Origin of the sequence: Streptococcus sp. XMC (genome assembly GCF_021341835.1) — a bacterium.
Classification (GTDB): Bacteria; Bacillota; Bacilli; order Lactobacillales; family Streptococcaceae; genus Streptococcus.
This window is the reverse complement of the sequence record NZ_JAJTNQ010000001.1, coordinates 922,743-980,413: the sequence shown is the minus strand read 5'-3', so window position 1 is coordinate 980,413 and position 57,671 is coordinate 922,743. Positions and strand designations below refer to the sequence as shown.

At 42.5% G+C, this 57,671-nt stretch carries 56 protein-coding genes, 1 tRNA gene, 1 other RNA gene and 1 pseudogene (2 of these 59 cut by a window edge); 51 read left to right on the top strand and 8 right to left on the bottom strand.

Translation table 11 applies throughout. From position 1 onward, the window contains the following. The 6 genes from obgE to whiA form a co-directional block, all read left to right on the top strand. A protein-coding gene (gene obgE, locus LXO72_RS04595) for a GTPase ObgE (protein ID WP_233331661.1) crosses the window boundary here: on the top strand, positions 1–837 show its 3' portion. It extends 477 nt beyond the left edge of the window; the window shows 837 of its 1,314 coding nt (coding positions 478–1,314); its start codon lies beyond the left edge, outside the window; it ends in the stop codon at positions 835–837. A 23-nt stretch (positions 838–860) separates the two neighbouring features. Then, positions 861–1,022 (top strand): hypothetical protein, encoded by a 162-nt coding sequence (locus tag LXO72_RS04590; protein WP_006596601.1) that lies wholly within the window; start codon positions 861–863, stop codon positions 1,020–1,022. Positions 1,023–1,038: 16 nt separating this feature from the next. Then, the gene (locus tag LXO72_RS04585; protein WP_125335397.1) at positions 1,039–1,416 is read left to right on the top strand and encodes a RidA family protein; all 378 of its coding nucleotides are present in this window, start codon (positions 1,039–1,041) and stop codon (positions 1,414–1,416) included. A gap of 111 nt (positions 1,417–1,527) precedes the next feature. Next, entirely contained in the window at positions 1,528–2,424 is an 897-nt protein-coding gene (rapZ, locus tag LXO72_RS04580; RefSeq protein WP_223355769.1) for an RNase adapter RapZ, read from the top strand. Next, positions 2,421–3,398, top strand: coding sequence for a YvcK family protein (locus tag LXO72_RS04575; RefSeq protein ID WP_233331660.1), 978 nt, complete (start codon positions 2,421–2,423; stop codon positions 3,396–3,398). The genes rapZ and LXO72_RS04575 overlap by 4 nt, the downstream gene beginning before the upstream one ends. Further along, entirely contained in the window at positions 3,395–4,315 is a 921-nt protein-coding gene (gene whiA, locus LXO72_RS04570) for a DNA-binding protein WhiA (RefSeq protein WP_048689373.1), read from the top strand. The genes LXO72_RS04575 and whiA overlap by 4 nt, the downstream gene beginning before the upstream one ends. 37 nt (positions 4,316–4,352) lie before the next feature. Here the strand turns inward: whiA and LXO72_RS04565 are convergent, their stop codons facing one another. Then, the gene (locus LXO72_RS04565) at positions 4,353–5,321 is read right to left on the bottom strand and encodes an NAD(P)/FAD-dependent oxidoreductase (RefSeq protein ID WP_233331659.1); all 969 of its coding nucleotides are present in this window, start codon (positions 5,319–5,321) and stop codon (positions 4,353–4,355) included. Positions 5,322–5,526: 205 nt separating this feature from the next. On the opposite strand from LXO72_RS04565, the gene gla reads away from it, so the two are divergent. The 4 genes from gla (at position 5,527) to rpsU (ending at position 7,808) form a co-directional block, all read left to right on the top strand. Then, complete coding sequence (gla, locus tag LXO72_RS04560) at positions 5,527–6,396, top strand: aquaglyceroporin Gla (RefSeq protein WP_048689380.1); 870 nt, start codon at positions 5,527–5,529, stop codon at positions 6,394–6,396. A gap of 126 nt (positions 6,397–6,522) precedes the next feature. After that, positions 6,523–7,146, top strand: coding sequence for a class I SAM-dependent methyltransferase (locus LXO72_RS04555; RefSeq protein ID WP_125329602.1), 624 nt, complete (start codon positions 6,523–6,525; stop codon positions 7,144–7,146). Between the two features lie 30 nt (positions 7,147–7,176). Beyond that, positions 7,177–7,488 (top strand): hypothetical protein, encoded by a 312-nt coding sequence (locus LXO72_RS04550; RefSeq protein ID WP_048689384.1) that lies wholly within the window; start codon positions 7,177–7,179, stop codon positions 7,486–7,488. A 143-nt stretch (positions 7,489–7,631) separates the two neighbouring features. After that, positions 7,632–7,808: a 30S ribosomal protein S21 gene (gene rpsU / locus LXO72_RS04545; protein WP_000048054.1), complete on the top strand. Its 177-nt coding sequence runs from the start codon at positions 7,632–7,634 to the stop codon at positions 7,806–7,808. 101 nt (positions 7,809–7,909) lie between these two features. Here the strand turns inward: rpsU and mscL are convergent, their stop codons facing one another. Further along, positions 7,910–8,287, bottom strand: coding sequence for a large conductance mechanosensitive channel protein MscL (gene mscL / locus LXO72_RS04540; RefSeq protein WP_048689389.1), 378 nt, complete (start codon positions 8,285–8,287; stop codon positions 7,910–7,912). A 239-nt stretch (positions 8,288–8,526) separates the two neighbouring features. Between mscL and dnaG the strand changes: the two genes are divergently transcribed. From dnaG to lepB, 11 genes are all read left to right on the top strand, one after another. Continuing rightward, a complete protein-coding gene (dnaG, locus tag LXO72_RS04535; protein ID WP_233331658.1) occupies positions 8,527–10,314 on the top strand; it encodes a DNA primase in 1,788 nt (595 codons plus the stop codon). A gap of 2 nt (positions 10,315–10,316) precedes the next feature. Beyond that, complete coding sequence (rpoD, locus tag LXO72_RS04530) at positions 10,317–11,429, top strand: RNA polymerase sigma factor RpoD (protein ID WP_048689399.1); 1,113 nt, start codon at positions 10,317–10,319, stop codon at positions 11,427–11,429. 345 nt (positions 11,430–11,774) lie between these two features. Continuing rightward, complete coding sequence (locus LXO72_RS04525) at positions 11,775–12,104, top strand: metal-sulfur cluster assembly factor (RefSeq protein ID WP_006596590.1); 330 nt, start codon at positions 11,775–11,777, stop codon at positions 12,102–12,104. Positions 12,105–12,259: 155 nt separating this feature from the next. After that, the gene (locus LXO72_RS04520; protein WP_154858461.1) at positions 12,260–12,967 is read left to right on the top strand and encodes an ABC transporter ATP-binding protein; all 708 of its coding nucleotides are present in this window, start codon (positions 12,260–12,262) and stop codon (positions 12,965–12,967) included. 9 nt (positions 12,968–12,976) lie between these two features. Further along, complete coding sequence (locus LXO72_RS04515; RefSeq protein ID WP_154858459.1) at positions 12,977–13,777, top strand: ABC transporter ATP-binding protein; 801 nt, start codon at positions 12,977–12,979, stop codon at positions 13,775–13,777. A gap of 76 nt (positions 13,778–13,853) precedes the next feature. Then, positions 13,854–14,201: a transfer-messenger RNA gene (ssrA, locus tag LXO72_RS04510) on the top strand. 132 nt (positions 14,202–14,333) lie between these two features. Continuing rightward, positions 14,334–14,421 (top strand) — tRNA-Ser (locus tag LXO72_RS04505). Positions 14,422–14,550: 129 nt separating this feature from the next. Continuing rightward, the gene (locus tag LXO72_RS04500) at positions 14,551–17,652 is read left to right on the top strand and encodes a DNA polymerase III subunit alpha (RefSeq protein WP_233331657.1); all 3,102 of its coding nucleotides are present in this window, start codon (positions 14,551–14,553) and stop codon (positions 17,650–17,652) included. An 85-nt stretch (positions 17,653–17,737) separates the two neighbouring features. Then, entirely contained in the window at positions 17,738–18,751 is a 1,014-nt protein-coding gene (gene pfkA / locus LXO72_RS04495; protein WP_023026651.1) for a 6-phosphofructokinase, read from the top strand. Between the two features lie 60 nt (positions 18,752–18,811). Further along, the gene (gene pyk, locus LXO72_RS04490) at positions 18,812–20,317 is read left to right on the top strand and encodes a pyruvate kinase (protein ID WP_154852450.1); all 1,506 of its coding nucleotides are present in this window, start codon (positions 18,812–18,814) and stop codon (positions 20,315–20,317) included. Between the two features lie 151 nt (positions 20,318–20,468). After that, positions 20,469–21,026 carry a signal peptidase I gene (gene lepB, locus LXO72_RS04485; RefSeq protein ID WP_048689111.1) on the top strand — a complete coding sequence of 186 codons (558 nt, stop codon included), beginning with the start codon at positions 20,469–20,471 and terminating at the stop codon, positions 21,024–21,026. Positions 21,027–21,115: 89 nt separating this feature from the next. Here lepB and LXO72_RS04480 read toward each other — a convergent pair whose 3' ends face one another. After that, positions 21,116–22,309, bottom strand: coding sequence for a cation diffusion facilitator family transporter (locus LXO72_RS04480; RefSeq protein WP_233331656.1), 1,194 nt, complete (start codon positions 22,307–22,309; stop codon positions 21,116–21,118). Positions 22,310–22,507: 198 nt separating this feature from the next. Here LXO72_RS04480 and pcrA point away from each other — a divergent pair, with 198 nt between their 5' ends. The 4 genes from pcrA (at position 22,508) to LXO72_RS04460 (ending at position 27,718) form a co-directional block, all read left to right on the top strand. Continuing rightward, on the top strand, positions 22,508–24,793 hold the full coding sequence (gene pcrA / locus LXO72_RS04475; protein ID WP_195214049.1) for a DNA helicase PcrA: 2,286 nt from the start codon (positions 22,508–22,510) through the stop codon (positions 24,791–24,793). 368 nt (positions 24,794–25,161) lie between these two features. After that, a complete protein-coding gene (locus tag LXO72_RS04470; RefSeq protein WP_195214048.1) occupies positions 25,162–26,433 on the top strand; it encodes a DUF2130 domain-containing protein in 1,272 nt (423 codons plus the stop codon). Between the two features lie 9 nt (positions 26,434–26,442). Further along, a complete protein-coding gene (locus LXO72_RS04465; RefSeq protein ID WP_195214047.1) occupies positions 26,443–26,886 on the top strand; it encodes a GNAT family N-acetyltransferase in 444 nt (147 codons plus the stop codon). 31 nt (positions 26,887–26,917) lie between these two features. Continuing rightward, entirely contained in the window at positions 26,918–27,718 is an 801-nt protein-coding gene (locus LXO72_RS04460) for an alpha/beta fold hydrolase (RefSeq protein WP_195214046.1), read from the top strand. A gap of 35 nt (positions 27,719–27,753) precedes the next feature. On the opposite strand, the gene LXO72_RS04455 is transcribed toward LXO72_RS04460, so the two are convergent. After that, positions 27,754–29,070, bottom strand: a complete 1,317-nt coding sequence (locus tag LXO72_RS04455; protein WP_195214045.1) for an FAD-containing oxidoreductase — start codon at positions 29,068–29,070, stop codon at positions 27,754–27,756. A gap of 575 nt (positions 29,071–29,645) precedes the next feature. Here LXO72_RS04455 and truB (LXO72_RS04450) point away from each other — a divergent pair. The 16 genes and pseudogenes from truB (LXO72_RS04450) to LXO72_RS04380 all read left to right on the top strand — a co-directional run. Beyond that, positions 29,646–29,894, top strand: a pseudogene (gene truB / locus LXO72_RS04450) (tRNA pseudouridine(55) synthase TruB); the annotation flags it as partial. A 148-nt stretch (positions 29,895–30,042) separates the two neighbouring features. Beyond that, positions 30,043–30,114 carry a hypothetical protein gene (locus tag LXO72_RS10225; RefSeq protein WP_414286247.1) on the top strand — a complete coding sequence of 24 codons (72 nt, stop codon included), beginning with the start codon at positions 30,043–30,045 and terminating at the stop codon, positions 30,112–30,114. Between the two features lie 44 nt (positions 30,115–30,158). Next, entirely contained in the window at positions 30,159–30,920 is a 762-nt protein-coding gene (locus LXO72_RS04445; RefSeq protein ID WP_195214044.1) for a hypothetical protein, read from the top strand. Between the two features lie 165 nt (positions 30,921–31,085). Next, positions 31,086–31,982 carry a tRNA pseudouridine(55) synthase TruB gene (gene truB, locus LXO72_RS04440; protein ID WP_195214043.1) on the top strand — a complete coding sequence of 299 codons (897 nt, stop codon included), beginning with the start codon at positions 31,086–31,088 and terminating at the stop codon, positions 31,980–31,982. 4 nt (positions 31,983–31,986) lie between these two features. Continuing rightward, positions 31,987–32,904, top strand: a complete 918-nt coding sequence (locus LXO72_RS04435; RefSeq protein WP_195214042.1) for a bifunctional riboflavin kinase/FAD synthetase — start codon at positions 31,987–31,989, stop codon at positions 32,902–32,904. Positions 32,905–33,031: 127 nt separating this feature from the next. Continuing rightward, on the top strand, positions 33,032–33,433 hold the full coding sequence (locus tag LXO72_RS04430) for a Spx/MgsR family RNA polymerase-binding regulatory protein (RefSeq protein ID WP_040803090.1): 402 nt from the start codon (positions 33,032–33,034) through the stop codon (positions 33,431–33,433). A 1-nt stretch (position 33,434) separates the two neighbouring features. Further along, entirely contained in the window at positions 33,435–33,713 is a 279-nt protein-coding gene (locus tag LXO72_RS04425) for a UPF0223 family protein (protein ID WP_023026658.1), read from the top strand. Beyond that, positions 33,703–34,476 (top strand): inositol monophosphatase family protein, encoded by a 774-nt coding sequence (locus tag LXO72_RS04420; protein WP_233331655.1) that lies wholly within the window; start codon positions 33,703–33,705, stop codon positions 34,474–34,476. The genes LXO72_RS04425 and LXO72_RS04420 overlap by 11 nt, the downstream gene beginning before the upstream one ends. Beyond that, positions 34,473–35,777, top strand: a complete 1,305-nt coding sequence (locus tag LXO72_RS04415) for an RsmF rRNA methyltransferase first C-terminal domain-containing protein (RefSeq protein WP_195214040.1) — start codon at positions 34,473–34,475, stop codon at positions 35,775–35,777. Before LXO72_RS04420 ends, LXO72_RS04415 begins: the two co-directional genes overlap by 4 nt. Before the next feature lie 130 nt (positions 35,778–35,907). Next, positions 35,908–36,774 carry a phosphate ABC transporter substrate-binding protein PstS family protein gene (locus LXO72_RS04410; RefSeq protein ID WP_129268864.1) on the top strand — a complete coding sequence of 289 codons (867 nt, stop codon included), beginning with the start codon at positions 35,908–35,910 and terminating at the stop codon, positions 36,772–36,774. Between the two features lie 17 nt (positions 36,775–36,791). After that, complete coding sequence (gene pstC / locus LXO72_RS04405; RefSeq protein ID WP_048717261.1) at positions 36,792–37,703, top strand: phosphate ABC transporter permease subunit PstC; 912 nt, start codon at positions 36,792–36,794, stop codon at positions 37,701–37,703. Continuing rightward, positions 37,693–38,577: a phosphate ABC transporter permease PstA gene (pstA, locus tag LXO72_RS04400; protein ID WP_233331654.1), complete on the top strand. Its 885-nt coding sequence runs from the start codon at positions 37,693–37,695 to the stop codon at positions 38,575–38,577. Before pstC ends, pstA begins: the two co-directional genes overlap by 11 nt. Positions 38,578–38,588: 11 nt before the next feature. Continuing rightward, positions 38,589–39,392, top strand: coding sequence for a phosphate ABC transporter ATP-binding protein PstB (gene pstB, locus LXO72_RS04395; RefSeq protein ID WP_048689960.1), 804 nt, complete (start codon positions 38,589–38,591; stop codon positions 39,390–39,392). Positions 39,393–39,428: 36 nt separating this feature from the next. Continuing rightward, a complete protein-coding gene (gene pstB / locus LXO72_RS04390; protein ID WP_048717263.1) occupies positions 39,429–40,187 on the top strand; it encodes a phosphate ABC transporter ATP-binding protein PstB in 759 nt (252 codons plus the stop codon). 14 nt (positions 40,188–40,201) lie between these two features. Further along, positions 40,202–40,855 carry a phosphate signaling complex protein PhoU gene (gene phoU, locus LXO72_RS04385; protein ID WP_006596567.1) on the top strand — a complete coding sequence of 218 codons (654 nt, stop codon included), beginning with the start codon at positions 40,202–40,204 and terminating at the stop codon, positions 40,853–40,855. Between the two features lie 131 nt (positions 40,856–40,986). Beyond that, entirely contained in the window at positions 40,987–43,530 is a 2,544-nt protein-coding gene (locus LXO72_RS04380; RefSeq protein ID WP_195324104.1) for a M1 family metallopeptidase, read from the top strand. A 54-nt stretch (positions 43,531–43,584) separates the two neighbouring features. On the opposite strand, the gene LXO72_RS04375 is transcribed toward LXO72_RS04380, so the two are convergent. Next, positions 43,585–44,127 (bottom strand): biotin transporter BioY, encoded by a 543-nt coding sequence (locus tag LXO72_RS04375; protein WP_195324103.1) that lies wholly within the window; start codon positions 44,125–44,127, stop codon positions 43,585–43,587. 209 nt (positions 44,128–44,336) lie between these two features. On the opposite strand from LXO72_RS04375, the gene LXO72_RS04370 reads away from it, so the two are divergent. The 5 genes from LXO72_RS04370 (at position 44,337) to LXO72_RS04350 (ending at position 49,415) form a co-directional block, all read left to right on the top strand. Further along, complete coding sequence (locus LXO72_RS04370) at positions 44,337–44,933, top strand: hypothetical protein (RefSeq protein ID WP_195324102.1); 597 nt, start codon at positions 44,337–44,339, stop codon at positions 44,931–44,933. Positions 44,934–45,045: 112 nt separating this feature from the next. Then, complete coding sequence (locus LXO72_RS04365) at positions 45,046–45,720, top strand: response regulator transcription factor (RefSeq protein WP_006596563.1); 675 nt, start codon at positions 45,046–45,048, stop codon at positions 45,718–45,720. Then, on the top strand, positions 45,710–47,083 hold the full coding sequence (locus LXO72_RS04360; protein WP_233331653.1) for a sensor histidine kinase: 1,374 nt from the start codon (positions 45,710–45,712) through the stop codon (positions 47,081–47,083). Before LXO72_RS04365 ends, LXO72_RS04360 begins: the two co-directional genes overlap by 11 nt. A 365-nt stretch (positions 47,084–47,448) precedes the next feature. Then, positions 47,449–47,835: a lactoylglutathione lyase gene (gene gloA, locus LXO72_RS04355; protein ID WP_023022851.1), complete on the top strand. Its 387-nt coding sequence runs from the start codon at positions 47,449–47,451 to the stop codon at positions 47,833–47,835. A 194-nt stretch (positions 47,836–48,029) separates the two neighbouring features. Beyond that, the gene (locus LXO72_RS04350; RefSeq protein WP_048691392.1) at positions 48,030–49,415 is read left to right on the top strand and encodes a polysaccharide deacetylase family protein; all 1,386 of its coding nucleotides are present in this window, start codon (positions 48,030–48,032) and stop codon (positions 49,413–49,415) included. 309 nt (positions 49,416–49,724) lie between these two features. Here the strand turns inward: LXO72_RS04350 and LXO72_RS04345 are convergent, their stop codons facing one another. Further along, positions 49,725–50,813, bottom strand: a complete 1,089-nt coding sequence (locus LXO72_RS04345) for a DEAD/DEAH box helicase (RefSeq protein ID WP_233331652.1) — start codon at positions 50,811–50,813, stop codon at positions 49,725–49,727. 1 nt (position 50,814) lies between these two features. Further along, a complete protein-coding gene (locus LXO72_RS04340; protein ID WP_233331651.1) occupies positions 50,815–51,792 on the bottom strand; it encodes a Gfo/Idh/MocA family protein in 978 nt (325 codons plus the stop codon). A 207-nt stretch (positions 51,793–51,999) separates the two neighbouring features. Here LXO72_RS04340 and udk point away from each other — a divergent pair, with 207 nt between their 5' ends. From udk to LXO72_RS04315, 5 genes are all read left to right on the top strand, one after another. Next, positions 52,000–52,635, top strand: coding sequence for a uridine kinase (gene udk / locus LXO72_RS04335; protein WP_006597323.1), 636 nt, complete (start codon positions 52,000–52,002; stop codon positions 52,633–52,635). 66 nt (positions 52,636–52,701) lie between these two features. Next, complete coding sequence (locus LXO72_RS04330) at positions 52,702–53,373, top strand: YoaK family protein (protein WP_233331650.1); 672 nt, start codon at positions 52,702–52,704, stop codon at positions 53,371–53,373. A 312-nt stretch (positions 53,374–53,685) separates the two neighbouring features. Beyond that, entirely contained in the window at positions 53,686–54,183 is a 498-nt protein-coding gene (locus tag LXO72_RS04325; RefSeq protein WP_061563827.1) for a GAF domain-containing protein, read from the top strand. Beyond that, the gene (dnaX, locus tag LXO72_RS04320; protein WP_233331649.1) at positions 54,183–55,859 is read left to right on the top strand and encodes a DNA polymerase III subunit gamma/tau; all 1,677 of its coding nucleotides are present in this window, start codon (positions 54,183–54,185) and stop codon (positions 55,857–55,859) included. The genes LXO72_RS04325 and dnaX overlap by 1 nt, the downstream gene beginning before the upstream one ends. A 38-nt stretch (positions 55,860–55,897) precedes the next feature. Beyond that, on the top strand, positions 55,898–56,110 hold the full coding sequence (locus tag LXO72_RS04315) for a DUF3272 family protein (RefSeq protein WP_006596552.1): 213 nt from the start codon (positions 55,898–55,900) through the stop codon (positions 56,108–56,110). Between the two features lie 728 nt (positions 56,111–56,838). Here LXO72_RS04315 and birA read toward each other — a convergent pair. Further along, positions 56,839–57,671, bottom strand: partial view of a bifunctional biotin--[acetyl-CoA-carboxylase] ligase/biotin operon repressor BirA gene (birA, locus tag LXO72_RS04310; protein WP_233331648.1) — the 3' portion only. 109 nt of this gene lie beyond the right edge of the window; 833 of the gene's 942 nt are visible here — the last part of the coding sequence; the start codon falls outside the window, past its right edge; its stop codon occupies positions 56,839–56,841.

Here is a 57,671-nt window from a genome sequence, read left to right as displayed (position 1 = left end):
TTGGCAGACGTTGGTCTGGTTGGCTTCCCATCAGTAGGGAAATCAACTCTTCTCAGTGTCATTACTTCTGCCAAACCAAAAATTGGAGCTTATCACTTCACAACCATCGTTCCAAATTTGGGCATGGTTCGGACGCCGTCAGGTGAATCCTTTGCAGTAGCAGACCTTCCTGGATTGATTGAAGGGGCTAGCCAAGGGGTTGGACTGGGGACTCAGTTCCTTCGTCACATCGAGCGCACCCGTGTCATCTTGCATGTCATCGATATGTCAGCCAGTGAAGGACGCAATCCTTATGAAGATTATGTTCAAATCAACAAAGAGCTTGAAACTTATAACCTTCGCTTGATGGAACGTCCTCAGATTATCGTGGCGAATAAGATGGATATGCCAGATAGCCAGGAAAATTTGAAAGAGTTCAAGAAAAAATTGGCAGCCAACTACGACGAGTTTGATGACCTGCCACAGATCTTCCCAATCTCTAGTTTGGCGCATCAAGGTTTGGACAACTTGTTAGAAGCAACGGCAGACTTGTTAGACAAAACACCAGAATTCTTGCTCTATACAGAAGAAGATATGGCGCAAGAAGAAGTCTACTACGGCTTTGATGAGGACCAACCAGCCTTCGAAATCAATCGCGATGATGATGCTTCTTGGATCTTGTCTGGTGATAAGCTAGAGAAGCTCTTCAATATGACCAATTTTGATCGCGACGAGTCTGTCATGAAATTTGCACGCCAATTGCGTGGAATGGGTGTCGATGAAGCCCTTCGTGCGCGTGGAGCCAAAGACGGAGATATCGTTCGGATCGGTAAATTCGAATTTGAATTTGTTGACTAGTTAGAGCTAAAGAGGAGAAGAAGATGGGAGATAAACCTATATCCTTTCGTGATAAAGACGGAAATTTTGTCTCTGCTGCAGACGTTTGGAATGCGGAAAAATTGGAAGAACTCTTTAATAAGCTGAATCCCAAACGTAAGTTACGGTTAGAACGGGAAAAATTAGCAGCATCCAGTGAAAATTAGGAATCAGGAGAAGAAAATGGCAAAAACAATTCACACAGACAAAGCACCGGCAGCAATTGGACCTTATGTTCAAGGAAAAATTGTGGGCAATCTTTTATTTGCAAGTGGGCAAGTTCCTCTTTCACCAGAAACAGGTGAAATTGTTGGAGAAACCATCCAAGAACAAACCCAACAAGTCTTGAAAAATATTGCTGCTATCCTTGAGGAAGCTGGAACGGACTTTGATCACGTGGTTAAAACAACCTGTTTCTTAAGTGATATGAATGATTTTGTACCTTTTAACGAGGTCTACAAAACAGCATTTTCAAGTGAATTTCCAGCACGCTCTGCAGTAGAAGTGGCTCGCTTGCCACGCGACGTCAAAGTTGAAATTGAAGTCATTGCAGAAGTATAGTCTGAATAGAGGAATGCATTCGGGAAATAAGAATGCTGGAGTGAGAGCCATCGACTGACCAACTGGAAAGATGATGGTCTCCTCCTTTTTTGTAAGGAAAAGGTGATTAGGATGACAGATACAGAAAAAACAATTCAACTGGTCATTGTGACAGGAATGAGTGGTGCAGGAAAGACTGTAGCCATTCAATCCTTTGAAGATATGGGCTATTTCACCATCGACAATATGCCACCAGCTCTCTTGCCGAAATTTATTGAGCTGATTCAACTGTCGATGGACAACAATAAGTTGGCTCTTGTAGTGGATATGCGGAGCCGGTCTTTCTTCGCAGAAATTCGCTCCATTTTGGACGAATTAGAGAACCACGAGGGGATTGATTTTAAAATTCTCTTTTTGGATGCGACCGATAGTGAATTGGTTGCTCGCTACAAAGAGACCCGTCGAAGTCATCCACTGGCAGCTGATGGGCGCGTCTTGGATGGGATTACGTTGGAACGGGAACTTTTGGCTCCACTTAAAAACATGAGTCAAAATGTCATTGATACGACGGAACTAACTCCTCGTAATCTTCGAAAAGTGATTGCTGAACAATTCTCCAGACAAGATAGCCAGCCTGAGTTTCGGATTGAAGTCATGTCCTTTGGTTTTAAGTATGGTTTGCCTTTAGATGCGGACTTGGTCTTTGATGTTCGTTTCCTACCGAATCCTTATTACCAACCAGAGCTACGGAATCAAACAGGCTTGGATGATGATGTCTATAACTATGTCATGGACCATCAAGAATCAGAGGAGTTTTATCGTCATCTTTACGATTTGATTGCTCCTATCTTGCCTGCATACAAACGAGAAGGAAAATCCGTTTTGACGATTGCAGTGGGCTGTACAGGTGGACAACACCGTTCAGTAGCCTTTGCAGCTCGTCTTGGACGGGATCTAGCGAAAGATTGGACGGTGAATATGAGTCATCGCGACAAAGATCGACGGAAAGAAACGGTGAATCGTTCATGAGAAAACCAAAGATGACCGTCATCGGAGGCGGTACAGGGATTTCCGTTATTTTGGACAGCCTTCGAAAAAAAGATGTTGAAATTACAGCTATTGTGACAGTGGCGGATGATGGTGGTAGTTCTGGAGAACTTCGAAAAAATATTCATCAATTGACACCACCGGGCGACTTGCGAAATGTGCTAGTAGCCATGTCAGACATGCCTCGCTTTTATGAAAAAGTCTTTCAATATCGTTTTGCGGAAGACGATGGACCACTAGCTGGGCACCCTCTAGGGAATTTGATTATTGCAGGGATTTCTGAAATGCAGGGATCGACCTATAATGCCATGCAATTGCTGACTAAATTTTTCCATACGACAGGAAAAATCTATCCTTCTAGTGATACACCATTGACCCTTCATGTCGTCTTTATGGATGGGTCAGAGGTGGCTGGTGAGAGTGAAATCGCCCATCATGAGGGCATGATTGATTATGTCTATGTCACCAATACCTATAACGATGAGACGCCGAAAGCGAGTCGAAAAGTAGTAGATGCGATTTTAGAAAGTGATATGGTGATTTTAGGACCAGGATCACTCTTTACATCGATTCTTCCTAATCTAGTGATTGAAGAAATTGGTCAGGCCTTGCTTGAAACAAAAGCAGAGGTCGCTTACGTCTGCAATATCATGACCCAACGTGGGGAGACAGAACACTTTACCGATAGTGACCATGTTTCCGTCCTTCATAAACACTTGAAGAAGCCCTTTATTGATACTGTTTTGGTCAATATTGAAAAAGTCCCTCAAGAATATATGGACACGAATCGCTTTGATGAATACCTGATTCAAGTAGAACACGATTTTGCAGGTCTAAAATCGCAGGTTCCCCGAGTTATTTCAAGCAATTTCCTTCGCTTGGAAAACGGCGGCGCCTTCCACGATGGAGGAGCTGTGGTAGATGAACTGATGCAAATTGTACAGGTGATTAAATGAGTTTTACCATTAAAGTAAAAGAGGAGCTTTTGACCCTACATCGCTTCGAAAAAAGTGAGTTGTCTGCTCTGATTAAGATGTCTGGGAGCTTGGGATTGAGTATGGGGGGCTTAAGCTTGTCCTTGACCACGGAGAATGCTAAGATTGCCCGCCATATCTACGAATTGATTGTAGAGTTTTATCAGGTCAAATCGGACATTCGTCACCACCAAAAAACCAATTTAAAAAAGAATCGCGTCTATACTGTTTCTATCGATGAAAAAGTCGAAGAGATTCTTGCAGACCTGCACTTAGCAGATTCTTTCTTTGGTATAGAGACTGGGATTGACCCAAGAATTTTAGAAGAAGATGAAGCGAGTCGAGCTTATCTGAGAGGCGCTTTCCTAGCAAGTGGGACCATCAAGGATCCGGAGTCTGGCCGCTATCAATTAGAAATTAGCTCTGTTTATTCCGACCATGCTCAGGACTTGGCTAACCTGATGCAACACTTTTTGTTAGATGCCAAGACCATCGAACGCAAAAAAGGAGTCGTTACCTATTTGCAACGGGCAGAGGATATTATTGATTTCCTCATCTTGGTAGAAGCCAAGCAGGCTTTGGAAGAATTTGAGTCTGTCAAGGTCATGCGAGAAGCGCGCAATGATCTCAATCGAGCCAATAATGCTGAAATGGCCAATATTGCGCGCACGGTCACAGCTAGTATGAAGACCATTAACAATATCGTCAAAATCATGGATACCATTGGATTAGGTGGTCTTCCGGTCGAACTTCAGGAAGTTGCCTATGTTCGAATCCAGAATCCCGACTATTCCATCCAGCAAATTGCGGATGCCCTGAAAACTCCCTTAACCAAAAGTGGCGTCAATCATCGCTTGCGAAAAATCAATAAGATAGCAGACGAGCTAGATGAACTATAAGAAAAAACCTTTGAATCATTGATTCAAAGGTTTTTTCTTACAAACTAGTCGAATGGACTGGTTGGACTTTCTTATCTGGATAAATGTAGTTTATAGCATTATTTACTGCAGTAGGAGCTTCACCTAATCCAGTCGCAATCAAGTCGATCTTTCCTTCGTAGAAGCAACAATCCCCACAAGCGTAGATGCCTTCTCGGCTGGTCTCTTGTTTGCGGTTCACCAGGATCTTATGACGTTGGAGGTCCAAGCCCCATTCTTTCAATTTCCCAACGGATGATTTAAAGCCATAATTGACAAAGAGTTCATCGATGGGGAGTAATTGGGTTTCATCTGATTTAACCTTGCTAATTTCCAGATGGCTGGCACGGCCATTTTCTCCGATTAAACGGCTAGGAACATAAGGAGTTTGAATAGAGACGGACGAAGCCTTCAATTCTTCAACGCTGTGTTCGAGAGCGCGGAAATTATCACGACGATGGACCAGAGATGTCGGTGCGATTTTTTCAAAGGCTAGGGCCCAATCGACAGCTGAATCTCCTCCTCCTAGAATAGCAACTTGTTTGCCGGCATATTGTTGGATATTTGAAACATGGTAGTGAACGTTCTCGAATTCTTCAGCCCCATCCACTTCTAAAGGACGAGGTTTAAAGGCACCACCACCCATCGCAATAATAACAGCACGACTGAAATGCTGGTCTTTATTGGTTTCAATGAGGAAGTGATTCTCGTTTTTACGAATGTCCAAAACGGTTTCGTTCAGACAAATGTCAGTCTCGAATGTTTCTAATTGATCGATCAACCGTTGGGACAATTCTTCTCCAGTCAGGTTCGTAAAACCAGGGACATCCAGGATTCGTTTTTCAGGATAGAGAATAGCGGGTTGACCACCTAGTTGAGGAAGGGAATCAATCAATTTTACTTTTACTTGACGCATATGGCCATAGAAGGCAGCAAAGAGTCCTACAGGGCCTCCACCGATAATGGTAATGTCATAGATTTCAGACATGAGATCTCCTTTGTGATGTGTAACTAGTCCTATTGTATCATAATTCGGAGATAAATAGAAAGTGGAGGAGGGTACAAGGATTAAAAAGAATGAATCAGGGGATTGAGATATATTTTTTAAAAATAATGTTCGGTTTATTTACAAGTGTTCGATAATCTGTTAGAATAAATTATTATTATTTTTTTTATAAGGAGATTATTCAAAAATGCAATTTGATTTTTGGGTTAAAGTTGCGACCGAATTTATTGCAACAGCATTATTGATTATTTTAGGAAATGGTGCCGTTGCAAACGTTGAGTTGAAGGGTACCAAGGGGCATCAAAGTGGATGGCTCGTGATTGCGATTGGCTACGGAATAGGTGTTATGATGCCAGCCTTGATGTTTGGTAACGTTTCTGGTAACCATATCAACCCTGCCTTTACGATTGGTCTTGCAGTTAGCGGACTCTTCCCTTGGGAAAATGTTTTATACTACATCGTTGCTCAACTTCTTGGGGCTATGTTTGGGCAATTGGTTGTCGTTGCGACTCACCGTCCTTACTACCTTCAAACTGAAAATCCAAACAATATCTTGGGAACATTCTCAACGATTTCTAGCTTGGATAAAGGAACTCCAGAATCACGTAAAGCAGCAACCATCAATGGTTTCGTCAATGAGTTTGCTGGATCATTCGTCCTTTTCTTCGGTGCACTTGCCTTGACAAAACACTTCTTTGGTGCAGAGGTTGCTTCTCTAGCTCAAAGAGCAGCGACTGAGCAGGGAGGGATTTTTGATGCTTCTTCAACAGCCGCAAAATTGGCTTTGTCACAAGCACATGCTCCTGGTTTAGGAGTGGCTCACTTGGCACTTGGATTCCTCGTTATGGCTTTGGTGACATCACTTGGTGGTCCTACAGGACCTGGTTTGAACCCTGCACGTGACCTTGGTCCACGTTTGGTTCACGCTTTCCTTCCAAAATCTGTTTTAGGTGAACACAAGGGAGATTCAAAATGGTGGTACGCTTGGGTACCAGTTGTAGCACCAATCTTGGCTGCAATCGTTGCTATTGCCCTCTTTACCTTCCTTTATAAGTAAGACCAGAACACTTTTCGTAGACATTACGGAAAGTGTTTTTTTAAGAAAGTTTCGTGTAGAAACAATAATTAAGTCTGTTTTTTTATGGGGCTTTAATTGTGTTATTTTAATAAAGGAGTTAGTAGCTTGTTAATTATAATTATTACCATCTGCTTATTATTTTTATATTTCTTAATGCATCATCTAATTCAGCAGTCAAAGAATCCTACAGGAATACTCGGGAAAGGAATGATGAAAATTTGGAATTATACTTATTTTCCTATGTATGTGTGGGCAACCAGACAACTGGATAAAAATGATGTCCATAGAATACTAGATGTAGGAGTAGGAAACGGTCGTTCAAGTATCTTTTTGAAAGAAATCTATCCAAGAAGTACAGTTATAGGAATCGATAGTTCAGCAACTGCTATCTCAGAAGCGAAGGATTCGGAAAGTTTAAACCTTAAGTTTGAACGAAAAGATGTTAGAAAGACAGGTTATCCTGATGAAACGTTTGATTTAATAACAGGCTTTCAAACGCATTTTCATTGGGAGGATATAGAGACTTCATTTACGGAGTTAAGAAGAGTTCTTACATCAGATGGACTGCTTTTGCTAGCTTGTGAATGGCAAAAATTAGTTTATTTCTTGCCACAATTCAAAGTGGAGGATGAGTTTAGTAAGTTCTTGTCGTCAAAAGGACTGAATCTTTTAACAAGTCAGAAGAGTGGGCGATGGATTCTTTATAAGATTGTAAAAGAGACGAATTAAGTCAGTAAATGCTTATTATTAGGAGTAGGGATGAAAGAAAGGAATATAATAAAAGATAATAGAAGAGCTGGTTATTTTAGTTTTCTATATTATTTGCATGAGGAGAAAGAGTTTCATTCAGACGCACTTGTTGCTCTTTGTCAGTATCTAGAAAGGATGGATTCTGTTAGTCTTGAGCAACTGAAAGACTTACGTTGGATTGAATGTCAAATTTTGCGCCATATGGTCTATCATTTTGATCCAAATGATCTAAGTAGAATTCGCAATCTCCCAACGAATTATTGGGAGGAATTGGAAGCATTCGAACAAGTAGTGTCAAAGCTTTATGATCGTTATGAATGAAAGGATTTTCCAAAATCTGAAATTCTAGCACAGTTTTGAAGCTAAGATGATGGTGAGAGATGAATTCCTTTAACTTTTTCTTGACAATCTACAGAATTCCGTGTAGAATAGAATAGATCTTGAACTTGAAGGGAGTGAAAAACATGTCAAAAACAGTAGTACGTAAGAATGAATCTCTTGACGATGCTCTTCGTCGTTTCAAACGCGCGGTTACTAAAGCTGGTACTCTTCAAGAAACACGCAAACGTGAATTCTATGAAAAACCTTCTGTAAAACGTAAACGTAAATCAGAAGCAGCTCGTAAACGTAAAAAATTCTAATTGAATACAAGAACAGACTTCGGTCTGTTTTTTGTTTCTCTAGAAAAATTGAAGATAAAAAACCCGACCTTCTAGCTAGAAGATCGGATCTTTTTATCTGATTATTTGTTTGCAAGCAAGTCGCGGATTTCAGCAAGCAACTCTTCTTGAGTAGGAGCAGCTTCTTCTTCAGCAGCTTCCTCTTTTTTACCAAGGTTTTGAGCTTTCTCAGCAGCTTTTACTACGAAGAAAAGAACAGTACCAACAACAAGGAAGTTGATAACAGCGCTCAAGAAGCTACCGTAAGCAACACCGTTCCATGACAATTGTGCAATCTTTTCAACACCAGCAGCTTTCATAGCTGGGTTCAAAATAAGTGGAGTGATGATATCGTTAACAAATGATGTTACGATAGCTCCAAATGCAGCTCCGATAACGACTGCGACAGCAAGGTCAACAATATTCCCACGAAGGAGAAAAGCTTTCAAATCTTTTAACATATCCTAAATATGTCCTTTCATAATAAATTTTTACAGAGCATAGTATAACTGAAATTTTTTTCGTATTCAATAAATATGCTCAAATTTTTTTAAAAAGTTGATTTAAGGAAAATGGAGGCTTTCAAAACTCAGGAAAAATGTGGAAAAATCGGGTGAAAATCAATGCGGATGATTTACAATTGACAAAAATTAGTTTAAAATAGTTAATGATATTCTATGGTAAAATGGAGGCACTGTTTATGGTTGACAAACAACTGATTTCAGAAATTAAAAACAGTGTGAATATTGTAGATGTAATCGGAGAAGTCGTTCAATTGACAAAGGCAGGACGAAACTTTTTAGGTCTCTGCCCTTTTCATGGTGAAAAGACCCCTTCTTTCAATGTGGTCGAGGATAAACAATTCTATCATTGTTTTGGTTGTGGTCGCTCAGGCGATGTTTTTAAGTTTATTGAAGACTATCGTGGTGTCTCCTTCATGGAAGCTGTTCAAATTGTCGGAGATCAGGTGGGCATTCGTGTCCAGACTCTTCCTCCAAGTCAGTCTAGGCCCCAACAAGCAGATGGGAAACAGCCCTTCTATGAGATACATCAAGAGGCTGCCAAGTTCTATCATGCCATCCTGATGACGACAAAGATGGGTGAAGAGGCTCGGCAATACTTGTATGACCGAGGGCTTGATGATGAGGTTCTTCGGCATTTTCAAATAGGGCTTGCACCAGCAGAAGGAAATTATTTGCTTCAGAGTGTTTCAGGGAAGTTTTCAGAAAATATTCTGGCCGACTCAGGTTTATTTCATATTAGTGATAGGGGGACCATGTATGATGCGTTTCAAGATCGCATCATGTTTCCCTTGTCGGATGATACTGGTCGAGTCATTGCCTTTTCTGGTCGACTCTGGCGTGAATCAGCTGAGGGAGCAAAGCCTCAGGGGAAATACAAGAACAGCCGCGCTACGCTCCTTTTTAACAAGAGTTATGAGCTCTACCATTTGGACAAGGCCAAGCAGGTCGCTAAGAAAAACCATGAGCTTTATCTGATGGAAGGATTCATGGATGTCATCGCAGCCTACCGAGCTGGGATTGAGAATGCCGTCGCTTCCATGGGAACAGCCCTCACGCAGGAACATGTGGCCCATCTGAGCAAATTTACCAAAAAGGTTATCTTGGCCTATGATGGGGATAAGGCGGGAAGGCTAGCGACAGCAAAGGCTTTGGAAGTCCTGGAAAAACAGGAGGTAGAGGTCGTCCAGATTCCTGATCAGATGGACCCAGACGAGTATCTCAATAAGAATTCTCCTCAAGCTTTGGCGGACTTATTGGAAAAAACACGTCTCAGTCGCGTAGAGTTTCTCATGGATTATTGGAAGCCAGATAATATTGAAAATTTGCAGGCGCAGATTGAATTTGTCGAAAAAATGGCTCCTTTAATAGCTCAGACGCCATCTGTAACGGCACAAAATACCTACATTTATAAATTAGCCGATCTCTTGGTCGACTTTGATTATTTGCAGGTAGAACAGACGGTTAATGCTAGTCGACTTCAGATGCGTAGCCAGCGTCAGGAGCAAGGACAAGTTCAGACACAGGCTCCAGTTGCTAGTCCAACTGTCGTGCAAAAGCAACTACCTCGCCTGGTTCGGGCTGAGAATCATCTCCTTCATCGGATGAAGGACTTTCCTTATGTTTTAAATGAATATCGTCTTCGGACAGATTTTTCATTTGATACTCCTGCCTTGCAAACCTTGTACCAACTTCTTTGTCAAAATGGAGAAGTGACATCGCAGGATTTGTCAGAGCAGACAGAGGAAGTGCAACGGGCTTGGTATCTGATGCTAGAAGAAAACTTACCGGATGAAATAGCGGAGAATGAGTTGGAAGAAGTGGAAGAAACGAGAAATCGGGAACTTCTCCGTAAAGAAAGTCAACAAATAGGAAAAAAAGTCCGAGAAGCCTCTCACAGTGGAGATGCGGATCAGGCTTTATTGGAACTCGAGCGCTTAATCGCTCAAAAAAGAAGAATGGAGTAGGAATGGCGAAAGAACAAAAAGATATCACAACTTTAGATGTCCAAATTGCAGAGTTTATTCGTAGTCATAAAAAAAGTGGTACTGCAACAGATGATGAAATCAATGATCAATTGGTCATTCCTTTTACCTTGGATGCCGATGGGATTGATGATTTGTTGCAACGGATTCAAGATGCTGGAATTTCCATCACAGATAAGGAAGGAAATCCAAGTGCGCGTGTCTTGAACAATGAAGAGGAAGAACCAGAGTTGACGGATGAAGAATTGCTTGGAAGCAACTCTGCCAAGGTCAATGACCCAGTACGGATGTACTTGAAAGAAATTGGGGTCGTTCCTCTTTTAACCAATGAAGAAGAGCAAGAATTGGCCATCTTGGTGGAACAAGGAGACTTGGAAGCCAAGCAACGTTTGGCAGAAGCCAACCTTCGTTTGGTTGTTTCTATTGCGAAGCGCTATGTTGGACGTGGGATGCAATTCTTGGATTTGATCCAAGAAGGAAATATGGGTTTGATGAAGGCCGTTGATAAGTTTGACTATACCAAAGGGTTCAAGTTCTCTACTTATGCGACTTGGTGGATTCGTCAGGCCATCACTCGTGCTATTGCAGACCAAGCCCGTACTATTCGAATTCCTGTACACATGGTGGAAACCATCAACAAGCTGGTTCGTGAACAACGCAATCTCTTGCAAGAATTGGGACAAGATCCAACACCTGAACAAATCGCTGAACGCATGGATATGACGCCTGATAAGGTCCGTGAAATCTTGAAGATTGCTCAAGAGCCTGTTTCTCTTGAAACACCAATCGGGGAAGAAGACGATAGCCATTTGGGAGATTTCATCGAAGACGAAGTGATTGAAAATCCAGTCGACTACACCACTCGAGTGGTTCTACGCGAACAGTTGGATGAAGTCCTCGATACTTTGACAGACCGGGAAGAAAACGTGCTTCGTTTACGTTTCGGTTTGGATGATGGAAAAATGCGGACCTTGGAAGATGTGGGGAAAGTCTTTAACGTGACACGTGAACGGATCCGTCAAATCGAAGCCAAAGCCCTCCGCAAACTCCGCCACCCAAGCAGAAGCAAACCATTGCGTGACTTTATAGAGGATTAAAAAGGTCCGGGGGACCTTTTTAACCCGAGCCCAGAAATTCGGAAGCGAGGAATGTCCAGGGGATCTTTTTAACGGTCGCCTAGAAATATAAAAGCGACCCATGTCCGGGGGACCTTTTTAACCCGAGCCCAGAAATTCGGAAGCGAGGAATGTCCGGGGGATCTTTTTAACGGTCGCCTAGAAAAAGAAGAGCGACCCATGTCCGGGGGACCTTTTTAACCCGAGTCGAGCAATTTGATAGCGATTCAGGGTTGGGGGAATAGCTATGGAGCCCCTAGGATAATGGGATTGCTGTAAACAAAAAAATTCTTCCTGGGGTTGAACCGAGTGAAGAAGGAGAGAAGAATGAGTTATACGACAGAAGAAATCGAACAAATTAAAAACCGTATTCTTGAAAATCTAGAGCAGGTCATCGATCCTGAATTAGGTATTGATATTGTCAACCTCGGTTTGGTCTACGAAATTCGGTTTGATGGTGAAACCGGCGAAACAGAAATCGATATGACCCTAACCACCATGGGTTGCCCATTAGCAGACTTGCTGACGGATCAGATTTATGATGCCTTAACAGGAATGGAAGAAGTGACCAAGGTTGATGTGAAATTGGTCTGGTATCCAGCTTGGACGGTTGAGAAGATGAGTCGCTATGCGCGGATTGCATTGGGAATTAAATAAATAGTTTTAAAGGAGGGACAGATGTTCCTCTTTTTTTAGTGAAGATGGTTTGGATGTCAAATAGTACGAACATTCTATCTTCTTTTACGATTATATCTTGCAATCACTTCTTAGTAAGGTTATAATAGAATCATTATTAAATTAAGGAGAAGATTATGAATCAGTACCCTTTGGTCTACTTAGACCATGTTCAAAAAGTGTATGGTAAGCATATTGCCTTATACGATGTTAGTGTCAATATTCAACCGGGTCGTATCATTGGCTTGTTAGGACCAAACGGAAGTGGGAAAACCACTATTATCAAATTAGTGAATGGGCTTTTGCAACCAACTTCTGGTAATGTCTATATCCATGGCCAAGTGCCGTCTGCAAAAACCAAACAAGTCGTTTCTTATTTACCAGATACAACTTATTTGGATGAGAATATGAAGATTTCAGAAACCCTTCGTTTCTTCCAAGACTTCTATAAAGATTTCAATGTGCAACGTGCTTATCAATTGTTGAACGATTTACAATTGCACCCAGAGCAAAAGTTGAAACAACTCTCTAAAGGGAATAAAGAAAAAGTTCAATTAATTTTGGTCATGAGCCGTGAAGCGGATTTGTACATTCTCGATGAACCAATTGGTGGAGTGGACCCTGCTGCGCGTGACTACATTCTTAGAACCATCATTCAAAATCGTCGTCCAAACTCATCTGTATTGATTTCAACCCACTTGATTGCGGACGTTGAACAAGTCTTGGATGAAGCACTCTTTATCAATCAAGGTCGTATTCTGTTGCATGAAAACACAACTGTTCTTCGCAACCAATACGGTAAATCGATTGATGAGATCTTCCGTGAACAATTTAGAATGTATTAGGAGGTTCTTATGTTTGGGAAATTAATGAAATATGAATTAAAAGCAACCTATAAGTGGTATCTCATTATTTCGGGTGTGCTTGCTATTCTCTCTATTTTTGCTGGTTTGCTAGGTTCAAGTATCATTACTGGTGCAGCAAGCTATTCAGCAGATACAGCTTCTACTATTGGGGGAATTATTGTCTTGGTCATTTTTGCGGGTTACATTGGCTTGACCTTGACCAACTATATCATTATTATTCGTCGTTTTTACAACAATATTTTTGGTCGCGAAGGGTATTTGACCTGGACCCTGCCAACTAGCTCTCATACTGTTTTACTTGCAAAAGCGACATCTGCTTTGATTTGGAGTATCTTCTGTTTTATTAGCTTGATCCTTTCTTTGCTTATTTTCTTAGGAGTGATCGGTCTTGCTCATCAACAGAATATCTTTGAGTTGTTTGGTCTGTTTCTTGGACGTATTGGTGCCCCTCTGCTCTGGCAAATCTTGTTCTTCCAATTGTTAGCAACCATCTCAGGAATTTTAATGCTTTACTGTGCGATTTCACTGGGTCAACTCTTTATTAACAATCGTGTCGTGATGGCCTTTGTCTTTGGATTTATTCTTTGGATCGTCCTCAGCATCATTGGAAGAATGTTCCCTACAGTGGATCTATCCAGTCTTTCATATCTGTCAAGTGGCTATTATGATACTCTTAGTGATGTCTTGGTTGTTAACTTTGTTCCAGCCTATATCTATGAACTAGTAAAAATTGTAGCGATGTACTTTACCGTTCATTATGTAACAAAATTCAAATTGAACTTACAATAAGAATGAAAGAGGAAGGAATTCCTCTTTTTCTTTTGCCATTTTATCCAAAAAATGATACACTTGAGTATATCATTTTGGGGTCGTTACGGATTCGACAGGCATTATGAGGCATATTTTGCGACTCGTGTGGCGACGTAAACGCTCAGTTAAATATAACTGCAAAAAATAACACTTCTTACGCTCTAGCTGCCTAAAAACCAGCAGGCGTGACCCGATTCGGATTGCTCGCGTCTGATGACAGGTCTTAATTTTAGCGAGATACGATCAAACTTTGTCTAGCAGTTTGATAAGAGATTGATAGACTCGCAGTTTCTTGGCTTGAGTTATGTGTCGAGGAGCTGTTAAAGCAATACATAACCTATGGTTGTAGACAAATATGTTGGCAGATGTTTGGACGTGGGTTCGACTCCCACCGGCTCCATTTTTATATATGCAAACGACAAATCCTTGTCGTTTTTTGTTTCCTTAAATTCTATCAAGCAATGATATTTTGTGAGGGATTCCTAAATTTTTTGTTGACAGGAGGAGCGCTTTTCCGTATAATGGATACTAGTTTGGAAGATTACTCAAGAGGCTTAAGAGGCCGTGTTGGAAACGCGGTAGGCGTGTAACAGCGTGCGTGGGTTCGAATCCCATGTCTTCCGTAAGAGAAAGGAAAGCAGATCAGTTGATCTGTTTTTTTTTGTTAGGCAGGATTGGCAATGGGTAAGAGTGTCTTCTTTGTCGGATTTCCTGTATAATAGAAGGTAAGAACGGACGAAAAGGAGTGCAAGGTGATTACACAACTGGACACAAAATCGGTTTATACCTTTATGGACAGTTTAGTCTCTATTCGAGACTATATTCAGCGTGCCAAAGAAATGGGTTACCAACAAATTGGTCTCATGGATATAGATAATTTATATGGGGCCTACGAGTTTTTAGAAGAGTGCCAAAAAGCTGGTATTGGGGCTGTCCTAGGTCTTGATTTGGAAGTTGATTTACCAACGGGTCCTTTGTCTATCCGTTTGCTTGCGTTAGGTACCGTAGGTTATAAACATTTAATCAAGATTTCCAGCATGAAAATGATGGGGACAACTGACTGGTCGGCCTTTCAACACTTGTTGGATGATCTAGCCATCATCGTTCCCTATTTTGAAGGGATTGAGTATTTAGACTTGGGCCAAGACTTTGCGATTGGTGTCTTTCCAGATACTCCAGCGAAACAGTTTTCTCGTCCTGTTTTCCCCCTCCATACAGTCCGCTATTTTTCTACGAGTGATTTGGAAAGTCTTCAGATGCTCCATGCCATTCGTAATAATTGCAGTCTGAAGGAAGTAGGAGCTGTTGACACTTCTATGATGTTACTGCCACCAGAAAAGTTGGAGCGGGCCTTTGCTCATAATTATCCAGATAGTATTTCTTATCTAGAGAAGACCCTTGCGACTGTTCATTATGAGATTGATACGCAGTTGAAGCTTCCCCGTTTTAATCCAGAGAAACCTGCAGTCGAGGAATTGCGTGAGTTGGCTGAGGAGGGCTTGAGAAGCAAGGGGCTGGACCAGACGGTTTACCAAGAGCGTTTGCGTCATGAATTAGCTGTCATCCATCAGATGGGCTTTGATGACTACTTCTTGATTGTCTGGGATTTGTTACGGTTTGGTCGAAGCCAAGGTTACTATATGGGGATGGGCCGTGGCTCAGCAGTTGGTAGTCTAGTAGCCTACGCCTTAGATATCACAGGGATTGATCCGGTCAAGAACAATCTCCTCTTTGAGCGTTTCTTGAACTTAGAGCGCTATACCATGCCAGATATTGATATTGATATTCCGGATGTCTATCGTCCCAAATTTATCCAGTATGTTAAAAATCGCTACCGCAGTCCTCATGTGGCCCAAATTGTGACCTTCTCAACTTTTGGAGCCAAACAAGCTATTCGAGATGTTTTTAAGAGATTTGGAACCCCAGAGTATGAGTTAACCAATCTCACCAAGCGGATTGGCTTACGGGATACCTTAGCTTCTGCTTATGAAAAGAATGTAGCTTTTCGCCAAGCCATCCAAAGTCGCCCAGAATACCGGAAGGGCTATGAAATTGCGAAGAGGATTGAAGGGCAACCACGCCAGACCTCGATTCATGCAGCAGGAGTCGTCATGAGTGGAGAAGACCTCACTAATCAAATCCCAATCAAGATGGGTGAGGAGATGAATCTGACCCAATATGATGCCCATGGTGTTGAGGCAAATGGTCTGCTCAAGATGGACTTCTTAGGACTCCGAAATTTGACCTTTGCTCAACGGATGCAGGAAGCAGTAAAGGAAAAATATCAAAAGGATATTAAGATTGAGGATATTCCTCTAGAAGATCCGGAAACGATTGCTTTGTTTGCTGCGGGAAATACCAAGGGAATCTTCCAGTTTGAGCAAGCGGGAGCTATTCGTTTGCTTAGAAGAGTTCAACCCAATTGTTTTGAGGAGATTGTTGCGACAACTTCCTTGAACCGACCTGGGGCTAGTGACTATATTGATAATTTCGTCAAACGCAAGCACGGCAAAGAGAAGGTGGATATGATCGATCCTAGTTTGGAAGGCATTCTAGCACCAACTTATGGCATCATGCTCTATCAGGAGCAAGTCATGCAGGTGGCCCAGACCTTTGCTGGCTTTAGTCTAGGAAAAGCCGATATCCTCAGACGGGCCATGGGGAAAAAGAATGTTGCAGAAATGCATCGGATGGAAGATGACTTTATCAAAGGTGCTGTCGCGCTTGGGCACAGTGCAGAAAAAGCCAAGCAAGTTTTTGCTATTATGGAAAAATTTGCTGGCTATGGCTTCAACCGTTCCCATGCCTATGCCTACTCAGCCTTGGCCTTCCAATTGGCTTACTTTAAAGTCCATTATCCAGATGTCTTCTTTGACATTATGCTCAACTACTCTAGTAGTGATTACTTGACCGATGCGCTCCAATTTGATTTCCAAGTAGCTCCTTTGACTATTAATACCATTCCTTATAAGGATAAGTTCCAAGATCAGAAGATTTATCTAGGAATGAAAAATATCAAAGGTCTTCCAAAAGATCTAGCCTATTGGATTATTGACCAACGCCCCTTTGAGAGCATTGAAGATTTTATCTTGCGCTTGCCTAGCCAATACCACAAACTTCCTCTTTTAACGCCACTGGTAGAATTAGGCTTGTTTGACTGCTTTGAAAAGAATCGCAGAAAAGTCCTTCAGAACCTTCCTAACCTATTTGTCTTTGCGGATGAATTGGGGAGTTTGTTTGGGGAAGCCAATTATTCCTGGATGGATGCCGAGGATTATAGCAAGGCTGAGAAGTATGAAATGGAGCAGAGGGTCATTGGGGTCGGTCTCAGCCCTCATCCTCTGGTGGAAATTGTAGCAGCAAGTAGCAAACCGACTCGACCGATCGCCTCTTTAAGCGAAGGAGAACAGGCCACTATCCTGGTTGAAGTTCAATCGATCCGGACCATCCGAACCAAAAATGGAGAAAATATGGCCTTTTTACAAGTTTCCGATCTCCAAAAGAAGATGGATGTCACTCTTTTTCCTGATACTTATCGCCACTATAGCTCAAAAATAAGAGAGAAGGGCTATTACTATCTCAAAGGAAAAGTGCAATCTAGAGATGGTCGTCTTCAGATGGTTTTAATGGAAGCAGAAGAAGCCACCAATCAGCGTTTTTGGATTCAATTGTTTGATCACCAGGAGGACCGGGCAGTCTTAGATATTTTAAAAGCTTATCCAGGTCCTTATCCTGTCGTTATTCGCTATGAAGAGGAGAAAAAGACCATTCAATTAAAAGGAGTTTCCGTCCAGAAAAACGAGAAGTTAGAAAATGAACTGGCAAGTATTGCTATGAAAACGATTTATCGATAAAATCTACGGAAAATAGGAGAAATTTGAGCCTCTTTGTGTTATAATCATTTAGAATGTAAAAGAAAAAAAAGGAGCAAATATCGAAATGAAACGTATTGCTGTTTTAACCAGTGGAGGAGATGCCCCTGGAATGAATGCTGCTATCCGTGCAGTTGTTCGCCAAGCAATTTCTGAAGGAATGGAAGTATTTGGTATCTATAATGGATACGCTGGTATGGTTGCTGGTGATATCCATCAATTGGATGCTTCATCAGTTGGAGATATTATTTCTCGTGGTGGAACAATGCTTCATTCAGCTCGCTATCCTGAATTTGCTGAACGCGAAGGTCAATTAAAAGGGATCGAGCAGTTGAAAAAACATGGAATCGAAGGTGTTGTCGTTATCGGTGGTGATGGATCATACCACGGAGCGATGCGTTTGACTGAACATGGTTTCCCAGCTGTAGGACTTCCTGGAACAATTGACAATGATATCGTTGGTACAGATTTCACAATCGGGTTTGATACAGCAGTTACAACTGTTATGGACGCGATTGATAAGATCCGCGATACCTCATCTAGTCACCACCGTACTTTCGTTATCGAGGTAATGGGACGTCACGCAGGGGATATTGCCCTTTGGTCTGGTATTGCTTCTGGTGCGGATGAAATTATCATTCCAGAAGAAGGCTTTGCTATCGAAGATGTCGTTGAGAGCATCAAGAAGGGCTACGAAAAAGGTCGTACACACAACATCATCGTTCTTGCTGAAGGTGTGATGTCAGCTGCTGAATTTGGTAAAGCCTTGAAAGATGCCGGAGATACAAGCGATCTTCGTGTAACAGAACTTGGACATATCCAACGTGGTGGTTCACCTACTGCGCGTGACCGTGTTCTTGCTTCACGTTTGGGTGCACATGCTGTTAAGTTGCTGAAAGCTGGTATCGGTGGCGTAGCCGTTGGTATCCGCAATGAACAAATGGTGGAAAACCCAATTCTTGGTAGTGCAGAAGAAGGTGCACTCTTTAGCTTAACTGAAGATGGTAAGATCAAAGTGAACAACCCTCACAAGGCTGACTTGAACCTTGCAGAGTTGAACCGTAGCTTATCTTCTATTTAATATTTATTTGTTAAAATTTGTCTAAAAAGACAGTGTATTTTAAAAGGAGTCATAGAAATCATGAACAAACGTGTAAAAATCGTTGCAACCTTAGGTCCTGCGGTAGAAATCCGTGGTGGTAAAAAATTTGGTGATGATGGATATTGGGGTGAAAAACTTGACGTTGAAGCTTCAGCACAAAACATTGCTAAATTGATCGAAGCTGGAGCAAACACTTTCCGTTTCAACTTCTCACACGGTGACCACCAAGAACAAGGTGATCGTATGGCAACAGTTAAACGTGCAGAAGAAATCGCTGGTAAAAAAGTTGGTTTCCTTCTTGATACAAAAGGTCCAGAAATCCGTACAGAGTTGTTCGAAGGCGATGCTAAAGAGTACTCTTATACAACTGGTGAAAAGATCCGTGTTGCGACTAAACAAGGAATCAAATCAACTCGTGAAGTGATTGCCTTGAACGTTGCTGGCGCACTTGACATCTACGATGACGTTGAAGTTGGTCGCCAAGTATTGATCGACGATGGTAAATTGGGTCTTCGTGTTGTAGAAAAAGACGATGCAAGTCGTGAATTCATCGTTGAAGTTGAAAACGACGGTGTGATCGCAAAACAAAAAGGTGTCAACATCCCTAACACAAAAATTCCTTTCCCAGCTCTTGCTGAACGCGATAACGACGATATCCGTTTTGGTTTGGAACAAGGTATCAACTTCATCGCGATCTCATTCGTACGTACTGCAAAAGACGTGAACGAAGTTCGTGCTATCTGTGAAGAAACTGGTAACGGTCACGTTCAATTGTTCGCGAAAATCGAAAACCAACAAGGTATCGATAACTTGGATGAAATCATTGAAGCAGCTGATGGTATCATGATTGCTCGTGGTGACATGGGTATCGAAGTACCATTCGAAATGGTTCCAGTTTACCAAAAAATGATCATCACAAAAGTGAATGCTGCTGGTAAAGTTGTTATCACTGCAACAAACATGCTTGAAACAATGACTGAAAAACCACGTGCAACTCGTTCAGAAGTATCAGACGTATTTAACGCTGTTATCGACGGAACTGATGCTACAATGCTTTCAGGTGAGTCTGCAAATGGTAAATACCCACTTGAGTCTGTTCGCACAATGGCTACCATCGACAAGAACGCTCAAACTCTTCTTAACGAATACGGACGTTTGAACTCAGATTCATTCGAACGTAACTCTAAGACAGAAGTTATGGCTTCAGCTGTTAAAGACGCTACAAACTCAATGAACATCAAATTGGTTGTAACTTTGACTAAGACTGGTCACACTGCACGTTTGATTTCTAAATACCGTCCAAATGCTGATATCTTGGCATTGACATTTGACGAATTGACAGAGCGTGGATTGATGTTGAACTGGGGTGTCATCCCAATGTTGACAGATGCTCCATCATCAACTGATGATATGTTCGAAATCGCAGAACGTAAAGCAGTAGAAGCAGGTCTTGTACAATCTGGTGACGATATCGTAATCGTTGCAGGTGTGCCACTTGGTGAAGCTGTTCGTACAAATACAATGCGTATCCGTACAGTACGTTAATCTAACCAATAAACAAACCTTGTTCTCTAAGCATAAAAGCTTGGAGGCAAGGTTTTTCTTTTTAGACCAATTTCTGACAATTTAGGATTGTGGGCCTTTTTTATTGTCTAATAAAATGGTATAATGGAATGAACTGAAAGGGGGGATAGGAATGTCGAAAAGGGATTTGATTCGGAATATTATCATCATTGGAATATTGGGCTTGGTACTCCTTACTTTGCGCCTATTTGTTTTTCAACCATTGTGGGTATCTGATCAAATGGCCAATGCCTCCGTTAAGAAAGATGATTTAGTATTAGCGACTAAAAAGGGGAAGATTGATCGAACAGACTTGGTCCTCTATCATGTAAAAGAGAAACAATATCTTGGACGTGTCATTGCGATAGAGAGCGATGAGGTCAGCTATGTGGATGATGTCTTTTATCTGAATGGTGTAGCTACAGCAGAGCCATATTTGGACAAGATGAAGACCAAACATTTGGCGGCACCAAGTGGTGATTATTTTACAAATGATTTTTTCTCTAGGGAACTTAAGGGAACTAAGGCTGGAAAAGTACCAAGTAATAGTTACTTAGTCCTAAATGATGATCGCAACAATACCAAAGACAGTCGTGAATTTGGTTATATTCAAGCAGATCAGATTGAAGGTGTTGTCGATTTCAGATTGTACCCCCTAAATAAATTTGGTTTTATTAAAGAAGAAGAATAGTCCGGAAGGGCTATTTTTTCTTACAAAAAAACTACTGCAGAAATGAATTGCAGTAGCTTTTTATTCTTGTTAGATTGAGGTAGAGAGTTCTATTTTTCCTGTTTACTGGTAATTTGGTGAAAGACCTTTTGCCAGTGTTCATGACGCCGCCAGAGACTGGTGTGGATCTGGTTATTTAACTCATAGCGAATCAATTTGGTCTTTTGACTGATGGATTCGATTTCGAAATTCTTAAACGGAATTTGATGTTCTTCCTGCAAACGGACCAGGTCCTCCTTGTGACTTTCTTGGCCATACTCATTGATGAGGATGAAGTTGTCTGCCAGGAGGGTTTGGTATTCCTGTTGAGCCTGCAAACGTTCCTCATAGGTCTTTAATTTGAGAAGGACATTGTCCAAAATCTCATCTTCAGGGATAGAACTTGGCTCCACATGGACGTCAATGTCAAAGACTCCAAATTTTTCCTTGAGAAGGCGCTCGACCTCTTCGGTAATGGCATGGCTCTCATAAACAGAGAGGTCTGGATTCATTTCAATGACGACATCCAGGTAGATATTGCTTCCGTAGGTTCGTCCCCGTTGGGATTTGACCCGGCTGACCTTTGGCAATTCCAGAATAGCCGCCTTGTATTTATCCAGGAGACTTTCATCAAACCCATCAGATAGACTGAAGGAGGATTCGATGAAAATATCGTAGGCGGTTTTTAGGATAAAGAAGGTGATGACAATGGCCACCAATTGGTCCACAATGGGGTAGTTGAGAGCGCTAGCCCCAATCGCAACAGAGGTTCCTAAAGAAGTGACCACGTCAGAGAGGTTATCTTTGGCAGCTGCATTGAGGGCCTTGGATTGGGCTTTCTTGGCTAAAGTGCGGTTATGAAGATAGACCGCAAACATGACAAGGGCTGACCCAACTCCAACAATGGCTCCTAAAGGATCAATAACAGTTGTTTCCCTGCTGAGAATTTTTTGAACCGTATCTCGTAGGACATCGAAGCCCACATAAAACATGATGATGGACGTCACCAGGCTAGCTAGATCTTCGATCTTCCAATGACCGAACCGGTGGTCACGGTCAGCTGGCTGGCGGGCTAAGCGAATGCCAATGAGAAGGGCGACGTTGCTGATAATATCGGATAAGTTATTAAAACCATCAGCGACCAAACTGGAGGAGTGAAGCAGGTGGCCTGTTGCTAATTTAGCTGCGGAAAGAATCAGGTAGGCGACAATACTGATCAGGGCTCCACGTTCGGCTAGTTTTAAATTACTTTGTGATCGATTCACTTAGACCTCCTCCAGACTTCTGTAGATTTCCTCCTAAGCGACAAACTTGGATCGTTGTTGATGAGGAAATATTCGTTCTTCTTAAGGCTTTATTATAGCTTTTTTGAGTACAAAATTCAAATGATGCCAACTGTTTCCAAAAGGAGAAAGGGCGAAAATGTGGTATAATAGAACGATTGAATGAATGAGGAGTATGAGATGAATCCTTTATTGAATGGTATGAATGATCGCCAAGCAGAGGCGGTCCAAACGACAGAAGGTCCCCTCTTGATCATGGCGGGGGCTGGTTCTGGTAAGACACGTGTCTTGACCCACCGCATCGCTTACTTGATCGATGAAAAAATGGTCAATCCTTGGAATATTTTGGCCATTACCTTTACCAATAAAGCCGCTCGGGAAATGAAGGAGCGGGCTTATCAGTTGAATCCAGCCACCCAAGATTGCTTGATTGCCACCTTCCACTCTATGTGTGTGCGCATCCTCCGTCGTGATGCGGATCACATTGGCTACAACCGCAACTTCACCATTGTCGACCCGGGTGAGCAACGGACCTTGATGAAGCGGATTTTGAAGTCCTTGAACTTGGATCCTAAAAAATGGAATGAACGGACCATCTTGGGGACTATTTCCAATGCCAAAAATGACCTGATCGATGAAGTGGCCTACGTCGCCCAAGCGGGGGATATGTATACCCAGATCGTCGCCAAGTGTTATGAGGCTTACCAAAAGGAACTCCGTCAGTCAGAAGCAGTGGACTTTGATGATTTGATCATGCTGACCCTGCGTCTTTTTGATCAGCATCCAGATGTGCTGACCTATTACCAGCAGAAGTTTCAATACATCCACGTAGACGAGTATCAAGATACAAACCATGCCCAATACCAATTGGTCAAACTCTTGGCTTCACGTTTTAAAAATATCTGTGTCGTTGGGGATGCGGACCAGTCTATTTATGGCTGGCGGGGAGCAGATATGCAGAATATCCTGGACTTTGAGAAGGATTATCCTGATGCCAAGGTCGTCCTCCTAGAAGAGAATTACCGCTCGACTAAAACCATCCTGCAAGCAGCCAATGATGTCATTAAAAACAATAAAAATCGTCGTCCTAAGAATCTTTGGACCCAAAATGCTGACGGGGAAGAGATTGTCTACTACCGGGCTAATGACGAGCAGGATGAAGCGGTCTTTGTTGCTAAAACGATTGAAGAGCTCAGTCGCGAAGCTGGCTACAAACACCGTGATTTTGCCGTTCTCTACCGGACCAATGCTCAGTCCCGGACCATTGAAGAAGCGCTGCTCAAGTCTAACATTCCCTACACCATGGTAGGGGGCACCAAGTTCTACAGCCGGAAGGAAATTCGGGATATCATTGCTTATCTAAACTTGATTGCCAACCTTAGTGACAATATCAGTTTTGAGCGCATTATCAATGAACCCAAGCGGGGAATCGGGCCAGGTACAGTGGATAAGATTCGTGACTTTGCTCAAATGCAAGAGTCCTCACTTCTAGATGCTTCGGCTAATATCATGCTCTCAGGCATCAAAGGAAAGGCTGCCCAAGCCATCTGGGACTTTGCCAATCTCATTCTTGATTTGAGAGAAAGATTGGACCAGCTGACCATTACAGAATTGGTCGAAGAAGTCCTTGACAAGACAGGCTATATGACAGCCCTAACCAATCAGGGAAATTTGGAAAGTCAGGCCCGCATCGAGAATATCCAAGAGTTCCTATCTGTTACCAAGAATTTTGATGAAAACGGAGAGACCGTCGAAGACGAATCAGGTGTGGAGACCCTGAGTCGCTTCTTGAACGATTTGGCTTTGATTGCCGATACAGATGATGGAGCTCAAGAGACCTCAGAAGTCACCTTGATGACCCTTCACGCGGCTAAAGGATTGGAGTTTCCAGTCGTCTTCTTGATTGGGATGGAAGAAAATGTCTTTCCTCTTAGTCGAGCAGCTGAGGATCCGGATGAATTGGAAGAAGAGCGTCGCCTAGCATATGTAGGAATCACGCGGGCAGAGAAGGTTCTCTTCTTGACCAATGCCAACTCTCGTTTGCTCTTTGGACGGACCAGCTACAACCGCCCGACGCGTTTCATCAATGAAATTAGCTCGGATTTATTGACCTACCAGGGCTTGGCCCGTCCAGCCAACACTAGCTTTAAGGCTTCTTATAGCAATGGAGGCGGAACAACCTTTGGAAAAGGAATGAGCCTGTCACAAGCCCTTCAAGAGCGCAAGAGACAAGCAGCTCCAAGTGCCCTCACGTCATCAAGCCTCCCCTTTGGCAATAGCAACCGTTCTAGCACCAAAGAAAGTGTCGCTTGGGCCATTGGTGATATTGCCATTCACAAGAAGTGGGGCGAAGGAACCGTGCTTGAAGTATCTGGTAGTGGTAGTACCCAAGAACTCAAGATCAACTTCCCAGAAGTGGGTCTCAAAAAACTCTTGGCCAGTGTCGCGCCGATTGAGAAGAAATAAACTAAAGCCAGTAAGCTAAGTCCACTGTTTCAGATTATAAATAAGCAACATCTTTTCAGAAATCTAAAGTTATTACTGAATGAGACTATTGAAAAAAATATTTTGGAACTAGTGCAAAATAGATTGAGACTTTTCGCCGTGAGGAAAGCATCAGAAACGCATTAGTTTCTGGTGCTCGGTAGATTTGAGACGAAAGGCTCAAATCTAAGGTATGGAATCCCAAAGGGAGTCGCTACCGTCCGTCCTCACCTAAGGAAAGTCTCTATAAAAGAATGAATATTTACTTAAAACCAGCAAGCTTCGTTTGTTGGTTTTGATTTTACTGGTGGCATGATATAATATACTAAGAATAGAGAAAGAGGCATACTATGAACGAAATCAAGTGTCCCAACTGTGGGGAAGTCTTTACAGTCAATGAAAGTCAATACAGCGAACTCTTGTCACAGGTACGGACAGCAGAGTTTGACAAGGAAATTCATGAGCGAATTCGGCAAGAGTTGGCTTTAGCAGAGCAAAAGGCCCTTAATGAACAGCAAGAGAAGTTAGCAAAGAAGGACCAAGAAATTGCCCAGTTACAGAACCAGATTCAACAGTTTGATACCGAAAAAGAATTGGCCAAAAAAGAGGTGGAGCAAACGGCTAGCCAAAGCCTACTAGAGAAAGAAAAAGAAGTGCAAGCGCTGGAAAATCAGTTGGCCACCTTGCGCTTGGAGCATGAGAATCAGCTCCAAAAGACTTTATCTGCACTGGAAAAAGAGCGAGACGAGGTTAAGAATCAGCTAGCCTTGCAAGAAAAGGAAGCAGCACTCGCCCAGACTTCTCTCAAAGAGCGCTATGAGGTAGAGCTGCGGCAGAAAGACGAGACCATAGAGTTCTACAAGGATTTCAAAGCTAAGCAGTCTACTAAGATGATTGGCGAGAGTTTGGAACAGCACTGCGAGTATGAGTTTAACAAGAATCGTATGGCTATGTTTCCACGAGCTGAGTTTGGCAAGGACAATGATGCCAGAACCGGCAGCAAGGGTGACTACATTTACCGTGAGGTGGATGAAAATGGTGTAGAAATCCTCTCTATCATGTTTGAGATGAAAAATGAAGGCGATGAGACAGCGACCAAGAAGAAAAACGAGCATTTCTTCAAAGAGCTGGATAAGGACCGGCGTGAGAAAGGCTGCGAGTATGCTATTCTGGTGACACTTCTTGAGGCTGACAGCGAGCTCTACAATTCGGGTATTGTCGATGTGTCCTACGCCTATGAGAAGATGTATGTTATCCGGCCTCAGTTCTTCTTGCCCATGATTACCCTCTTGCGCAATGCTGCGCTTAACTCGCTCCAGTACAAGCAGGAATTAGCGCTTGTTCGTGAACAAAATATCGACATCACCCACTTTGAAGAAGACTTGGATGCCTTTAAAGTAGCTTTTGCCAAGAACTATCAGTCTGCTTCGACAAACTTTGGCAAGGCCATCGAAGAGATTGACAAGGCCATCCGTCGGATGGAAGAAATCAAGAAGTTCCTGACGACCTCTGAAAACCAGCTGCGCTTAGCAAATAACAAACTGGACGACGTCTCTGTCAAAAAACTGACACGGAAAAATCCAACCATGAAGGCTAAGTTTGATGCTCTGAAAGGAGAATAGGAGGATCCTATGCAGATACGAAAAGCAACCATGAAAGATGCTGAAGCCCTACTGTCTCTATACGAAGACTTGGGCTATCCAACGACCGCTTCTAAGCTGTCTCAACGTTTAGAAATGATTCTTTCTCAACCACATTATGGCTGTCTTCTAGCTGAAAGAAACGGAGAAATTTTAGGTTTCTTAGGTTATGCAAAGCTCTTCTTTTTTGAAGCAGATGGATCTTACTATCGTATTTTGGCTTTGTCAGTTGCAAAAGAAACAAGACGACAAGGAATTGCTAGTAGGCTAATCGATGAATTGAAAAAACAAGCGGTAAAAGAAGGAGCTGAGGCACTGGCTTTAAATAGTGGATTAACCGCTGAACGAAATGCTGCACATCAGTTTTATCAGGCGGTTGGATTTGAAAAAGTGACTGCAGGCTTTGCCTTGCATTTAAAAACTCAACCTAAATAAATCATGGAAAAATAGTAGAGGGAACGAAGTAATGTCTTCAACAAAAGGGAAAACCTTATATTTTAACAATAAGAGCATGGATTATGTGACCTTTGGTAAAGGAAAGAAGTCTCTTGTTATTATACCAGGCTTGGGGGATGGGCTTCAGACCGTTAAAGGAAAGGCCCAGCTCTTTTCCCTCTCTTATCGTCTACTTGCTAAGCACTATAAAATCTATGTTTTTTCTCGAATCAATGAGCTGAGACAGGGCTATACGACACGGGATATGGCAGCAGATGTAGCAGAAGCAATGGAGACACTAAACCTAGATACCGCCTATATCATAGGGATTTCACAAGGTGGAATGATTGCCCAATGGTTGGTGGCGGATTTCCCTGAAAAGGTTCAAAAGCTCATTCTAGCTGTGACAACAGCGAAGCCTAGTCAACTTGCTAGAGAGCGAATTGAGCATTGGCAAAAGCTTAGTCAATCTGGAAATTTTAAGCATCTCATGCTGGATATTGCAAAGCATTCCTATACGCAAAAGAGCTATCAAAAGTGGCGGTTGCTTTATAATATCATGGGTCGCTTGGGACGAATGAAAGATGAGAAACGAATTGCCATTCAGTCTCAGTCTTGCCTGGAACATAATAGCCTTGTGGTCTTAAAAGAAATTCAATGTCCGACTTTGGTTCTTGGTGCTCTTGAAGATGATGTGATCGGTGTGGACGGATCTAAGGAACTGGCAAAAGCGATTTCGGGTTGTCAGCTCCTTATTCTAAAGCATTCTGGGCATGCTCTGTATGAAGAAAATAAAGCATTTCAAGAGGCTGTCTGTGGATTCGTAAACTAAAAAAAGCTGGAATATTTTCCAGCTTTTTATGTTAGTTAAATCGCAAAGAGATCGTTTAGGTTTTCTGCCATGGTTGGGTGGGTAAAGATTTGTTTTGCGATGTAAGTATAAGGGATCTTGTTGTCCATAGCCATGGTGATCAGGTTGATAAGTTCGCCTGCAGCTTCTCCAAAGAGAGTTGCTCCAAGGATTTCTTTGGTTTCTGGGTTGACCACGGCTTTGAAGGCACCTCGAAGATCTGCATTAACATGTCCACGAGGCATGGCAGCAACTGGCAATTCTTTAACAGCGACTGGGAGCCCTTTGTCGCGTGCTTCTTGCTCGGTCAAGCCGACTTGGGCAAGTGGAGGAGCAATGAAGAGTGTTGTTGCATAATTGTTACGAGTTTCTAGATTGTAGCTACCATCGCCTGTAAGGTAGTTGAAGACGATGCGGAAGTCATCGAGTGACATGTAGGTGAATTGAGGGCCACCATTGACATCTCCAACTGCAAAGACGCCATGGACGCTAGTTTCCAAATGGCTGTTAACTTGAATCGCTCCACGATCAGTGACTTGGATGTCTGTGTTTTCAAGACCAAGTCCAACTGTGTTTGGTTTACGTCCTGTTGCGTAGAGAAGGATATCAAACTCGAAGTCTCCCTTATCTGTGACAACCGTTAAGCTGTTTTGGTCATCTTTGATTTCTTGGGTATGAACGCCTTGCAAGAATTGAATACCGTCTTCTTCAAGGTAGCCTTTTGCAAGAGCTGCGATGCTTGGCTCGATCCGTGGCAAGAACGTGTCCGCAGCATCCAATACTGTTACTTGGCTACCTAAGGTATTGTAGAGGTGGGCGAATTCCAATCCGATAGGTCCACCACCAAGGACGCCCAGGCGTTTAGGTAGGTTTTCCAAACGTTGAATACCGGTTGAATCTACAGCAAATTTACTTTCAGCTAATCCTGGGATTGGAAGGATAGTTGGCACCGCACCAGTATTAATAATAATGGTTTCAGCTGTCAATTCTTCCTTTTCATCCCCAGCTTGAATTTCGATGACCTTGTTGGAGACGAAACGAGCCGTCGCATCGATAATGTCTACACCAGTTCCAGCAATGGTTGCGTAGTTTTTGCCGTTGAGACGAGTCGTCACCGCATTTTTTTCGCTCATGGCTTGCTCAAAATCCAAGCCTTTTTCTGCTGCAACAATCAAGGTCTTGGTTGGAATACAAGCGATATTGATACAAGTACCACCGTACATCGACTTGCTCTTTTCAATCAGAGCAACTTTTTTTCCTTGGCTTGATAATTTCGCTGCAAGTGTTTTACCAGCTTTACCAAATCCAATAACAATAACATCATACATTAACATATGTTACACCTTCTTTCGCTTTCTATTGTATCAAACCCATTTTAAAAAGTCTGAAATCTGCTACGGTTTTTTTGGAAGCTCATGGGAAGTGGGAAAGAGGGACAAGAAGTCTCGTTTTTTGCTGTAAAAAATTAAAAAAAGAGCCAAAAGAACGCAAGCCACACAAAGCAAAGCGGTTCAAGTAAGGCTCTGGTAGGTTGGGGCGAAAGCACCTTAGACCTACCATGATTATATCATATCGATCAAAGAAATGAAATATTTACCAAAAGCCATTACCCGGCTACGGTCCGGAAAGAAGCGATTTGAAGATTTAAGTATAGAAACAGTAAGTAAGGTTCAAATTGGCTAGATAAAAAATAAAAAGGTTGTTTATACAGCCTTTTCTATTTTCTGTTATAACGGCAATCGAATGACTACGTTTTTATTCGTTTGAGCATTATCTGACAGTACCTAAAATATAGTAAAATCAACTATCCGCACTTAATTGGTAACTAATAGAATGTATTTAATTTTCATGGTATAATAAAGGGTCGGTGACTAGGGTGATCACACATGAGCTAGAAAGAGCAAATCAGATAGACGGAATTATCAATGTAAAAAAAGAAGCAGGGATGACTTCACATGATGTGGTCTTTAAACCGCGAAAAATCCTAGGAACCAAGAAGATCGGTCATGGGGGAACGCTGGATCCTGATGTGGTGGGAGTGCTTCCGATTGCAGTTGGAAAAGCGTTCCAGATGGTCGAATTTATGCAAGATGAAGGCAAAATCTATGAAGGAGAAACCACTTTGGGCTTTTCTACCACGACGGGGGATGCAAGTGGGGCTTAAAAGGAGACTTTCAATCTGCCATGGAAAATATGTCCAAATATAATTTGAAAAAAATGGGGGCAGATTAAGAGATTATACATTTTTAATATCAAGCTTTGAGCTATTAAAAGTTTCCATTTTACCGATTGGGAGTGTTGTTCGAGTGAGAGAAGGTGTGGAGCCTGTCATGATTGTTAATCATTGTCCAGATACTAAAAAGCAGAGGCAAAAATGAAACTAGGACCATTTGGATTGAACTTATCAATAGGGGGGTAAAACATGGAAATACAATTAAAATTACGTGGAAACTCAGAAGGATTTATCCTTGAGTCAAAATTACCTGATGATGAACTTTGGACTGAAAGGATTGAAATCGTTCAAGAAGAGGCAGGTTATCGTCTATATGCAACAGATGTAGAAATTCTTGTCTTGAAAGAATCAGAATATATTTCTAAAAGAAAAAGAATAGTCGCAAGAGGGTTAAATAAGGATTTGATTTATTATGAAGAAAAAAGATTTGAACATTTATGGGAACAAGCATACTGGCATGGAGTTTTTCAATTTAATTTAAATAACTATGAAATGACGTGTGTAGGTTCAGGTAGTAAAGGAGATATTTCACCTGTCACAAAAGATGGCATTCCGATTGCCGTTTATGCTGCAAGTAATATTGCAATTGCTGGAAAGAGAAATTTTTCTCTCTATACTGAAAATATTGACGAAATTGACAATTTACTGATGTTTTACGTAATTGATTATATTAGGGGATATGACTTTTTAGATATTGATTCTTTATCTGCAAGATATCGTTTCTTTTATCAATTCACTAATCGCTCAGCTCTAACGAAGGAACATTTAGATATGCTTCCAGAGGCTAGAAAACCTTCTAAGTTAGAGGCGTTTATCATTTATTTTTTATCAGCCTTCTTTGTTGTGGGTATCAGTTTGGTATCATTACGCCCTTTATTCTCATTTTTAGTAGCAATACTGATACATTTTATTTATACTATCATAAAGAATTGGAGAGATAGAGGTGAATAGTAGATTACTTACCTATTGATTTATTATTGAGACTATATTAAAAGAAATCTTAAAAAAGTGCCAATAGCTTGATCAAAGGCATGAGAGAATGGTTTAAATGATACTGGAACGAGTTAATATAACTTTATTGACCACAACTGAAGAGAGGAAAATAGAAAGCAAGACATGAACGGTATTATCAACTTAAAAAAAGAAGCAGGGATGACCTCGCATGATGTGGTCTTTAAACTGCGAAAAATCCTAGGTACCAAGAAGATTGGCCATGGGGGAACGCTGGATCCGGATGTGGTGGGAGTGCTTCCGATTGCAGTTGGCAAGGCGACCCGAATGGTCGAATTTATGCAAGATGAAGGCAAGGTCTACGAGGGAGAAATCACTCTGGGATTTTCTACTACGACGGAGGATGCCGGTGGTGAAGTTGTAGAGCTGACCCCTGTGGAAGCACCTTTAGATGCAACAGAGGTGGACCGCATGATTGCCCAGATGGTGGGAGAAATGGAGCAGATACCGCCTATATACTCAGCGGTCAAGGTCAATGGACGTAAGCTCTATGAATATGCGCGGGCAGGAGAAGAAGTGGAACGGCCTGTCCGACAGGTGACGATTTATGAATTCACGCGCATCGGTGAGATTGGCTACGAGGAAGGACTAGCCCGTTTTCGCTTCAGGGTCAAATGTAGCAAGGGGACCTATATCCGGACCTTGTCGGTGGAATTGGGTCAAAAGTTGGGTTACGCCGCCCATATGTCTCATCTGACCCGAACCAGTGCTGCCGGTTTGACACTGGATGATGCCCTGACCCTGGAAGAGGTTGCTGAAAAAGTAGGGCAAGGAGATTTGAGCTTCCTTCATCCACTTGAGATTGGCACCGGGGATCTGGAAAAAGTAGAGCTGACAGCCCAAGAGGTCGGTGAAGTCCAAGTAGGACGCTTTATTCCGGTTGAGAGCGAAGCCAGAGAGTTGGCTGCTTTTTACCAAGGGAAATTGGTAGCCATTTTGGAAAAAAGGGAAGAACTTTACAAACCTCGCAAGGTTTTTCTGACAGAAAGTGTGTTACAATAAATTTATGAACATTTGTTATGTAACTAGTGAAAAAGAAATAAAAGCTCAAGCAGATACCGTTCTTGTCTTGGGCTATTTTGACGGTCTCCATCGAGGGCATCAGGAGCTCTTTCGGACAGCTCGCACCATTGCCGATGAGCAAGGACTTCGAGTAGCTGTTTTGACCTTTCCAGAATCTCCAAAGCTGGCTTTTGCCCGTTACCAACCAGAACTACTCCTCCACCTCCAAAACCCAGAGGAGCGCTTTAAACGAATGGAAGAACTGGGAGTCGATGATCTATATCTTATCGATTTTACCAGTGATTTTGCGGCTCATACGGCCCAAGAATTCGTTGCGGCCTACCTAACTGCACTTCGGGCGCGTGTCTTAGTGGCAGGCTTTGATTATAGCTTTGGTAGCGATAAGAAAGTTGCTAGTGATCTAGAAACCTATTTTAAGGGTCAAGTCATCGTCGTTCCACCTGTCCTAGACCAGGACGAAAAAATCAGCTCAACCCGTATTCGGCAGGCCATTGCATCAGGCCAGGTCAAAGAAGCAGCTGATCTTTTAGGCCATCCCTTATCCAGTCGTGGCATTGTAGTCCATGGGGATGCACGGGGTCGCACCATTGGTTTTCCAACAGCTAATCTGGCACCGATCGATCGCACCCATCTCCCCCAAGATGGTGTTTATGTCGTCGAAGTAGAAGTGCTAGGTCAACGTCACCGGGGGATGGCCTCTGTAGGGAAAAACTCGACCTTTGATGGGACGGAACTTCGCTTTGAAGCCAATATCTTTGATTTTTCAAAAGATATTTATGGACATACGATTCGGATTTTTTGGTTAGACAAGATTCGAGAAATGGTCAAATTTGACAGTGTAGAAGCCCTCGTCAAGCAACTGCATCAGGACGAGATCCTGGCTCGTCAATGGACCAGATAATTTTTGTTAGAAATTCTCCCTTAAGGGGAGAATTTTCTTTGTCTAAATTAAAAAATCACTATGCAAGCACGGAATAATTTTGTATAATAGAGTCAGCTAAGTGTGTCCAAAAAAAGAAGAGAAGAACATGATTACATTATTTTTGTCTCCGAGTTGTACATCCTGTCGAAAGGCCCGGGCTTGGTTAGAAAAACATGAGGTTCCTTTTAAGGAACACAATATTATGACGAGTCCTTTAACAACTGAGGAGTTGCGTAATATTTTAGCTCTAACTGAGAACGGTACAGACGATATTATTTCAACTCGTTCTAAAATTTTTCAGAAGTTAAATGTTGATGTAGAGGATTTATCGATTTCTGCTTTGATCAAGTTGATTGAGGAAAATCCTAGTCTTTTGCGTCGCCCAATTATTCTAGACAAGAAACGGATGCAAATTGGTTTTAATGAGGATGAAATCCGTGCATTTCTCCCTCGAGGATATCGTAAGGAAGAGTTAAGGTCTGCTACATTAAGAGCGGAGATCCATTAATATGAATAAGAATTATAGTTACCCACTCGATTTATCGTGGAGCACTGAAGAGCTTGCTTCGGTGCTTTCTTTTTTTAATCAGGTTGAACAAGCCTATGAACAAAAGGCAGATGCCCGCATCTACCTAGAAGCCTATAAGGCTTTTAAGAAAGTTGTCCCAAGTATTGGCGAAGAAAAGCGTCTGGGCAAAGAATTTGAAGAGGTCAGTGGCTACTCACTTTATCGCGCAACCAAAGTTGCGAAAGAAAAAGGGGAAGGATGGTTTTCGATTGATCAATAAATTAGAATTTGCTAAGACCATTGTCAAAGAAGCAGGAAGCTATCTTAGAGAGCACCTGCATGACCAGCTAGCAATTACAGTCAAAACAAATCCGACGGATTTGGTGACTCAAATGGACCAAGAAGTGCAAGCAACCCTGGTTGGCAAGATTTTAGAAGCCTATCCAGAAGACCACATTTTTGCGGAAGAGGATGATCTTCGTGCACCTATTCGTTCCGGTAAGGTCTGGGTGATTGATCCCATTGATGGGACCAATAATTTTGTGACCCAAAAAGAAGACTTTGCTGTTATGGTCGCCTATTTTGAAGAAGGGATTGGCCAGTTTGGCTTGATTTATGATGTCATGCGGGATCATCTCTTTTTTGGTGGAAAGGATTTTGGAGTCTTTTGCAATGAGCAAGAACTGCAACCCTTTCAAAATCGTCCCCTTAGTGATTTATTAGTGGCTTCCAATGTTGGCATGCTTAAATCCAACGCTTGGGGCATGGCGGATCTGGGGGCAGAATGCTTAGGAATTCGGGTTTATGGGAGTGCTGGTATCAGCTTTACCAAGATTTTATCCGGTGGTATTTTAGGCTACTTCAGCTATATCTGGCCATGGGACTATGCAGCAGCAGCCATCATGGGCGAGTGCCTAGGTTACTCTGTTTTGACTCTAGAAGGAAAAGAACCCAACTATGAGACCTTGGACCCCATCATGATGGTGCCAACTTGTAAATTAGATGAGATTCAACCCTTTTTGAAGAAAGGAACACACGCATGACCTTTCCTCAAGGATTTAAAGAAAAATATGATCAACTACTAGGAGAGGAGGCTGAGGCCTTCTTTCAAACCTTTGACGAGTCGGCCGTATCTGCCTATCGAACTAATCCGTTAAAGGCGGAGCAAATCAGTGGCGATGACCCTATTCCAGGCATGCCTTGGAGTTACTATGGCAAGGTGTCGGGAAAATCGATTCCCCATGTCACTGGACTGGTCTATTCGCAAGAACCGGCTGCCCAAATGGTAGCCCAAGTAGCCCATCCAAAACCAGGTATGAAGGTCTTGGATCTTGCGGCAGCACCGGGTGGCAAGACAACCCACTTGCTCTCTTATTTAGACAATCAAGGACTCCTTGTTTCCAATGAAATCCACAAGGGCCGCTCCAAGATTCTGGTCGAGAATGTCGAACGCTTTGGAGCCCGTAATGTCGTGGTGACCAATGAATCAGCCAATCGCTTGGCTAAGGTTTTCCCAGCCTATTTTGATTTGATTGTTTTGGACGCACCATGCTCTGGTGAAGGAATGTTTCGAAAGCAACCAGATGCTATGGACTATTGGCATCCTGATTATCCAGCTCAATGTGCTGGTCTCCAGAGAGAAATCTTAACAGATGCCCTCAAGATGCTGGCACCAGGGGGGCAGCTGGTTTATTCGACTTGTACCTGGGCACCAGAAGAAAACGAAGAAATTGTCTCTTGGCTCTTAGACGAATATGAGCTGGAATTGCTACCGATTGAAAAAATCAATGGCATGGTAGAAGGGATCGGACATCCTGAAACAGCTCGGATGTACCCTCATCGTTTCAAAGGGGAAGGGCAATTTGTAGCTAAATTCCTTTATCAGGGAGAGCCTGAAGTCAAGAAGATCAAGGAAGGCCGTTCCAATCTAACGGCTGAGCAGAAAAAGTTGTGGCAAGCTTTTGCCAAGGATTGCCTGGCCATTGACCTAGAAGGCCTCTACCAATGTTTTGGAGATCAGCTTTATCTCTTGCCGGTTGGACTTCCTGATTTGAAAAAGGTCAAGATTGCTCGCAATGGCTTGCACCTTGGAACTTTCAAGAAAAATCGCTTTGAACCTAGCTTTGCTTTGGGCCTAGCTCTGAAGCCAGATCAAGTGAAGAAAGCGGTCAGCTTATCAGATCAAGACTTCATCAAGTACGTAGCTGGGGAGACCATTCAACTGGATCAGGCCTCTACCAATGGATGGTATCAAGTCTTAGCTGGAGGCAATGGTTTAGGCTTTGCTAAAGTAACGGGACGGACCTTGAAAAATTTCTTTCCAAAAGGCTTGAGATTTAGATAAATTATTAGGAAATGCGGTCTTTCTATGTTATAGTGGAAATAGAGTGATTCTTGCTAGAATACTAGAAGATGACCAAGTGTTTAGAGATAAGATTTAAACGATATTTGATTATGATTCAAGGAGACTTACATTGAATAAATGCAAAAAGCTAGTTCTTGGGCTAGCAACAGTAGCACTTGCAGCTTCTCTATCTGCCTGTGCATCTTGGATTGACCGTGGAGAAGCGATTACAGCTGTTGGTTCGACAGCTCTACAACCGTTAGTTGAAGGGGTAGTGGATCGTTATATAGAAGAACATCCCGGTAAGATTGTCAATGTCCAAGGGGGGGGATCTGGTACAGGTCTGTCTCAGGTCCAATCAGGAGCTGTCGACATTGGAAATAGTGACCTCTTTGCAGAGGAAAAAGATGGCATCGATGCTTCTAGCTTGGTAGACCATCAAGTGGCAGTAGCGGGAACAGCTATTATTGCCAATAAGAATATTTCTGTAGACGATTTGACAACCGAACAATTGCGTAAGATTTTTACTGGTGAATATACTAACTGGAAGCAATTGGGTGGTGAAGACCTGGAAATTACCATTGTGAACCGGGCTGTAGGATCTGGTAGCCGTGCTGTGTTTGATGCCATCATCATGAATGGGAAAGATCCAAAACAGGCTCAGGAGCAAGATTCCAATGGAATGGTGAAAAACATTGTTTCCCAGACTCCAGGTGCCATTTCTTATCTGGCCTTTACCTACGTGGATGATAGTGTTAAAACTATGAAGTTAAATGGCTATGAACCAACTAAGGAAAACGTGGTGAACAATAACTGGCCAATCTGGTCTTACGAACATATGTATACCAAGGGTGAGCCAAGTAAATTGGCTAAGAAATTCTTGGATTACATGATGACTGATGAAGTCCAGCAGGAAATCGTTGGTAAGATGGGCTATATCCCAATCAATGATATGAAAGTCAGCCGTGATCTTGACGGTAACATTACGAAGAAATAAGAAGAATTAGGTAAAACATGAACGAAGTAGCAAAAAAAATGCTCGCAAAGTCCAATAATTCTCGGTTGGAAAAATTTGGTAAAACCATTACTTTCTGCTGTATGAGTTTGATTGTCTTTGTTGTAGCTTTGATTTTGATTTTTGTAGCCCAAAAGGGATTATCGACCTTCTTTGTCAACAAGGTCAATGTCTTTAGTTTCCTTTTCGGATCCACATGGAATCCATCAGGGAAAGAATTTGGGGCTTTGCCAATGATCTTGGGTTCCTTCATTGTAACCCTTTTGTCTGCCTTGGTAGCGACACCATTTGCCATCGGTGCGGCAGTCTTTATGACAGAAGTTTCTCCTAAGGGAGCTCGTCTCTTGCAACCAGCCATTGAATTGTTGGTAGGAATTCCTTCTGTTGTATACGGATTTATTGGTTTGCAAGTGGTGGTTCCATTTGTTCGTTCCATCTTTGGTGGGACAGGATTTGGGATCTTGTCAGGGGTCTTTGTTCTCTTTGTCATGATTCTTCCAACTGTGACCTTTATGACAACAGACAGCTTACGGGCAGTGCCTCGTCACTATCGGGAAGCGAGTATGGCTATGGGAGCGACTCGTTGGCAAACGATTTGGCATGTCACTTTAAAGGCGGCTCGCTCAGGTATTTTTACAGCAGTTGTCTTTGGAATGGCCCGTGCCTTCGGTGAAGCCTTGGCTATTCAGATGGTGGTCGGAAACTCAGCGGTTGTTCCAAATTCTTTAACAACCCCAGCTTCCACCTTGACCTCTATCTTGACCATGGGTATCGGAAATACGGTTATGGGAACAGTTAACAACAACGTTCTCTGGTCACTTGCCCTGGTGCTCTTGCTGATGAGTTTGGCATTCAACAGCGTTATCAAATTGATCACGAAAGAAAGAGGTAAGAAGAACTATGCACGCTAAAAAAATGGATAAGATAGCGACAGGGGTTCTCTATGCAATTGCTGGAATTATTGTCACTATTCTTGCTTCTTTGATTCTCTATATCCTGGTTAGAGGGTTGCCACATGTGTCTTGGACCTTCTTGACTAGTAAATCCTCTTCTTACCAAGCAGGGGGAGGAATTGGGATTCAGCTCTATAATTCCTTCTTCCTCTTAGTCATTACCTTGATTATTTCCTTCCCACTTTCATTAGGGGCAGGGATCTACTTGTCAGAGTATGCCAAGAAGGGCCCATTGACCAATTTGGTTCGGACCTGTATTGAGATCTTGTCTTCTCTCCCATCGGTCGTAGTTGGTCTCTTTGGTTACTTGGTCTTTGTAGTGCAGTTCCAATATGGCTTCTCGATTATTTCTGGGGCCTTGGCCTTGACGGTCTTTAACCTGCCTCAGATGACACGAAACATTGAAGATAGTTTGCAAAATGTCCACCATACACAAAGGGAAGCCGGCCTTGCGCTTGGAATTTCTCGTTGGGAAACCGTGATTCACGTGGTGGTACCTGAAGCCTTGCCAAGTATTATTACGGGTGTCGTACTAGCTTCTGGGCGGATCTTTGGGGAAGCAGCGGCCTTGATTTATACTGCTGGTCAGTCTGCCCCAGCCTTGGATTGGAGCAACTGGAACCTCTTTAGTGTCACCAGTCCGATCTCTATTTTCCGTCAAGCAGAAACCCTAGCGGTCCACATTTGGAAGGTCAATAGTGAAGGAACCATTCCAGATGCGATTGAAGTATCCGCTGGATCGGCTGCAGTCTTGTTGATCTTCATTTTGATTTTTAACTTTGGAGCGCGTAAGCTCGGTACTTACCTCCATAAGAAATTAACCTCAGCATAAAAGGAGAAGAAATGTCAAAGTACAATTGGGATGAGAAACATATCATTACTTTTCCTGAAGAAAAAGTGGTCCTTTCGACCAAAGACTTGCATGTCTACTATGGTTCAAATGAATCCATCAAAGGCGTGGATATGCAATTTGAGAAGAATAAAATTACAGCTTTGATCGGTCCTTCTGGATCTGGGAAATCTACCTATCTTAGAAGTTTGAACCGGATGAACGATACCATTGATATTGCGCGTGTGACTGGGGAGATCTGGTACGAAGGGATTGACGTTAACCGTCCAGATATCAATGTCTATGAAATGAGAAAGCATATCGGAATGGTCTTCCAACGACCAAATCCCTTTGCCAAGTCTATCTACCGCAATATCACCTTCCCCCACGAGCGGGCAGGTGTCAAAGACAAGAAGGTCTTGGACGAAATCGTCGAAAAATCTTTGAAGCAAGCAGCCCTCTGGGATCAGGTCAAGGATGACTTGCACAAGTCTGCTTTGACGCTTTCAGGTGGTCAACAGCAACGCCTTTGTATTGCCCGGGCTATCTCCGTTAAACCAGAGATTTTGCTCATGGATGAGCCAGCTTCAGCCTTGGATCCTATCGCGACTGCTCAGTTGGAAGAAACCATGCTAGAGTTGAAGAAGGACTATACTATTATCATCGTGACCCACAGCATGCAACAGGCAGCTCGTGCTAGCGATTATACAGGATTCTTCTATCTAGGTGATTTGATCGAGTATGATAAAACAGCCAACATTTTCCAAAATGCAAAACTGCAATCAACCAACGATTATGTATCTGGTCACTTTGGATAGGATTTGGCAACATTGAAATAACATAAGGATGAAAACATGACAGAACCAATTTTGCAAGTCAAGGACTTGTCGGTTTATTACAATAAGAAAAAGGCACTGAATAGTGTGTCACTGGATTTCACCCCTAAAGAAATCACGGCTTTAATCGGCCCGTCTGGATCTGGGAAGTCTACCCTGCTCAAAGCCATCAACCGGATGGGAGATTTGAACCATGAGGTGACAACAACAGGAACAGTCATTTACAATGGTCACAATATCTATAGTCCTCGGACGGATACAGTAGAACTTCGTAAGGAAATCGGGATGGTCTTCCAACAGCCCAACCCCTTCCCTATGTCTATCTATGACAATGTCACATACGGACTCATGATCAATGGGGTCAAGGACAAGCAAGTCTTGGATGAAGCAGTCGAAACCTCTTTGAAAAATGCTTCTATTTGGGATGAGGTCAAGGATCGTCTCCATGATTCAGCGATTGGTCTTTCAGGGGGACAGCAACAACGGGTTTGTGTGGCGCGTGTATTGGCAACCAGTCCTAAGATTATCCTCTTGGATGAGCCAACATCAGCTTTGGATCCGATTTCTGCTGGAAAGATTGAAGAAACGCTTTATGGATTGAAGGATCGTTATACCATGCTCTTGGTGACGCGCTCTATGCAACAAGCTAGTCGGATCTCGGATAGGACGGCCTTTTTCTTGGATGGGGACCTCATCGAGTATGATGACACCTCAAAAATCTTCTTGAACCCTGCTCGTAAGGAAACAGAAGATTATGTATCAGGGAAGTTTGGATAAGAAAGGGAAAGTAAATGTTACGTGTACAATTTGAAGAAGATTTAGAAAAGCTTCATAACCAGTTTTATGCCATGGGAAATGAAGTCTTGACCCAGATCAACCGCACGGTTCGAGCTTTTGTCACTCATGATCGTGATCTGGCACGTCAGGTGATTGAAGATGATGCGGAGATTAATGAGTATGAAGTGAAGTTGGAGCGCAAATCCTTTGAGATGATTGCCCTTCAACAACCGGTTTCTCAGGATCTTCGGATGGTGATGACTGTCTTAAAAGCTGTATCTGACGTGGAGCGTATGGGAGACCATGCGGTATCTATCGCCCGTGCAACCATCCGTATGAAGGGAGAACTTCGTAGTAAGGTTGTAGAAGAAGAAATCAGCAAAATGGGTCGAGAAGTCAAAGACTTTGTTGAAGCAACCTTGGAGCTCTACTTAAAAGGGGATGTTGAAACGGCCTATGAAGTAGCAACTCGCGATGAAAAAATTAATGAGTACTATGATCGTATTCAAGAGTTAGCAACGGAAGAAATCAAGCATAATCCTGACTTGATCATTACTGGACGTGATTACTTCCAAGTCATCAACTACTTGGAGCGTATTGGTGATTACGCTAAAAATATCTGTGAGTGGGTTGTCTACTTCGAAACTGGAAAAATTGTGGAATTATAAGAAAAGTAAGTCTGAGGTCATGATCTCAGACTTTTGTCTTTTTGTAGGTCTGGTTTTGCCCCCTCTTACCTTACAGTTAGTAGGATTTATGTTAGAATAGAAGATGAGAAAAAATGAAGAAGGAGTTACTCATGCAAGCAGTTGCACATTTTATTGATACATTTGTACCTGAGCACTACGATCTATTCTTAGATTTGAACCGCTCTAGTAAAACTTTCTCAGGGAAAGTGATCATTAGCGGAGAAGCAAAAGAGACTCGCATCTCTCTTCACCAAAAGGATTTGATCATCGAAACTGTACAAGTAGACGGGCAGGACTGTGCCTTTACAGTCAATGATGAGGAAGAGGCTGTCTTTATCGAAGTTCCTGCTACTGGAAAAGTAAACCTTACCCTCACTTATGCAGGTAAGATTACAGACAATATGACAGGAATTTATCCTTCTTACTACACAGTAGATGGTGTAAAGAAGGAAGTAATCTCTACTCAGTTTGAGAGCCACTTTGCACGTGAAGCCTTCCCAAGTGTGGATGAGCCAGAAGCCAAAGCGACCTTTGATTTGGCTGTGAAATTTGACCAAGAAGAGGGAGAAATCGTTCTTTCTAACATGCCTGAAATCGATGTGGAAAACCGTAAAGAAACAGGGATTTGGAAGTTTGATACGACTCCACGTATGTCTTCTTATCTCTTGGCCTTTGCGGCTGGAGACCTTCAAGGAGTGACAGCTAAGACCAAGAATGGAACCCTAGTCGGTGTCTACTCTACCAAAGCTCACCCATTAGAAAACTTGGACTTCTCATTGGATATTGCCGTACGTGCTATTGAATTTTATGAAGACTACTATGGCGTGAAGTATCCAATCCCTCAATCTCTTCATATCGCCCTTCCAGACTTTTCTTCAGGTGCGATGGAAAACTGGGGCTTGGTAACCTACCGTGAAGTCTACCTTCTTGTTGATGAGAATTCGACTGCCCAAAGCCGTCAAACAGTAGCTTTAGTGGTGGCTCACGAGTTGGCTCACCAATGGTTCGGAAACCTCGTGACCATGAAATGGTGGGATGACCTCTGGTTGAATGAAAGCTTCGCCAATATGATGGAATATGTCAGCTTGGATGCCATCGAACCAAGCTGGAATATCTTTGAAGACTTCCAAACAACTGGTGTGCCTGCTGCCTTGAAACGCGATGCTACAGATGGTGTTCAATCGGTCCATGTGGAAGTCAAACACCCAGACGAGATCAACACCCTCTTTGACCCAGCCATCGTTTACGCTAAGGGGAGCCGTCTCATGCACATGCTTCGCCGTTGGTTAGGCGATGATGCCTTCCGTAAAGGGTTGAAGATTTACTTTGAAAAACACCAATACGGAAATACCATCGGTCGTGACCTTTGGGATGCTCTTGGGCAAGCTTCAGGTCGTGATGTCGCAGCCTTTATGGATTCTTGGTTGGAGCAACCAGGATACCCTGTTGTCTCAGCTGTTGTAGAGAACGATACCTTGATCATCCGTCAAGAGCAGTTCTTCATCGGAGAAAGAGAAGAAAAAGGCCGTAAGTGGGTTGTTCCATTGAATAGCAACTGGACAGGTATTCCAGATACCTTGGAAACTGAAGTCTTAGAAATTCCAAACTACAGTGCCTTGAAAGCAGCTAACAGCGGAGCTCTTCGCTTCAATACAGAAAATACAGCTCACTATATCAGTGACTACCGTGGGGAATTGTTAGAAGACATCCTTGCTGACCTTGCTAACTTAGATAGCACTTCGAAACTACAAGTGGTTCAAGAACGCCGTCTCTTAGCAGAAAGTGGTCAAATATCTTATGCAAGCCTCTTGCCAGTGATTGAACATTTGACAGAAGAAAGTTCCTACTTGGTTGTTTCAGCTGTTTCGAGTGTCTTAGCTGGAATCAGTCTCTTTGTGGATGAAGGAACTGAAACAGAAGTGGCCTTCCATGAGTTGTTGAAACGCTTGAACCGTTACAATTTTGAACGCTTGGGACTGGAAGCTAAGCCTGGTGAATCAGAAGAAGACGAAAAAGTTCGTCAGCTAATGATTGCTAATATGATCAAGGCCAATGATGAAGCTGCAAAAGCACAAGCGAGCGCTATCTTCGAAGCGCACGCAGCTGATCTAGAAAAACTTGCAGCTGCCATTCGCTTGCAAATCTTGGTCAACCAAATCAAACACCAGGAAACCAAGGAACTTAGCCAACAATACCTGGATACCTATGTGAAGACAGTTGATGGAAACTTTAAACGCCAGTTGGCGGCTGCACTTTCTTATACCAAGGATAAGGAAACTTTGGAAGCTCTATTGAAAGAGTGGAAGAACAAGGATGTGGTGAAACCTCAGGACTTGGCTATGAGCTGGTACTTCAATTTCTTGCACCATGACTTTACCCAAGGTAGAACCTGGACTTGGGCGCGTGAAAACTGGGATTGGATCAAGAAAGCACTTGGTGGTGATATGAGCTTTGATAAGTTTGTCATCTACCCAGCTAACTGTTTCAAGACCCGTGAACGCTTGAATGAATACAAGGCCTTCTTTGAGCCTCAATTGGATGATATGGCGATCAGCCGTAATATCAAGATGGGAATCAAAGAAATCGCGGCTCGTATTGATCTCATCGAGCGGGAGAAAGCAGCTGTTGAAGCAGCCCTTCTAGCAACGAAATAAAGAAAAAAGCTCCTAGAGAGGAACCTGCAGGTTTGTAGGCCTCTCTAAGAGTTTTTATTTTGCTTTTTTGAAATATGGGAGATGTTTGAGATTGCGATAGAGAATAACTGCGAAAACCGTTGTCAAAGTCATCTTAATCAAATCTGGTAATACAAAAGGTAGGACGACCAGTTTTACGGTGAGATCCAAACTCTGGTGGGTAATGAGCATAAAACCTAAGGCCCCCCCAATAAAGAGAACGACTTCCCCTAAGGCGTTAGCAAGGAAGATGCGAATGGGTTGTCCCTTTTGGCCAGCGAAGATAGAAGTCACCAAAGCTCGAAGAGGGAAGAAGAAAAGGAATCCAGCAGTGGGACCGTAGAAGGCGCTGATGCCTCCGTGACCACCTGAAAAGACGGGAAGGCCAATAGCACCTAAGAGAAGGTAAATGAGAACAGAAAGAGTGGCTTCTGTAGGGCGATAGATGCTAGCAATCAAGCCGATTGCTAAAGTTTGAAGCGTGATTGGAATGGGGCCAAGGGGGATTTGAAATGGAGATAAGACAGCAATCAGTGCTGCTCCAAGGGCAATTAATGTCATTGATTCTATTTTTTTCAAAACAGTAAACCTCGCTTTATTTTTATGGTAACTATTCTACAAAAAAGAAGGCAAGCCTGTCAAGTCCTCTATTCAGCTGTGACAATTGTCTCCATCCTCATTTTAGGAAAATTTAAGAAAAAATTTAGTCACGATTAAGGAAGAATCGGTAAACTATCTCTATCTAAACAAAGGCCTTGTTTAAATAAATAATTTAAGGAATGGAAAGAATGCAAGCTTCGAATGAACAAAAGCAAGAAAGAACTGAAAAAATGATTGTCGTTAAGAAAAGTCCTAAGTGGTGGGCAACTGCTGCAGCAACAGGAGGACTCATCGTTGGGATGACTGGTGGATTTGGCTTGGGAATGTTGGCGACAGCCAATACAACTTCCCAACGCCAACAAGCAGCGGTAGCTACACAAAATAGTAACCAGCCTGCCCAAAATTCTCAAGGACAAAATGGCCAGGGGAATCATCAAGAACAAAATGGACCTTCTAACTCACAAGGTTTTGATGGACAAAATGGCGGACCAGGACAAGGACAAATGAATGGCCAACCACCACAAGGAGAGGGACCACAAGGTGGTCAAGGACAAGATGGCTTTGGTGGTGGACCAGGCGGTATGCCCCCGCAAGATGGCCAAAACGGTGGACCAGGACAAGGGAATAGGAATGGCCAACCACGACAAGATGGTGGGCCTCAAGGTCAACAAGACAAGCAACAAAATGGTAAACCGAGTAAAAAGTCCTCTAAGAAGTCCAATTCAAAAAAATCGTCTAGTAATACAAACAATTCATCAAAGGATGAGACAGGGACAGTAGGCTAAGAAAAAAGTTGAAATCGCTATCTGAATGCTACTGAATAAGGCCTTGTCATGTTATAATAGAGTAGAAAATACTCATCATCCTTGTGTGGAAGAATGAGAAGGAGAAGTACACATGATTAAGATTCTATTAGTCGAAGACGACCTCGGTTTGTCTAATTCAGTATTTGATTTTTTAGATGACTTTGCAGATGTCATGCAGGTCTTTGATGGAGACGAAGGCCTTTACGAGGCTGAAAGTGGGATCTACGACTTGATTTTGCTTGACCTCATGCTTCCTGAAAAAGATGGTTTTCAAGTTCTGAAAGAATTGAGAGATAAGGGTGTCTCCACTCCAGTATTGATTATGACAGCCAAAGAGAGTTTGGACGATAAGGGCCATGGGTTTGAGTTAGGGGCAGATGACTATCTGACCAAGCCATTCTACCTAGAAGAACTCAAGATGCGGATCCAAGCATTGCTGAAGCGCTCTGGTAAGGTCAATGAAAATACCCTTTCTTATGGGAATGTAACCGTTAATCTTTCGACAAATTCTACGCTTGTTGAAGGGAAAGAAGTGGAGCTATTAGGTAAAGAATTTGATCTTTTGGTCTATTTCCTTCAAAATCAAAATGTTATCCTGCCCAAGACACAAATCTTTGATCGACTTTGGGGATTTGATAGCGATACGACTATCTCGGTTGTCGAAGTGTATGTTTCTAAGATTCGTAAGAAGTTAAAAGGAACAGACTTTGCAAAAAATCTCCAAACATTGCGTAGCGTGGGGTACATTCTGAAAGATGCTCAATAAAATTAAAAAAACTGTCAATGCGGATGACTTTTCTTATTTCATCCGCTATTTCGGACTCTTTACCTTGATTTTCTCAACCATGACCTTGATTATTATTCAAGTGATGCGGTCAAGTCTGTATACAACGGTTGATGAAAATTTAAAGATGCTGAGTAAAGATCGTTATTCTATTATTAGCTTGGCCAATCGTACAGGAAATGGAATGGGAAGAGACGAACCAGATGATGACCGACCAGAAGATGATGAACTTGGTCCCGAGGATGGCCCTAGACCATCGGTCACTTCTAATAGTACAGCCATCCTCTTGAATGATAATTTTGAAAATGTGACGACGGATAATGGTTTCCTGGATCTAAAAACAGTGACCTTTAGTCGCAGCTATTTAAACAAGATCAAGCAGATTCAAATTACCAATCATTATAAGCAGAAGGAAAGTTACCGGGCTTATTTGGTGGATATTGACCCTGATGATTATATCGATGGGGTGAAATATGCCGTGATCATGACCAATATTAGCCAGTTGGAGCAGACCAGTGAAAAACACGAGAGCCAAATCGCCTTGGTCATGATTTGCTTCTGGGGCATTTCCCTCTTTGCAAGTATCTTTCTGGCTAAAATCAGTGTGAAACCTCTCTTAGAGAGTATGAATCGGCAGAAGGCATTTGTCGAAAATGCTTCTCATGAATTGCGGACACCTTTAGCAGTTTTGCAAAATCGTTTGGAAACCCTGTTCCGAAAACCAGAGGCAACAATTATGGAATCCAGTGAGAATATCGCCTCCTCTTTGGATGAGGTTCGCAATATGCGCTTACTGACGACCAATCTCTTAAACTTAGCCCGTCGAGATGATGGGATTAAACCTGAGTTTTGTGAAATCCCTCCTTCTTTTTTCGACCAAACCTTTGCCAATTATGAAATCATTGCCGAGGAAAATGATAAAATCTTCGAGTATGAGAATCAGGTCGAAAGGAGTCTGGTGTCTGACAAGGTCCTACTGAAACAGCTGATGACCATTTTGTATGACAATGCCCTCAAATACACAGAGGAAGAAGGAAAGATACGGTTTGTCGCCCAATTCAAGGATCGCTATCTCTATCTTCGGGTAGAGGATAATGGACCAGGGATTGCAGACGAAGATAAAAAGCGGATATTTGATCGATTCTACCGAGTGGATAAGGCGCGTACGCGTCAAAAGGGTGGTTTTGGTTTAGGACTGTCCTTAGCCAAGCAAATCGTAGAAGCCTTTAATGGCACCATTACTGTTCGAGATAACAAGCCGAAAGGTGCTATTTTCGAGGTCAAACTAGCAACCAAGTCAGATAGTAAAAAGAAATCAACTTCTAAATCAACGAAAAACAAGTAAAGCTGAGGAATCTTTAACTTAGATGAAGCAAAAGACTTCTAAAACTTTCCAAAGGTGAGAAGGGACGTCAGCGAACTTCTACGAAGTTCCATGACTTAGTTTTGAACCTAAGGTTTCAAAACTCCCTTGTGCTTGAAACATAACTGTTTCAAGCACTTTTCTCACGGCGGAAAGTTTCAGAACCTACATGGATGGCGCTCATAATAAGGAGTTGTTCTTATTTTTTAGAATAACTTGGCTTATTTTATATAACATAAGTTTTTCGATAATTTAGGCTGAGGAATCCTCAGCTTTTTCATCTATTTCAAATAATCGCTATTTTTGCCTGACTAGTGTATAATAGTAAAAAAAGAAAGAGGTGTCGTATGGCTTCAAAAATGTTACACACTTGTTTGCGAGTGGAGAATTTAGAAAAATCAATTGCTTTTTATGCAGATGCGTTTGGCTTTAAGGAATTGCGTCGCAAAGATTTTCCTGAATACAAATTTACGATTGTTTATCTTGGTTTAGAAGGGGATGACTATGAGTTGGAATTAACTTACAACTATGATCATGGTCCTTACGTCATTGGAGATGGCTTTGCCCATGTTGCCTTGAGTACGCCAGACCTTGAAGCCCTTCATGCGGAGCATAAGGAAAAAGGTTACCAAGTAACAGATCCTAAAGGCTTGCCAGGAACTCTTCCAAACTATTACTTTATTGTGGACCCAGATGGCTACAAAGTCGAAGTGATTCGTGAAAAGTCCTTATAATCAGCATCATATAACTTGTGACAAAGAGCAGATGTGACCACATCTGTTCTTTTTTTCTGCTTGAAAGTTGCCGGTTCAAAGTGACAGGAGATAGGACTGAGCTACTTTAATTTCCCTATCATATTTTAGGTTTTATTTTCTAGATTCTAGAGTTTTCTACTGTTTTTTGGTGATAAAATTGCTATAATAAGAGTATGAAGAAATCCTACTTGAAAATACTTATTCTCATCCTCCTCAACCTCCTTTTTATCGGAGGGATTTATCTTGCTTATCAGAAGATTGAGGAAGCACGCGCTATCAAAAATTATAATCAACAGTTTTCCAAAGCAATCCAGGAAGAAGAAGCAGTTGAAAAAGACAAAGATACCATTCTTCAAAAAGGAATGGTCGGTCAATCTTATGTTGCTGCCTACTACCCGAAAAATAACGAAGAACCTATCGCAGTGGTCAAAGAGAGAATTTTGGCTGACGTAGGCTCTCTTCCCCAAGAAGAGAAGAAGAATCAGCAAGCAAAAGAGCTATTGTTCTATCATACCGAACGCTCAGAGGACCCATTTGTCGGGGTTCACCCTTATCAGGTGAAGAAGACCCAGTACAAGTGGAAAAACGGTAAGTTCATCAAAGATGGGATTGACAAACTTCCCCTCCTTTATCTAACGGATGAGGGGACGGTCTTCCAATTCTCCCAATTGTTTACGGATGCTGATTTAGCCAAAGAAACCCTCTTAACAGAGTTGCGCTCTCAGCTGGTCTTCCTACAGTTAGGGGAAGATCGAATTGAAGAGCTGATGCAAGCTGTCTCAGCAAGTGATATAGCAAGTTGGCAGTTCACCTACAATCAAGGGGTTCTTTCTATCACACTTCCAGTTACTATTGAGGGCATGGAAACCTTCGATATGCCCCTTTCGAAGCTCTATGATGTGATTGATTCTGCTCGCCTGAATCCTGGAGATCGTGAAGCTTATGAGGCCTACCAAACCCAACGTCACGCTAAGATGGTTGCCTTGACTTTTGATGATGGTCCAGATCCAACGACGACTCCTCAAGCCCTGGATATCCTTAACAAGTACCATGTTAAAGCAACTTTCTTTATGCTTGGGAAGAATGTCTCAGCCTATCCTGAAGTGGCTAAACGGGTCCGTCAGGAAGGACATGAAATCGGGATCCATACTTGGAACCATCCTGTCTTAACTAAGTTGCCTTTGGAGTCAGCTCAAAAAGAAATCATGGATACCAAAGAAGTGATTCAAAAGGTGACTGGAGTGCAAACGAAGATTACTCGTCCTCCTTATGGTTCGATTAATAGTGCCATTCAATATGCAGTGGATCAAGCCTTTATCATGTGGGATGTGGATACCTTGGATTGGAAGAGTCATAACACCGAAGCAATCTTAGCAGAGGTGAAAAAACAAGTCAAACCAGGATCAATTATCCTGATGCATGATATTCACCAAACTTCTATTAATGCTCTCCCAGCTGTGATCCAATACCTTCAATCGCAAGGCTACACCATTGTGACGGTTGATGAACTCTTAAACCACCAAGTGGAAACTCATCGCCTTTATTACAATCGTAATTAAAAAAATCGTTCGTAATGTTACGAACGACTCAGATTGAAGATAAAGTAATTTTAAAAACTTTCCTTAGGTGAGTACGGACGTCAGCGAACTTCGTAGAAGTTCCATGACTAATTATTGAGCCTAAGGTCTCAATAATTCCGAGTGCCTGAAACGATTGTGTTTCAGGCACTTTTCTCACGGCGGAAAGTTTTTTTCATATTCTTAAATGACTAAAAATATAAGTTGTTTTTTGAAAATTATCCAGCTGTTTTATGTAAAACAATAGTTTGTCTACATTAAAAATCGTTCGTAATACTACGAACGATTTTCTTATTCTTCCCCTATATAGAGTTGAGCTCCCTTAAGGATCAAAGGACGAACAGAGGTTAATTTTTTCAAACTTTTTAATTCTTCTGGATGACTAACCAAGGTGATGACATAGCCTTCTTTGCCCATGCGTCCTGTACGCCCAGATCGGTGGATGTAAGTTTCAGCATCTCTTGGGACTTCATAGTTGACGACACATTCTAGAGAGTCGATATCAATCCCTCGCGCTACCAAATCTGTTGCCAGAAGGAGTGTCAGCTGATTATCCTTAAAGCGTTCCAGAATGACTTTACGGAACTTGACATTAACGTCACTGGCAAGTGAGACAGCACTGACTTCTCGGTACTGGAGTTTTTCTTCAGCGCTCCCCAGGTCGGACAAGCTATTGAAGAAAACGAGACCACGAAAGTCTTCGACATTGGAGAGTTTTCTGAGGAGTTCAACCTTTTCTCGCTTGTCCACTTCCATATAGAAGTGCTGGATATTGTCCAAGCTTTGCCCTTCTACCTGAATGGTCAGGGTATTGGGCTCGATTTGCTCTGGATCAAACTTGGTCGTTGCACTCATATAGATAAATTGATGATCTCGTGGCGCGTAGTGGCAAATCTTGTCGACAAAGTGATACTGAGAGTCGCTGAAAAGTTGGTCAAATTCGTCCAGGATGATGGTATCGACATTCATCATCTTGATTTTCTTGAGCTTGATCAACTCAAAAATACGGCCTGGAGTTCCGATGAGAATTTCGGGTCCTTTTTTGAGGCGTTCGATTTGCCGTTTTTGACTAGAGCCAGAAAGGAAAAGTTGAGCACTGAGTCCAAGAGGCTCTGCCCATTGTTTAGTGACATCAAAGATTTGTCCGGCCAACTCTGTATTGGGGGAGAGGATCAGTAATTGTTGTGCTTTTTTAGGCTTTAGCTTGAGAAGACTAGGGAAGAGATAGGCCAGAGTCTTCCCAGTTCCTGTCGGGCTGACTCCAAGTACGTTCTCCCCTTGGGTTATCGGCTCAAAGAGGCGTTCTTGGATTTCAGTGAGTTGCTCAAAGCCGAGGGTTTTGAGTTGCTCTTGCCAGAGCGGTGGGAATGCTAGTGTCATATTAGTTTTCGTCCTTAAAGTGTATTCCAGCATCTTGGCGCATAGCATAGAGGGCTTGATGGACCATTTGTCCGGTTTGGAGCCAAGTCTGGTAAAGTATCTGGTCGCCTTCTGTCATCATACTAGCAAAGGCCTGGGCTTCTTCTAGCATGTTATGAGGGGCAGGAGTGATTAGAAGCTGGTAGCTGATTCCAGAATGGTCTTGAAAAACAGCCTCGTTAACGGCTTCAATGCCACTCAGAAAGAGGGTGCCATCTGTTGTGTAGATTTCAGCAGGAAGATTGCTGGTCACATCTTTGCCGGCTTGAATGCCGATGACAAAGTCAGAATAAACCAAGCTACCATGTCCGTTCAAATCGATTGAATTAGGCAATTGCCGCGCCTGATAGGTTACTGATTCAGGTTGACCGAAGAGGCCGATGGCAAAGTAGAGGGGATAGACACCCAGATCCATAAGGGCTCCGCCTGCAAACTGGTCAGAGAAAATATTGGGAGTAGACCCTTTTAGGAGTTCGGGCATTTTAGAGGAGTATTTGGCATAGGTCATGTGGCCACCCAAGATGGTCTTGTCTTTGAGAAAGTCTTGGATGGTCGCAAAGGCTTTTTCATGATAGTTGCGAGCTGCTTCAAAGAGATAGACCTGGTGCTCCTTGGCCAATTTAACCAACTCTTCCCATTCCTTGGGAGTAGTGACGGCTGGTTTTTCAAGAATGACATGTTTCTTAGCTAGAAGGGCTAACTTTGCCTGAGGATAGTGGAGTGAATTGGGACTAGCAATGTAGATGACATCCAGGTCACTATCTAAAAAGGCAATTAGATCATCATAGAGGGCCACTTGTCCATAGGGTTGGGCGAAGCTACTAGCCTTCCCTAAGGTCCGCGAATAGACTGCCCTTAACTCATAGTGGCCTGTTTCTTTTGTTGCGGCCAGGAAGGAATGAGAGATGGCACTGGTGCCGATGATACCAAGTTTCAGCATGGCAGCTCCTTTCAATCAGGTATTTACTGGTTTCATTATATCATGTTTCACCCTAAAAAGATGGAATGGGCCTTTCGAACTGGGACGGAAGGGGAAAGGAGATCCTTCTTTGATTTTGGATGAAAGCCATAGAAAAATGGTTCAAGTCGTGGTCAAGTGACCGCTTTTGTGATAGAATAAATAGGATTATAGAAAATGGAGAAGAAGATGCGAAACAGACCAATTATTATCGGTGTAACAGGTGGTTCTGGTGGGGGAAAAACCAGTGTTTCTCGTGCAATTTTGTCCCACTTTCCAGATGAAAAGATTGCTATGATTGAGCACGATTCTTATTACAAGGATCAAAGTCATCTAACCTTTGAAGAGCGGATTCAGACCAACTATGACCATCCTTTTGCCTTTGATACAGACCTCATGATTGAGCAAATCAATGAGTTGTTGGCTGGCCGTCCGGTTGATATTCCTACTTATGACTACGCAGAGCACACGCGTAGTTCTAAGACCTATCGTCAAGAGCCTCAGGATGTCTTTATCGTTGAGGGGATTTTGGTCTTGGAGGACAAGCGTCTTCGTGACTTGATGGATATCAAAATTTTCGTTGATACCGATGATGATGTACGCATCATTCGCCGGATTAAGCGAGATATGGAAGAGCGCGGTCGGAGTTTGGACAGCGTCATCGAGCAGTACTTGGGAGTGGTGAAGCCGATGTACCATCAGTTTATCGAGCCAACCAAGCGTTATGCGGATGTTATCATTCCAGAAGGCGTGACCAATACTGTAGCCATTGATTTGATTACGACCAAGATTGAGAAGATTTTGAGCGAATCACGTGAAGGATAAGATAACAAGTGAGAGAGGTTAGGAAGTAGTGTCCCAGCCTCTTTTCCATGACAAATAGGGGGAAATATGAAAAAGTTAAGAAGGGAGTTTCACTCCAGAAGTAAGGCCTTTGCCTGCCTACTGACCATGTGTGCAGGTTTTTCAGATGCCTACACCTTTATCGAAAGAGGAGGGACCTTGGCCGCGGGCCAAACGGGAAACGTGGTCTTTCTATCTGTTGGTTTAATTGGCCATGAAATCGCGGATGTGGAGGTCAAACTAGCCACCATGTTGGCCTTTATGATCGGGATTTTCTTGATGACCGTCTTTCAACGCTTCTTTAGCCATTCCGTTTGGCGACTCAGTACCTTGGTTCCCTTTGTTTTGACGACCTTGGTGGCAGGATTTCTTCCCAAAGAAGTGCCCAATGTTCTAATTGTACCTTTCTTTGGGCTAAGCTTGGGGATTGTAGCCATTTCCTTTGGAGAAGTAGATGGTTACGCCTACAACCATTCTTTTATGACAGGGAATCTCAAGAAGACCATGGTTGCCTATGGAAGTTTTGTACGGGAGAGGAAGATGGAGTTTTTCTGGGAGTCTCTCTTTATGACTTCTTTGATTGGGAGCTTTGTGGGAGGGGCTATTCTTTCCACCTTCCTCATCCAATATTACGGCCTTCGGGCCATCTGGTTTGTTTCCCTTGTTCTGACCCTCTTTCTCTCTTATCGGGCGATTCAATATGTTCGAAGGGATATCTAGTCACATTCAAACAGTTTGATCAATCGAGGCTGGGACAAAAGTCCTAGCCTCTAAATTTTCTTTGGATTATCGAGCAAGACGCAGTGGTTGAGTGGGCTCTACTACGCTGATTTCATCAGCTTTTACAGCCCTACTCAACTGTGCAGAGGTGGGACGACGAAATCGAATTCTAACGAATGACCGATTTTTGTCCCACTCTCTTTTAATTGGGAATATTTGCTGGATACTTCTGATGGCAAGCTGGGTTGTTATCAAAGGTTGCTCCGTTGTAAATACTTAATTTTCTAACTAAAGTTTGGTATAATAAAGGTTATGAATATACAGGAAAAAGAATCACGTTACCAACTCTTACTAGCCCAGTTAGAAGCTCTTTTAGAGGGTGAAAGCAATGCCTTGGCCAATTTATCCAATGCCAGTGCTTTGCTCAATCAAGCCCTCCCTCATTCGGTCTTTGCAGGTTTTTATCTTTATGATCAAAAAGAGCTGATTTTAGGCCCCTTTCAAGGTCAGGTTTCCTGTGTCCACATTGCCTTAGGAAAAGGTGTCTGTGGAGAAGCAGCAGAGAAAAGAGAGACGCTGGTAATTGAGGATGTGACCCAGCATGCCAATTATATCTCTTGTGACAGTCGCGCCATGAGTGAGATTGTGGTTCCCATGGTCTTGAAAGACCAGTTGCTGGGAGTGTTGGATCTAGATTCGGACCAAGTGGGAGATTATGACGACCTGGATCGCCTTTATTTGGAACGTTTTGTAGCTATCTTGCTTGAAAAAACAAATTGGAATTTTAGGATGTTTGGAGTAGTAGACTAATGTATCAAGCCCTCTATCGTAAATACCGTAGCCAGACCTTTGGCCAACTTGTAGGGCAGGAGGTTATTGCGACGACCCTTCGACAAGCTGTCGAACAGGGGAAAATTAGCCATGCCTATCTCTTTTCTGGACCTCGTGGGACGGGGAAGACCAGTGTGGCAAAAATCTTTGCCAAGGCGATGAACTGCCCCAACCAAAAAGGGGGAGAGCCTTGTAATGATTGCTATATCTGTGAAGCCATTACCAATGGCAGTTTAGAGGATGTTATCGAGATTGACGCAGCCTCAAATAATGGGGTAGATGAGATCCGAGATATCCGCGATAAATCTACCTATGCGCCTAGTTTAGCTCCTCATAAGGTCTATATTATCGATGAGGTCCATATGCTCTCGACGGGAGCCTTTAATGCTCTTCTCAAGACCTTGGAAGAACCAACAGAAAATGTAGTCTTTATACTAGCAACAACGGAATTGCACAAGATTCCAGCAACCATCCTTTCACGGGTTCAACGCTTTGAGTTCAAATCCATTAAGACGCCAGCCATTCAAGACCACCTAAAAGCTGTTTTGGATAAAGAAGGGATTGATTACGAAGAAGAAGCTGTAGCCATTATTGCCTGTCGGGCAGAAGGTGGGATGCGGGATGCTTTGTCCATTTTGGACCAGGCCCTCAGCCTGACAGCTGGTGCCCAATTGACCACTGCGACGGCTGAAGAAATCACAGGTTCCATCAGTCAAGAAGCTTTAGATCTCTATGTTGTAGCCTTGTCAACACAAGATGCAACAGCTGCCTTGGACCAGTTGAACCTGATCTTTGATAATGGGAAAAACATGGCCCGCTTTGTGACGGACCTCTTGCAGTATTTACGGGATCTCTTGATCGTTCAGACAGGTGGGGAAAATCTCCATGTCAGTGAGCGATTTAATCAGAATCTAGCCATTCCACAAGCCACCCTCTTTGCTTGGATTGATCTTGCGACAAGGAGTTTAGCGGATATCAAAAACAGCCTGCAGCCGAAAATCTATACGGAGATGATGACCATTCGTTTGGCAGAATACAAGGGTGAGGGCCCTTCGGCTAGCCAAGTGGCTCTTCCAGCAGATTTTTTGGCACAAGTAGACCAGCTCAAAAGAGAAGTCGAGTCTCTGAAGAATCAGTTGGCTCAAGTAGCGAGTGGGGCTCCTGTAGCTAAATCAAGCCCTGCTCGTCCTCAGAAGTCTAGCAAGGGCTATCGAGTGGACCGTAATAAGCTTCAAGCTATCTTACAAGAAGCAGTTGAAAATCCAGATTTAGCCCGTAACAATCTCATTCGCCTACAGAATGCTTGGGGGGAAATTATTGAAAGCCTAGCAGGGGCAGATAGGGCTTTACTGGTTGGTTCACAGCCGGTTGCGGCCAATGAACGCCATGCGATTTTAGCTTTTGAGTCTGCCTTTAATGCCGAACAGACCATGAAGCGAGATAACCTCAATACCATGTTTGGCAATATTTTAAGCAATACGGCAGGTTTCTCTCCGGAGATTCTGGCTATTTCAATGGAGGAATGGACCCAGGTTCGGGCGGAATTCTCTAAGAAAGCTCGTGGTCACAAGGAAGAGGCAGAAGTGGCAGAAGAGTCCGTCATTCCGGAGGGCTTCGATTTCCTCTCTGATAAAATTATAGTTCAGGAAGACTAGGATGTGCTTTTTCCAGAAAATCATGGTAGAATAACAATATGAATAAACGTCAATTTTGGACTATGGCTATCTTTACAGCCTTAGAAACCTATTTTTTTAATGATGCTGTGATGAGGGAAAGCTACCTGGCAGCTATCTTTTGGGCTCTCTTGATATTGAGAAATTTACAAGTCAGCTATATCTTAGGAAAGTTGGTCGAAAGTATCGATCAACAGCTTAATCAGAAAAAACGAGATAAGTATAAAAAATAAGCACCGATTGGTGCTTATTTTGTTTTAGAAAAGGACTTAGTCCTGTGCAATACAGAACTAAATCCTTTGGATAAATTAATTGTCTAACTTTTTGGGGTCAGTACCCACCAGGTGTGTTTTCTTTATGCATACAATTCTTAAATTTTTAAGCACCTTAAGTATATCATGGTGCTATCTAAAAAGTTAATTTTATAACATTTGTTGGGATTGTTGCTGAGTTATTTTGTTTATCATTCGAACTTTATTATTATATCATAAAAATGATTAGAAAAACAGACTTGAATTATTTTGAAATTGGTATATGATGAAGGTATAAAAACTATTAAAATAGCCTGATAGAAAGGGGAATAAAAGAATTAATCAGGATATATAAAATTGGTGATTGGTATTTAATGTTGTAAAACAAGAAAGGAAAAGGGTAAAATATGCAAATACATAAAAAAATTTTTATAGTGGCGTTGGTTTTATCCATTTGTATCTCACTTTATTTTCTTATCAATGAGTATAATATTTTAAACTTTCCGATTTTTGTGAGTGAATTTGAAGACACCACATTTAAATATTACATGTTTGTGAAGATTGGAATTGTATTATTATTTATCAAATTCTTACTGGATATATGCTTAGAGTATATCAAGAATTGGTTTAAAAAGTTTTGATCTGTCTTCACACAAAAGAGTCTGAGAAATGTTTTGTCTCAGATTCTTTTTTGAGCTGTTGGCTCTGTTTTATAGATCCCACTGTTTGAGGGAGATTTCGCCACTATTAAGCCAGCGTTCTTGGCCGTCCTCCAGTTGGACTAGTAGTTGTCCACTGTCTGAGATATCCTTGGCCAGACCTTGGTAGCTGGTCTGATTTTGTTCGAAGCGGACTTCCTTATCAAGAACTAGTGAGCGTTGCTTGTAGAGGTAGATCAGCTCCTCCTCTGGACTATTGAAAAATTCCTTCCAAATCTCAGCAATCAGTTCATTGCGAGTAATGGGAGGCTGGGAGTCAAAGAGGGAACCAGCCTTGTCCTTCAGTTCTGTAGGGAAATTGGTGATGGCAAAATTAAGTCCGATACCAATGATAACATCTGTGATGAGGCCTGTTTCGATGGAGCTGATGGCTTCAGTCAGAATGCCTCCGACTTTTTTCCCCTTGTAGTAGATATCATTTACCCACTTAATATCGACATCCAATAAGGCTAGATTTTTCAGAGCCTTGTAGATAGCAGCTGCGACCATGAGGGTATAGGCGGGAGCTTGATCAAAGGGGAGATTGGGTTTGAGGTGGAGCGACATATAGATCCCCCCTTGAGAAGGACAGAAGTAGTCGCGGCCAAAACGTCCTTTAGCAGCCGTTTGATAGGGAGCCAGATAAAGGGTAGAGGAGTTTCCCCCAGCTTCCATAGCATTCTTAGCGTCCAATTGAGTGGATTGGGAATGAGGATTGTAGGAGACTGTTAGAGGACAATGCTCCTCGATAACTTGAGGAATTAGGAGATCTCCGGAAAGAATCTTGTAGCCTCGTTTTTTAACGGACTCAATCTCAATGCCTTCCTTTTCTAGACGCTGAATGG

What these genes read in the sequence shown, in the direction of transcription:
- LXO72_RS04590 (WP_006596601.1), top strand. Translation starts at nt 861, where the DNA reads ATGGGAGATAAACCTATATCCTTTCGTGATAAAGACGGAAATTTTGTC.
- LXO72_RS04585 (WP_125335397.1), top strand. Translation starts at nt 1,039, where the DNA reads ATGGCAAAAACAATTCACACAGACAAAGCACCGGCAGCAATTGGACCT.
- rapZ (WP_223355769.1), top strand. Translation starts at nt 1,528, where the DNA reads ATGACAGATACAGAAAAAACAATTCAACTGGTCATTGTGACAGGAATG.
- LXO72_RS04575 (WP_233331660.1), top strand. Translation starts at nt 2,421, where the DNA reads ATGAGAAAACCAAAGATGACCGTCATCGGAGGCGGTACAGGGATTTCC.
- whiA (WP_048689373.1), top strand. Translation starts at nt 3,395, where the DNA reads ATGAGTTTTACCATTAAAGTAAAAGAGGAGCTTTTGACCCTACATCGC.
- LXO72_RS04565 (WP_233331659.1), bottom strand. Translation starts at nt 5,321, where the DNA reads ATGTCTGAAATCTATGACATTACCATTATCGGTGGAGGCCCTGTAGGA.
- gla (WP_048689380.1), top strand. Translation starts at nt 5,527, where the DNA reads ATGCAATTTGATTTTTGGGTTAAAGTTGCGACCGAATTTATTGCAACA.
- LXO72_RS04550 (WP_048689384.1), top strand. Translation starts at nt 7,177, where the DNA reads ATGAAAGAAAGGAATATAATAAAAGATAATAGAAGAGCTGGTTATTTT.
- rpsU (WP_000048054.1), top strand. Translation starts at nt 7,632, where the DNA reads ATGTCAAAAACAGTAGTACGTAAGAATGAATCTCTTGACGATGCTCTT.
- mscL (WP_048689389.1), bottom strand. Translation starts at nt 8,287, where the DNA reads ATGTTAAAAGATTTGAAAGCTTTTCTCCTTCGTGGGAATATTGTTGAC.
- dnaG (WP_233331658.1), top strand. Translation starts at nt 8,527, where the DNA reads ATGGTTGACAAACAACTGATTTCAGAAATTAAAAACAGTGTGAATATT.
- rpoD (WP_048689399.1), top strand. Translation starts at nt 10,317, where the DNA reads ATGGCGAAAGAACAAAAAGATATCACAACTTTAGATGTCCAAATTGCA.
- LXO72_RS04525 (WP_006596590.1), top strand. Translation starts at nt 11,775, where the DNA reads ATGAGTTATACGACAGAAGAAATCGAACAAATTAAAAACCGTATTCTT.
- LXO72_RS04520 (WP_154858461.1), top strand. Translation starts at nt 12,260, where the DNA reads ATGAATCAGTACCCTTTGGTCTACTTAGACCATGTTCAAAAAGTGTAT.
- LXO72_RS04515 (WP_154858459.1), top strand. Translation starts at nt 12,977, where the DNA reads ATGTTTGGGAAATTAATGAAATATGAATTAAAAGCAACCTATAAGTGG.
- pfkA (WP_023026651.1), top strand. Translation starts at nt 17,738, where the DNA reads ATGAAACGTATTGCTGTTTTAACCAGTGGAGGAGATGCCCCTGGAATG.
- pyk (WP_154852450.1), top strand. Translation starts at nt 18,812, where the DNA reads ATGAACAAACGTGTAAAAATCGTTGCAACCTTAGGTCCTGCGGTAGAA.
- lepB (WP_048689111.1), top strand. Translation starts at nt 20,469, where the DNA reads ATGTCGAAAAGGGATTTGATTCGGAATATTATCATCATTGGAATATTG.
- pcrA (WP_195214049.1), top strand. Translation starts at nt 22,508, where the DNA reads ATGAATCCTTTATTGAATGGTATGAATGATCGCCAAGCAGAGGCGGTC.
- LXO72_RS04470 (WP_195214048.1), top strand. Translation starts at nt 25,162, where the DNA reads ATGAACGAAATCAAGTGTCCCAACTGTGGGGAAGTCTTTACAGTCAAT.
- LXO72_RS04465 (WP_195214047.1), top strand. Translation starts at nt 26,443, where the DNA reads ATGCAGATACGAAAAGCAACCATGAAAGATGCTGAAGCCCTACTGTCT.
- LXO72_RS04460 (WP_195214046.1), top strand. Translation starts at nt 26,918, where the DNA reads ATGTCTTCAACAAAAGGGAAAACCTTATATTTTAACAATAAGAGCATG.
- LXO72_RS04455 (WP_195214045.1), bottom strand. Translation starts at nt 29,070, where the DNA reads ATGTTAATGTATGATGTTATTGTTATTGGATTTGGTAAAGCTGGTAAA.
- LXO72_RS04445 (WP_195214044.1), top strand. Translation starts at nt 30,159, where the DNA reads ATGGAAATACAATTAAAATTACGTGGAAACTCAGAAGGATTTATCCTT.
- truB (WP_195214043.1), top strand. Translation starts at nt 31,086, where the DNA reads ATGAACGGTATTATCAACTTAAAAAAAGAAGCAGGGATGACCTCGCAT.
- LXO72_RS04435 (WP_195214042.1), top strand. Translation starts at nt 31,987, where the DNA reads ATGAACATTTGTTATGTAACTAGTGAAAAAGAAATAAAAGCTCAAGCA.
- LXO72_RS04430 (WP_040803090.1), top strand. Translation starts at nt 33,032, where the DNA reads ATGATTACATTATTTTTGTCTCCGAGTTGTACATCCTGTCGAAAGGCC.
- LXO72_RS04425 (WP_023026658.1), top strand. Translation starts at nt 33,435, where the DNA reads ATGAATAAGAATTATAGTTACCCACTCGATTTATCGTGGAGCACTGAA.
- LXO72_RS04415 (WP_195214040.1), top strand. Translation starts at nt 34,473, where the DNA reads ATGACCTTTCCTCAAGGATTTAAAGAAAAATATGATCAACTACTAGGA.
- pstC (WP_048717261.1), top strand. Translation starts at nt 36,792, where the DNA reads ATGAACGAAGTAGCAAAAAAAATGCTCGCAAAGTCCAATAATTCTCGG.
- pstA (WP_233331654.1), top strand. Translation starts at nt 37,693, where the DNA reads ATGCACGCTAAAAAAATGGATAAGATAGCGACAGGGGTTCTCTATGCA.
- pstB (WP_048689960.1), top strand. Translation starts at nt 38,589, where the DNA reads ATGTCAAAGTACAATTGGGATGAGAAACATATCATTACTTTTCCTGAA.
- pstB (WP_048717263.1), top strand. Translation starts at nt 39,429, where the DNA reads ATGACAGAACCAATTTTGCAAGTCAAGGACTTGTCGGTTTATTACAAT.
- phoU (WP_006596567.1), top strand. Translation starts at nt 40,202, where the DNA reads ATGTTACGTGTACAATTTGAAGAAGATTTAGAAAAGCTTCATAACCAG.
- LXO72_RS04380 (WP_195324104.1), top strand. Translation starts at nt 40,987, where the DNA reads ATGCAAGCAGTTGCACATTTTATTGATACATTTGTACCTGAGCACTAC.
- LXO72_RS04370 (WP_195324102.1), top strand. Translation starts at nt 44,337, where the DNA reads ATGCAAGCTTCGAATGAACAAAAGCAAGAAAGAACTGAAAAAATGATT.
- LXO72_RS04365 (WP_006596563.1), top strand. Translation starts at nt 45,046, where the DNA reads ATGATTAAGATTCTATTAGTCGAAGACGACCTCGGTTTGTCTAATTCA.
- LXO72_RS04360 (WP_233331653.1), top strand. Translation starts at nt 45,710, where the DNA reads ATGCTCAATAAAATTAAAAAAACTGTCAATGCGGATGACTTTTCTTAT.
- gloA (WP_023022851.1), top strand. Translation starts at nt 47,449, where the DNA reads ATGGCTTCAAAAATGTTACACACTTGTTTGCGAGTGGAGAATTTAGAA.
- LXO72_RS04350 (WP_048691392.1), top strand. Translation starts at nt 48,030, where the DNA reads ATGAAGAAATCCTACTTGAAAATACTTATTCTCATCCTCCTCAACCTC.
- LXO72_RS04345 (WP_233331652.1), bottom strand. Translation starts at nt 50,813, where the DNA reads ATGACACTAGCATTCCCACCGCTCTGGCAAGAGCAACTCAAAACCCTC.
- LXO72_RS04340 (WP_233331651.1), bottom strand. Translation starts at nt 51,792, where the DNA reads ATGCTGAAACTTGGTATCATCGGCACCAGTGCCATCTCTCATTCCTTC.
- udk (WP_006597323.1), top strand. Translation starts at nt 52,000, where the DNA reads ATGCGAAACAGACCAATTATTATCGGTGTAACAGGTGGTTCTGGTGGG.
- LXO72_RS04330 (WP_233331650.1), top strand. Translation starts at nt 52,702, where the DNA reads ATGAAAAAGTTAAGAAGGGAGTTTCACTCCAGAAGTAAGGCCTTTGCC.
- LXO72_RS04325 (WP_061563827.1), top strand. Translation starts at nt 53,686, where the DNA reads ATGAATATACAGGAAAAAGAATCACGTTACCAACTCTTACTAGCCCAG.
- dnaX (WP_233331649.1), top strand. Translation starts at nt 54,183, where the DNA reads ATGTATCAAGCCCTCTATCGTAAATACCGTAGCCAGACCTTTGGCCAA.
- LXO72_RS04315 (WP_006596552.1), top strand. Translation starts at nt 55,898, where the DNA reads ATGAATAAACGTCAATTTTGGACTATGGCTATCTTTACAGCCTTAGAA.